This window comes from uncultured Arthrobacter sp., assembly GCF_964021775.1.
Lineage (GTDB): Bacteria > Actinomycetota > Actinomycetes > Actinomycetales > Micrococcaceae > Arthrobacter.
In genome coordinates, this window is the sequence record NZ_CAXHZI010000020.1 from 1 (window position 1) to 56577 (window position 56577).

A 56577-nucleotide genomic window follows, 5' to 3' on the forward strand; every position below is an offset into this window, starting at 1 on the left:
GGTCGCTATCTTTCCGCTTCAGCGGCGGCGACTCGAACTACTTTACACACGAACCCGACCCGGGACAAATCGACCCCCGCGGGTGCCTCCGGGCGTCGTAACCCCGGAAATCCGGGCCAAAACGGGCCGCCGCGCGCGGAGGGCCCGGTCCGGCGTCGAAAGTTGCCGGTGTGTGCTCCGTCACCGCGGCAAACATCTGGAGCCGGCACCCGCAGGTGGCGGCCGGCGCGGACCGGTGGCGGACGCTCCGTTGGGTCACGGCTCGTACGTCGCGGCGGAACGGCAGACGCGGGCCGGCGGACCCGGCCACGCGCCTGTCCGCCTGCCTGCCGGCCTGCCTGCCGCGCGCATGTTTGCCTCAGGCTCACGGGCCCTTCGGAGCCGCCGGGATCTTTGCCGGCCCCTCCGGCGAAGGTGAAAGCAGGCCGATGAGTCCGTCGATTTCCCAGGCGGCCACGGCGGGGTGGCGGAAGTGCTGGTGGGGTTCGATGGCGTAGCGCGTCCGCCGCCCGTCCCGTCTCCGGTGCAGGTAGCCGGCGTCTTCAAGGTCCTTGAGGATCTGCAGGGTCGAGCGTGTGGTGATGCCAACCCTGGCGGCGATGTCGGCGACGCGGGCTTCCGGGTCCGCCGCCACGGCCAGCAGGACGTGTCCGTGGTTCGTGAGGAAGGTCCAGGCCGGGCGCGCGGGGCTGGGCTGCGGCGGGGGCAGCGGGGGTTGTGTGCCGTCGTTCACCTGCGCTCACTCTCTGCGGGCGCCTGCGGTTCGACGTCGGACTCCCCTGCCCCGGACGCCCCTGCCCCGGACCGCCCTGCGCCGGGCGACCCGGCGTTGCGCGGGTCGCCGTCACGGGCCCCGCCGTCGGACACCCCGCCGTCGGACACCCCGGCGCCGGGCTCCCCCGTATCACGGCCACGCGTCGTCGTCGCCGTGGCGCCCGAACGGCCCCGCCGCCACAGTGGCTCCAGCTCCGCCATTTCCGTGGCCGTAGCGGATCCGAACGGGGCGTGCGCCGGGCCGGCGGGCGCCTTGCGCTGCTGGCCGCGGGTGGCCCAAAGACTCGCACCGATGGACACACCGAGGATCGTCGCAATGACGCCCAAGGACAACGGGGTAGGGATGTAGTAGATGTCGATCTTGAGCAGCATCTTGATGCCGACCCAGACCAGCACGAGCGCCAGCCCGATCTTGAGGTAGATGAACCGGTGGATCAGGTCTGCGAGCAGGAAGTACATGGCGCGGAGGCCGAGGATCGCAAAGGCGTTGGCAGTGAAGACCAGGAAGACCTCGTCGGTGACGGCGAAGATCGCGGGGATCGAATCGACGGCGAAGATGATGTCCGTGACCTCGACCAGGGCCAGCACGGCCAGCAACGGGGTAGCCAGCAGCAGGCCGTTCTTGCGGACCAGGAATTTCTGCCCGTGGAACTTGTCGGTCATGGGCACGTACCGGCGGAAGAGCTTCAGCGCCCGGGATTTCTCCGGTTCGGGGTGGTCGTTGCGCTGGCGGATCATCCGGTAACCGGTGAAGAGCAGGAACGCCGCGAAGAGGTAGAGCACCCACCCGGCGCTGGCGATGATGGCGGAGCCCGCGGCGATGAAGACGCCGCGGAAGACCAGGGCGCCCAGGACGCCGAGGAACAGCACCCGGTGCTGATACTCGCGCGGTACCGCGAAATAGGTGAAGATGATCGCCCAGATGAAGACGTTGTCTACGGCCAAGGATTTTTCGATCAGGTAGCCGGCGAAGTACTGCTGGCCGAACTCGGCGCCGTACAGCTGCCACACCAGCACCCCGAAGCCGGCGCCGAACGCGACCCAGACGACGGACCAAAGAGCCGCTTCACGGACGCCGATCACATGCGCTTTGCGGTGGGCGAACAGGTCCACCGCCAGCATCAGGACAATTACGCCAAGGACGGCCAACCAGGCCCAAAAAGGAACATTCATCGAGGAGCACCCGCTTCCAGTCAGTGAACACCAACTGGAGGTCTCTCCCGGCCCCAAGGGCCTGCCCGCCGGGCCGCTCAGGGGCGGCCGTACTGACGACGGAACATTTGGGGGATACTCCCCTCCACTCAATAAGTGAAGCACACTTCACCTATGCGGACAATGGCCGCCAATTGGCCCGGACCACTCACCGCCGGCCCCGCCCGGGCCGCCGCCCAACGGGGCCCCGCACCGCCCCTCGAGCTAACGGTCCCCCAGCGGCGCCTGGACCTGGAGCAGGAACTTCAGGCCGCCGTCGGACAGTTCCTGGTCCAAGAGCCGGAAGCGCTGTCCGGGAAGCGTGAGCTGGAGGCAGCCCAGGGACTGGCGCACCGTACGGTCGATGTCCCGTACCCACGCCGTCGGGATCGCGTCACCGGAGCGGGTGACGAACCCTGTGGCCTCCAGCGCGCTGATGATGACCTCGTCGCGGAGGAGGTAGGAGGGCTCGAACTCCTGGACGCGCCAGTGCGCCGCCAGCCGGCTCACGAGTTTGACGGCGTCGTGCTGCGGGGCGCCGAGGGTCTGCACCAGGTAGTCCCACAGCTCCCAGAGGAGCATGTGGCCTTCCGTGCGGACCACCCCGTTGCTACGATTGCTACGGAGGCTGGCATGACAACAATTCCGCACCGGGAACTCCGCAACCAGAGCAGCAAGATTCTGGAACGCGTGAAAAACGGCGAAACCATTGAGGTGACGAACAACGGGGAAGTCGCCGCGGTGCTCGTACCGCCGTCCGCATCCCCCTTCGAGCGGCTGCTGTTGGCAGGACAGATCCGGCGTGCGTCCGCCGGCGCCGTTGACTTTCGCGCCCTGCCGCGGGTCAGCTCCGCGATTCGCACTAAAGAGATCCTGTCCGACGTTCGCGGGGACCGTTGATTGTCTACGTGGACACGTCGGCGGCCCTCAAACTGGTCGCTGAGGAGATGGAATCTCCGGCCGTCGCGGAGTACCTCTCGGCCGCCTCGGCCCGGGGCGACACACTTGCCGCCTCCATGCTGCTGTACACGGAGCTTCACTGCGCTGCGCACCGGCGGGGGCTTCCCGGCGAGGTGGTCAATTCCGTGCTGAACGGGATCAATCTGGTGGACGTGGCGCGCGCGGACCTGATGTACGCGGCCGCGCTGCCCGGCCGGCTGCGCAGCGCCGACGCCATTCACTTGGCAGCGGCGATCCGGCTCCAGGCCGGCGCCCTGATTGCCTACGACGCCGAACTGCTGGCCGCTGCTGTGGACGCGGGGCTCAGTGTCCTTTCGCCGGGAGCCCGGGGCTGAACCCGGAACACGCCAACGGCAAATCGCAGGTCGCTCCGTCGGAGGTTTGTGGTCGATCCTGGACCAGTTGCGCGCCGTCCACCCCCACGTTCTCAGTGTGCCGATGGACGAGGCCACCCTGCTGGCGCACCGCGGAGCGTGGGGCTCGGAAACGGTCCCGGCCCGGGCGGCTTTGACCCGGCTCACCCCGGAGGAGTTACGGGTTTATGCCGCGCTGGTCGGCGGGGAATTCGGTCCGGGGGTCCGCTTGGAGCAGGAGCTCATCGACTGGGACTGGGCGCGGGAGCGGCTCCTGCCCCCGGGCTCTACGCGCGGCGCAACACGGGACCGGGAACCGGCTAAGCGGCCGCACCGGCCGCGCCTCCTCGTTGCATCCACGCCCCCGACCTGACTAGGGTAATTACTAAGCATGCTTAGCGTGTTGTGGGATCCACCCGCCGCCTGTGCCCCGGCCAAGAAAGGCCTGGCGGAACGCACCTAACCGGAGGAGAACTATGACTGACCAGTACACGTTCAGGAACCCCGTTACGGCCTACGAGCAGATCGAGCCGCCCGAGCAGAGCCAGCCGGAACCCGGCCTGGACGCCAAGCTGACGCCCAAGGCGGACCTGGGCGAGGACAGCTACCGCGGCACCGGCCGGCTGGAGGGCCGCAAGGCACTCGTCACCGGCGCAGACTCCGGCATCGGCGCCGCGACGGCGATCGCTTTCGCCCGCGAGGGCGCCGACGTCGTGCTGTCTTACCTGCCGGAGGAGGAAGAGGACGCCAGCCGGATCGCCGAGCTGATCGAGAAGGCCGGCCGCAAGGCGGTCAAGGTCCCGGGCGACCTGAAGGACTCCTCGGTGTGCCGCGACCTGGTGGAGACCGCCGTGCGGGACCTCGGCGGCCTGGACATCCTGGTCAACAACGCCGGCAAGCAGGTGGCGCAGAAGGAACTCGGCGACATCACCGACGTCGAGTTCGACCACACCTACAAAACCAACGTCTACGCCATGTTCTGGCTCACCAAGGAAGCCCTGCCGCACCTGCCGGCCGGCTCCAGCATCATCAACACCACCTCCATCCAGGCGTACAGCCCTTCGGAAACCCTGGTGGACTACGCCTCCACCAAGGCTGCGATCAACAACTTCACCAAGGGCCTGGCCCAGCAGCTGGCGCCGAAGGGCATCCGGGTCAATGCGGTGGCGCCCGGTCCCATCTGGACCCCGCTGCAGGCCAGTGGCGGCCAGCCCACCGAGGACCTGCCGGAGTTCGGCAAGGAAACCCCGCTGGGCCGCGCCGGCCAGCCGGCCGAACTGGCCCCGGCCTACGTGTTCCTCGCCTCGGCCGAGTCCAGCTACGTGATCGGCGAGACGCTCAACGTCAACGGCGGCATGCCGACGCCGTAAGCACCTCGTCCACCACAGCCAGTGGGCCGCTCCCGGACTTTCCGGGAGGGGCCCACTGGCGTTTTGGGCGCTATCCCCAGCGGATGGAGCCCGACGGCGGAGCTACCGCCGGTCGGCCCCGCCGGTCTAGCCCCGTCCCCCGCCGGCCCCCGCCGGGCTACCGCCGCTACCCGCTACCGCTGCGGCTGCAGGGCCTTGCTCCACAACACAACGCCGTTGGCGTTGCGCAGGCTGACCGTGAAGACGTCGTCGGCGTCCAGGTCCACGTGGCCGAAGTACTGGCTCTCGCCGCTGCGCGGGGATTCGTTGGCGTAGGCGCCGGCCTTGAAGAACTTCACCTCCGGGCCGAACGTTCCGTCCAGGGCGTTGGGCCCGAAGCTGCCGGCGTTGATGGGCCCGGCGACGAACTCCCAGAACGGGTCGAAGTCGGTGAAAGCCGCGCGCTCGGGCGAGTAGTGGTGCGCGGCGCAGTAGTGCACGTCGGCCGTCAGCCAGACCACGTTCTTAACCCGGTTGCGCTTGAACGCGGAGAGCACCCCGGCGAGCTCGAGTTCCTTGCCCAAGGGGGCGCCGGCGTCGCGGTTGGAGATCGATTCCTGGTTGACCGGGCCGTCCGGCACCACCAGCCCCAGGGGGAGGTCGTTGGCGATGACCTTCCAGGTGGCCTTGGACTTGCTGACCTCGCGGATCAGCCAATCGGCCTGCTCCTGGCCGAGGAGGTGCGTCAGCTGCGCTTCCTTGCCGGGCGTGTTGGCGTCCTTGTAGGTGCGCATGTCCAGGCAGAAGATGTCCAGCTGCGGGCCGCGGCTGATCTTGCGGTAGATCCGGGCGGCCTCGAAGCCGGTGCCGCCGGCGCTGACGCCCGAGATGGGCTGGTACTCCTGCCAGGCCTGCCGGCCGCGGGCGGCGAGCACGTCCACGCGGCGTTCGGTGTAGCGGCTGTCGGTGAGGATCTGGCCCGGGTACCAGTTGTTGTGCGTCTCGTGGTCGTCCCACTGCGCGATCACGGGGACTTCGGCGTAGAGGGCGCGGATGTTCTTGTCCATCATGTTGTAGCGGTGCCGGCCGCGGTACTCGTTGAGCGTCTCCGCCACCTTGGACACCTCCTCGGTGACGAGGTTGCGCCAGATCTGGCCGTCCGGCTCGGTCACCTGCGCGCTGATGGGCCCGTCTGCGTAGATCGTGTCGCCGGAGTGGATGAAGAAGTCCGGCGAAGTGGCGTGCATGGCCGCGTAGCCGCGCATCCCGCCGATCTCCTCGTTGATGCCCCAGCCCTGGCCGGCCGTGTCGCCGCTCCAGACGAAGCTCTGGCCCCGGGCGGCGCGGCCGCTGCGCAGCAGCCCGGTCTCCGGCGCGGTGCTGAACGAGCCCTGCGCGGTCTCGCCGGCGTTGCCGTCAGCGTCCTCGAAGTGCAGGCTCACCGCGAAGCGGGTCCCGGCGGGCAGGTGTTCGGCGTTGATCCGGGCGGTGAAGTCGGTCGCCTCGGACGCGGCGCTCCCGCGCAGCTCCCGCCGGAAGGCGCGGCCGCCGCGGAGCGGGGACCCGTCGTCGTCGACGGCCAGCAGGTTCGCCACCAGCCGGCCCGGGCCCGACGCGCGGGACCACAGCACGCCGGAGCCGGTGGTGACATCGCCGGTGGCGATGCCGGAGGGCAGGGTCAGGCGGTTGCGGACCAGCGCGACGCCGGCGGGCCGGGCGGCGCTGGCCGCTCCGGCCGTTGCGGGGACGACGACGGCGGCGCCGGCAGCGGCCAGGGCACCTTTGAGGACATTGCGGCGGGTGAAATCAGTCATGGTGCCATCCTTGACCGCCCGCGTAAACCGTCGGTGGCGGGGGCGTGAACAGCACCGGGCCAGCGGGTGCCCCTACCGCCAGTGGGCTAGCGGAACCAGAGCGCGGGCGGGAATGCCCGGTTCGCCGACGCGTAGGGTTCGCTGGGCAGGTTGCCGGCTTGCCACGGCTCGTCGGACCGGACCTCCGGGGTGTGGCCGTGGCCGTCCCGCAGGATCGCGACGAACGTGCCGGGGATCGCGACCAGTGCGGAACCGGCGAGCAGGACTGCAAGTACTTCCATGGTGATGCACCTCGGTGGTGGGTGGTGAGTGATGACTTCAGTGTCGTCAGGGACCGTGTGAGCAGGCGTGTGAGGGCGTCCCGGCGGTAAAATTCGGTATGGCCGACACCTGGATTCGGCTCCTCGGCCCGCCCCGGATCGAACCTCCTGACACAGCACCCCCGGAGCCAGCACCCACGGACACCAAGCCCGCGGACGCGGCTCCCCCGCAGCCCCGCGGCCGCAAGGCCTGGGCGGTGCTGGCCTACCTCGCGCTGAACCCGGCCGGCGCCGGCCGCGCCCGGACCGCAGCCCTGCTCTTTCCCGACGCCGCCGACCCCTTGGGCGCGCTGCGCTGGAACCTCTCCGAGTTGCGCCGGGTGCTCGGCGGGGCGGCAATCGCGGGCGATCCCCTGCGGCTGGACCTTCGGCCGGGCTGGCGCTGCGACGTGCTGGAGCTTGGCTCAGCCGCGGCCCGGGACGTGGACCCGTGCCGGTTCGAGGGCCAGCTGCTGGAGGGCCTGAACTTTGCCGACAGCCCGGTGTTTGAGTCCTGGCTCGCGGACCAGCGGTACCGGCTGGAGAACGCGGTGCAGTCGCTGCTCTACGACGCCGCGCTGGCCTCGCTGGCGGCCGGCGCCCCGAAGGACGCGGCCGGACTCGCGTCCCGGGCGCTGCAGCGGGATCCGTTCAATGCCGACTGCACCGCGGTGCTGGTCAAGGCCATGGTGGCGCTCGGTGAACAGCGCCGCGCCCGCGAGCAGGTCACCAAGTTCGGGGAGCTGTACCGCGCCGAGCTGGGATTGCCGCTGCCCGAGGAGGTCCGTCGGGCGCTCTCGGAACCGGGGACCGCCGCGGATTCCGGCACCCCGGCGAACGCTGCCACGGTGCGGTCCTACCTGGACGCCGGTGCCGCTTCACTTTCTGCCGGCGCGGTGGACCGAGGGCTCGCGCAGCTGCGCCTCGCCGTCGAGCTCGCCCAGCGGGCCGGTGAACGGCATCTGCTGGCCGAGTCGCTGGTGACGCTGGCGGGCGCGGTGATCCACCAGGCGGGCGGCCGCGGCGCCGAGGTCGCGGACTTCCTGCACCGCGCACTGACCGCGGAAGCGCCCGACGGCGGCTCCCGCACCGCCGCTGCCGCCTACCGTGAGCTGGGCTACCTGGCTGTGCAGCGCGGCGTCCCGGACCGGGCCGCCGGTTGGCTCGAGCGGGCGATGCGGGCGGCGAAGGGGTTCCTGGACGAGCAGTCGAGGATCCTGGCGATCCAGGGAATGCTCGGCTCGGACACCGCCCGGTATGCAGATGCGGTGGCCGCGCTGAGCGAGTCGGTGCGGCTGGCTACGAAGGCGGGGAACCGGCGGCAGCAGGCGTTCGGCGAGGCGCTGCTGGGCCGCGTGCATCTGATCCGCGGTGAACTGGACCTGGCCGGAGCGTGTTTGGACCGCGCCTTGGCTGGGGTGGCTGCGGAACATTGGACGGCGTTTGAACCGTTCGTGGCGGGGCTGCGCGGCGAGACGTATTTGGCCGCAGGAAAACTTGAGGAGGCGGCGGCGCTGATCGACCGGTCCTGGGTGATGGCGGAGCTGGCCGGCGATCACTGCTATATGGCCCTCGCCGCAGGGGCGGAGGCACGGCTGTTCCTGGCGCACGGCGACCTTGCCGCCGCCGAGCACTGGGTGGGCTGACTATGACAGGTTTGGATGGCCCCGGTAGGACGGTTATTTCTGGCCCCACTTCGTGACTCGCCGGGCAACTTGTGACGGTTATATGTGGCCCCGCCTTCAACGTTGGATTCATCACTGGATGGATGCGGCGGAGGGCTGGTCTGGATGGAGTCGAGAGTGGAGTTGTTCGCGCTGATTCGAAGGGATGCCCGGGTCGAGGGCCTCTCTGTCCGCGCACTGGCGGCCAAACACAACGTCCACCGGAGGACGGTGCGGCAAGCTCTGGAATCAGCCACCCCTCCGCCACGCAAACCAAGACAAGGCGTGGCGTGGCGCTTGGAGCCGTTCAAGGCGGCGATCGATGCGATGCTGACAGAGGATACGACGGCGCCGCGGAAGCAGCGCCATACCGCCCGCAGGATCATGGCACGGCTCATCGAGGAGCACGGCGCCGAGGAACTGTCGTACTCCACGGTGCGTGATTACGTGCGTGTCCGCCGGGCCCAGATCGACGTGGAGGCCGGCCGCCGGGTGGAGGTGTTCGTCCCGCAGGAACACGCCCCGGGTGCGGAGGCCGAGGTAGATTTCGGCGAAGTCTGGATCGTACTGAACGGCGTGAAAACCAAGTGCCACATGTTCATCCTCCGGCTCTCCCACTCGGGCAAGGCCGTCCACCGGATCTATCCCACGCAGGCGCAGGAAGCTTTCCTGGAGGGACACATCGAAGCCTTCCAGGTCCTGGGCGGTGTCCCGACCAAGCACATCAGGTATGACAACCTCACCAGCGCGGTCACCGCGGTGGTCTTCGGGCAAGGACGGCAGCGGCAGGAGAACGACCGATGGGTGCTCTTCCGCTCCCACTACGGCTTCGACCCCTTCTACTGCCAGCCCGGTCTCGACGGAGCGCACGAAAAAGGCGGAGTTGAAGGAGAGGTCGGCTGGTTCCGCCGCAACAGATTATCGCCGATGCCCGTCACTGAATCCCTGGACGAGCTCAACGACCGGATCCGGATCTGGGAAGCACAAGACGATGCCCGGCGGATCAACGACAGGATACGCACGATCGGCCAGGACTTCGCCGCCGAACAGCCGCTCCTGGCGCCGTTGCCGGGAGAGGCCTTCGATCCGGGGCTGGTGCTGAACCCCAGGGTGGACAGGTCCTCGATGATCACGGTGCGGATGGTGAAGTATTCCGTCCCGGCCCGGTTCATCGGCCGGAAAGTCCGGGTCTCCTTGCGGGCGTCCGAGGTCGTGGTGTTCGACGGCCGCGCCGCTGTCGCCAGACATCAACGGATCGTTGCCAAGCACGGGCAGTCAGTCCAGCTGGACCACTACCTCGAGGTCCTCAAGACCAAACCAGGTGCCCTGCCCGGGTCCTCCGCCCTGGCCCGGGCGCGGGAGTCCGGGGCGTTCAACAGCGCCCACGAGGCATTCTGGGCCGCCTCCCGGCGCGTCAACGGCGACGCGGACGGGACCCGTGAACTCATCGACGTCCTGCTGCTTCACCGCTCCATGGACGCCGGTGACGTCACTGCAGGCATCGTCTCGGCCTTGGGCGTGGGCGCTGTCAGTGCCGACGTCGTCGCGGTCGAAGCCCGCAGACACGCCTCAACCATCCCCGCGGGTGGGGCCGGGCCGGACCGTCATCCCGGTGCTCACGACGAAGTGAGTGTGCAACGGGTTGTCAGTCTTACCCAGCGCCGGCTCATGGATCCGGGGGCCGTCATTGCGGGACTCCCGCCGGACACCCGTCCCCTTCCATCCGTCAGCGGTTACGACGAGTTGCTGGTCAAACGCACGCAACCCGCCCAAACACCCGCGTCGAAGGAGAACATCTCATGAGTCCTGCAGCACCTTCTACGACCATCACTCCGACCCTGCGCCGGCGGCGCGGCCTGACCGAACAGGCCGCGGTCGCAGCCGTGGACCAGGCCTGCCGACGGCTTCGCCTGCCCACGATCCGGGCCGTGCTCGACGAAGCCCTCACCGTAGCCGGGAAGGAGCAACTCTCCTATCAGGGCTTTCTGGCCGAATTGCTGCTGGCCGAGTGTGATGACCGGGACCGGCGCTCCTCGATCCGCCGCGTGAAAGCCGCGAACTTTCCCCGGGACAAGTGGCTCGGGGATTTCGATTTTGATGCGAACCCCAACATCAACCCCGCCACCATCCACACCCTGGCCGCCGGGGACTGGATCCGCAAAGGATCACCGTTATGCCTCATCGGCGATTCCGGGACCGGGAAATCCCACCTGCTTATCGGGCTCGGCACCGCCGCGGCGGAGAAGGGCTACCGGGTGAAATACACCTTGGCCACCAGACTCGTGAACGAACTCGTCGAAGCCGCCGATGAGAAAGTCCTCGCCAAGACCATCGCCCGCTACGGCCGCGTGGACCTGCTGTGTATCGATGAACTTGGCTATATGGAACTGGACCGCCGCGGCGCCGAACTCCTCTTCCAGGTCCTCACCGAGAGGGAGGAGAAGAACTCCATCGCCATCGCCTCCAACGAATCGTTCTCTGGCTGGACGAAAACCTTCACCGACCCCAGGCTGTGCGCCGCAATCGTGGACCGGCTCACCTTCAACGGCACCATCATCGAAACCGGCACCGACTCCTACCGCCTCGCCCACGGCCTCACCCGGGCAACCCCTGGACAGTCGCAGTCGTGATCAGACTTGGCGCGGCTGGCCGGCCCACGCGTCCGCCGCGTCCGCCGATCATAGATGTTCCTTGAATCTCTCCCAAGCCGATTGACGAGTGATGTCCAGGGCCGCCCCTATTTGGGCCCAGGCGATTTTTCGTTCGCGGGCGACGCGGACCCAGACGCGAAGCTGCTCTTCGACTTTGAGGCTTACCCGGGAAATTTCGGGAAGGTGCTGCAGGATCTCCGTGTCGGACATTTGATCCCAGATGGGCCCCACCGACTTGGGCAGCTCCCCGGTGCTTGTGTCGTGCAGGATCTTCGCTGCGGCCGCCACACACACTTCGCATATGGAGACTCCCGGCCCGGCCACTAGGCGCTCGTCCGCAGACGTCAGCCCACAAAAGGCACAAAAATCGCGAGGATCGTTATTTTCGGGCATCGACACGTTCTCCAAATAAGCGGGCTCTTGTCACGAATGTCAGGCTCTACCTGACTATTGTCAGGTATGACCTTACGACTCGTGGCTCTCATCAAGAATACGGGCATCCGAAGAAGCGGCGGGGCAGGGCGCGGCCGACCCACCGGATCGGTGATGCCCGCGGCTTTCCGAAAGCTGTTCACGGCGAGCATTGGGGACGGAATCGGCGACGACGTGCTCCGGTCGATGTTGCCGGTTATCGCCGTGGCTGTTCTCGGCGCCGGGGCGTTCCAGACCAGTGTCCTGAACGCGCTGGGCATGGCGGCATTCTTGCTGCTCGGAGTGCCGGCCGGTGTTCTAGTGGACAGGTGGTCGAAGAAATCCACGTTAGTTCTGGCCAACACTGTCCGTGCCGCCGCGGTTGTCTCGGTGCCGATCGCGTATTTCCTTGGAACGCTCAGCATCTGGCACCTCTTCGCCGTCGCTGCCCTCGTCAGCGCAGCCGACGTCGTCTTCACGACGGCGCAGTCCGCCATGATGCCGACGCTGCTGAAGGGGAACGAACTGGGTGATGGTTACGCAAAAGTGCAGTCCGTGCAGAGCGGCTTGGCCATAGCCACGCCAGGGATTGTGGGCTTGATCGTCAAAGTAGTGTCCGCTCCTGCCATGCTTTTCGTTGCCGGCGCAGCCTACTTGTTCTCAGCGGTCATGACCGGCAGACTCCCACAAGATCCGCCCTCCCGAGCAGAAACCCCGGACAAGTTCTGGACCGAAGCACGCGATGGCCTCGGCTACACATTGAGCCATCCCTTGGTTCGTTCCTTGATGGTCTCCGTTGCGCTGGTCAATGCCGCAAGTATGTTCGGCGCCGCTGCCAAAGTCATTTTCGCCCTGCAAATCCTGAACATCCCCATGGATCAATTCGTATTCCTGGGCGCACTGTCAGCAGCAGGGGGTCTGGTCGCTTCCATGACGGCCACCCGCATCACACGACGTCTCGGCCTCGGCAGAACCAAGATCGCCGCGAGCCTGGCCAGCGCCGGATTCGTCATCCTGCTCCCGGTGGCGCCTTTCCTGGGGCTGGCCCCGGTGGTGTGGATTGGCGTCTCGGGATTTGGCTGGTCCTTCTTCGTCATCCTGTCCGGACTGGCGGGGGCTGGCATCATTCCCCGGCTCGTTCCGCACCACCTGATGGGACGAGTCATGTCCACCTACCGGCTCTTCACCCTGGGGGTCATGCCTGTGGCCAGTATCGGCGGGGGCGTCCTGGCACTGACAACAGGCGTCATTCCCGTGCTTTGGATATGGGCGCTTATTGCCGCCGCATCCGCCATCCCCATTTTGGTCTCGCCGATCCGATCATGGACGAACTTCCCGGAGGAACTCGACGTCCACGCACCAGTCCACCCGGAAACGGTAGAGCCCGTTGCGGCGCCGTAGTCCCGCAGCCCCGGCCCTAGTTACAGAAGGGCACCCACCGTCACTTTGACTCGGTCCGACGCTCACTAACATCGCCGGGTGGGGCCAGTTTCAACTGCCCTTCCGGGGCCAAAAATACTTGACACAATCAGTGGGCCGGGGCCTGGCGCCGAAACCGTGGTACCTCTGGTACTCGGCCCGGCTGCTGGACGTCGCGGCGGAGGTGGCGCTGGCCGCCGGGTCCCCGCGTGCGTCCGAGTTCGCGGACCGGCTGGGCGCGCTGGCCGGCCGGGCCGGGATGCGCGAGTTCGCGGTGCGGGCCCAGTCGCACCGGGCGGCACTGGGGGACGCGGACGCGGCGGAGTCCGCGCAGTGGCTGGCGAAGGAGATCGACAACCCGGTACTGGCCGGCTGGGTGGCGCGGCGTCAGGCCGGGTGAGGCGCCCGGCGTCGGGCGGCGCCGTCGTGCGGGCACATCCGGGTAAACAAAAGCAGGGCCCGTCCGAAGACGGGCCCTGCTAGAAACCTAACGGTTCCGGGTATCTAAGGAAATTAGATAGCCTGGATGTTGGTGGCCTGAGGACCCTTGGGGCCCTGCTCGGTTTCGAAGGAGACCTTCTGGTTCTCTTCGAGGGAGCGGAAGCCGGAGGAGTTGATCGCGGAGTAGTGCGCGAAAACGTCCTGCGAGGAGTCATCGGGGGAAATGAAGCCGAAGCCCTTTTCAGCGTTAAACCATTTGACGGTACCAGTAGCCATTATTTTTGTCCTTCGTGAAGGTGGAGGAACTGTCCCGACTTTCGGGTCCTCCTGTTTGGGGTGCTCAAAACCGCTGCTTCAGAAGAACACGGACTTTCGACCGTGCGTACTGCCTGAACTACGAACTGCATAAACACAACAACAGGATCTACTCTACAGGACGGATGGGCGGTGGATTACCACTCTTCATAATTGGCGTCCTTTGGGGCCCCTCCGCTCGCTGACTTACGAGACGGTTTGCCGCGCCCGGTCGAGGTCCGCGGACGACGACGTCGTCCCCGCCGCGGGCGCTGCGCCCGGTTCCGCCGGGGACTCCGCGCGGGCGCGGCGGCGGGCGAACCGCTTCTCCACGGCCCTTCCTGCGGCGACGGAGAGCCGCTGGGCGGGCTGTTCCACGAAGCGGTAGAACAGCTCGGCGGCGCCGAACGAGGCAGCCGCGGAGACGGCGAGCGCCAGCGGAAGCGAGACGGACCGCAGCAGCGTGACTCCGGCCAGGATGATCGGCAGGTGCACCAGGTAGAGGCTGAAGGAAATCCGGCCTAGCCACTGCGCCGTGCGGGTGTCGCCGAGCTTCTTCGCCGGGCTGCACAGCAGGAACACCAGGACCAGCAGCGTCGCGCCGACAGTCACCAGCGCCTCAACACCCTCTACCGGCTTGTCCCGGCTGATCCATTCCGCGTTGGCCAGCAGCAGGCCGGCAGCGGTCAGCGGGAGCCAGACCAGCCGCGGCCAGGACCGGGTCAGCTCACGGATACGATCACGCTCGGCGCCGACGATCGCGCCGATGGCAAAGATCGGCAGATAGATCAGCCAGTCAATGTGCTGCACGGCGCCCACCGCGGCCAGCGCCACGACGATGCCGAGCTTCAGGTGCCAGAAGCGCCGCCAGCGCAGGGCAACGAAGACGTACACCGGCAGCAGCAGGGAGAACAGGACTTCCCACCTAAGCGTCCACAGCGGGGTGTTGACCGTGCTCGCGCCCAGAAGGAGCAGGCTGTCCTTGGCCACCCGCGCCAGGCTCGGGTCCACCACGTACATGTCCGCCCACGAGCTCTGCAGCGGCGACACCGTCCGGGGAACCATCACAATCAAGGCGACCGCCACGGCCAGCGCCGCCCAGGCTGGCAGGTAGAGGCGCAGCAGCCGCTTGGCGTAGTACGTGGCCCAGCGGGTGGCCGCCCCCGCCCGGGTGAACGGCAGGATCAGGACAAAGCCGGAGAGGACAAAAAAGACGTGGACCGCGGGGGTTCCGTTCCAGAGCAGATGCAGTGGGGAAAACACCGCCCACATCTCGCCCGTGTTCAGTGGCGCGGAGCGGTCGTCGAAGACCACGTCCCCGATTCCGGGGACCACGGAGAGCAGATGGCAGGCGACCACTACCAAGGCGGCGATCCCGCGGAGGCCGTCCAATTGTGTGACTCGTGTTTGACCAGACTGATTCGCCATCAGCCCCATGTTACCAGTTCGTTACATTCGGGCGGCGGCTGGGCGGCGGCTGGACGGCGGGGAGCGTGCCTGCGCTTCCCGACCAGAAACTGCCGTGTAAGGGCCAGGTGCCGGGGGTAGCCTACAGAGACAACCAGCGACATCCGAGATGAAATGGACGGTCACCCATGCACGCCGTGCTCGAATACTCCTACGCGGACGACTACCTTCAAAGCCGGGAGAAATACCGCCCGGATCATCTCAAGGCGGCGTGGGAAGCCGTGGAACGGGGCGACCTTTGGCTCGGCGGAGCCGTGGGCGAAGGGCCCTTCACCGGTTTGCTGGTCTTCACCGGCGAGAACGCCCTCGAGGCGGCCAGAGCTTTCGCCGCCGTCGATCCCTATGTCACCGGCGGCGTCGTAACGTCGTGGACGGCCCGCCCCTGGACAACGGTGGTGGGACACGAGGCGAGCACGCCCGTCCGCCCGTAGCTCGGCGGCACCGGCTTCCCGCCGTCGTCCGTTCCGACCGCGCGGGAACGGCAGCCGCATCCGCATGCGTCTCTTCCGGGGCGGACGCAGGACCGAGGGCGGGCGGCCGACGGCGGTTACTCGTCTAGGAGCGCACGTCCTCTTTTGCGTCTACGGACTCGGCGATCCGCTTGATCGCGGCGAGGGTTTTGGGGATGCCGTCCAGGGCCTGCTGGGTCCGATCGGTGATTTGGGCGGCCGCCCCATCCCCGAATTTCTCGCCGAACATGGCTATCCCCTCGGGCAGGAATTCCCACGATTCGCTCAGGACGGTTCCGGAGTCGGTCGGGGTGATGGTGAAGCCCCACCGGACGAACTTGCCGCCCACCACCCAGGCGAATTCGCGACCGCGCTCGGCAGCCACCACCTGCGACCGGGTCTCCCACGTCCGCTGTGGGAGCTCGTTACGGCCGGTGAACCAGGCACCGACGCGGCCGGCGCTGTCCTGGTCGTCCCACCAGCATGACGTACACACCGGGCTCCACTCGCCCGTGCGGGTGATGTCCGAGACTAGGTCGTAGAGCGTCTCGGCTGATGCGTTGACCGTGACCGATTCCTGATACTGGCGGATGCTGCTCTGAGTCATGGAGTCCATCCTGACAGACGCTTCCCTCTTCCGGGCGTCGGACGGTTCCTGAGCGTCCCCACGGCGGCCTGTACCGCGCCGGCCGGCGGGCATATTCTGCAGGAACGTCAGTTCGTGGCCCGCAGCGTCCCGGAGGTACCGATGGAAATGCCCAAAGCGTCGGACGCCGACAAGGAGCACTTCCGCTCGGTGATTCCGGACCACCCCGGGGTGGTCATCAAGCCGATGTTCGGAAACCTCGGGGCGTTCGTGAACGGCAACATGTTTGCTGGACTGTTCGGCCCCACCATCGGCGTGAAGCTCTCCGCGGCGGACAAGGAAACGCTCGAAAGTACCGAGCGGACCGTACCATTCGGTCCGGCCGAACGCCCCATGGGCGGCTACACCGGCTTGCCGGAGATCTGGAACGGCGAGGGCGACGGCGATGCGGCGCGCGCCAAGGCCTGGGTGGAAAAGGCTTACGAGCATGTGGCCGCACTGCCGCCGAAAGAACCCAAGGCGCGCGGCAAGAAGGGCTGAGGCCGCCGCCGGGCTTCAACACCGCGGGCTTCAGTGCCGCGGCACCCAGCCGGGCCGGACAAAAATATGCGCAGAGCAATCCACAGCCCAGCGCCCTCCGAATTGCTGGCATAAGCACCGGACCGGCCGCACCATCGGCCGTTCCATCATTTGAAGCCCGCACCCAAGGAGCCCAGCATGACAACCACGACCCGCACCCGAACCGCAGCCCGCACCCCCGTCCAGAAGGCCAGCCTCGCCGTCGGCGCCGTCTTCCTGCTGGTCGGCATCCTGGGCTTCGTCCCGGGAATCACCACCAACTACGAGTCACTGCAGTTCGCCGGCCACCACTCCGAGGCAATGCTGCTGGGCCTCTTCCAGGTCTCGGTCCTTCACAACATCGTCCACCTGCTCTTCGGCGCCGCCGGCCTGTTGCTGGCCCGCACCGCCACCGGCGCCCGCTCCTTCCTGCTTTACGGCGGCGTCATCTACCTGGTCCTGTTCGTATACGGCCTGGTGGTCCCCGAAGATTCAGCCGGCGACTTCGTGCCGCTGAACAGCCTGGACAACATCCTGCACCTGGTGCTCGGTGCCGGCATGATCGCACTGGCAATGATCCTCACCAAGGGCCGCGCCAAGGTACGCGCCTAAGCCAAAGCCCGCACGGAGAACCGCACCTCCCAACAACCGCGCCCACCGAAACCCGGTGGGCGCGGTTGTTTTCCGTTGGCAGGTGCCTGGCCAGCTGCCCCCATGCCGGCAGGTCTTGTCACGCAGTTAACTGCCCATTCATATCGCCCACGCACGCTGTCAATCCGCTGTGAATAGCGTGGCGGGCATGGACAACATTTCGCGCAGATCCGTTCTTTCCGCCGGCCTCGGGGCCGGACTGGTCGCCGCCTGGCCCGGTGCCGCCGTCGCCGTCTCCACCGCGGACGACGCCGGCCTCCGCACCGATCCGTTCCAGCTCGGCATCGCCTCCGGCGAGCCGTGGCCGGACGGCTTCGTGATCTGGACCCGGCTCGCGGTGGACCCGGTGGCCGGGGACGGCCTGGGCGGGATGCCGTCCCGCAATGTCGCAGTGGCGTGGGAAGTGGCCGAGGACGCGGGCATGCGCACGGTGGTGGCCCGCGGCGTCGAGCAGGCCCGGATCGAGACGGCGCACTCGGTGCACGTGGAGCTGCGGGGCCTGCGGCCGGGACGCGAATACTTCTACCGGTTCCGCACCGGCCGGCACCTGAGCGCGGTGGGCCGGACGCTGACCAGCCCGGCGCTGCACGAGACGCCGGCTGCGCTGGCCGTGGCGTTCGCCAGCTGCGCGCAGTACGAGCACGGCTACTTCACCGCCTACGCCCGGCTGGCCCAGGACCACCCGGACCTGGTGCTGCACCTGGGCGACTACCTCTACGAGTACAAGAAGGACAGCTACGTGATCGGCGGCGGCAACCCGCGCGACCACGAGGGTCCGGAGACCGTCAACCTGGCCGGCTACCGGCAGCGGCACGCGCAGTACAAGGCCGACGCCGACCTGCAGGCCGCGCACGCGGTGGCGCCGTGGCTGGTGGTGTGGGACGACCACGAGGTGGACAACAACTGGGCGGACGATGTCCCGGAGAACCGGGATGCCGGGCAGCTGAACGACACCACCGAGCATTTCCGGCAACGCCGCGCCGCCGCGTTCCAGGCGTACTACGAGAACATGCCGCTGCGGCGCTCGTCCGTGCCGGCAGGCGCCGACATGAAGATCTACCGTAAGCTGCAGTGGGGCCAGCTGGCCAACTTCCACATGATGGATACCCGGCAGTACCGGGACGACCAGCTCGCCGGGGACGGCTGGAAGAAGAACGTCACCGAGCGCCTCGCCGAGGACCGCACCATCACCGGCGCGGAGCAGGAGAAATGGCTGCTGGACGGCTTCCGGAACTCCACGCAGCGCTGGGACATCCTGGGCCAGCAGGTGTTCTTCGCCGAGCGGGACCGGAACCAGGCCCCGGAGATCGACGACGTCTCCATGGACGGCTGGGACGGCTACGCCGCGTCGCGCCGCCGCATCACGCAGGGCTGGGTGGACGCGAACGTGCGCAACGCCGTCGTCCTCACCGGCGACGTGCACCGCAACTGGGCCAACGACGTCAAGGTCGACTACAAGGACCCGGCCTCCCCCGTGGTCGGCTCGGAACTGGTGTGCACCTCCATCACCTCCACCGGCAACGGCACCGGCTCCGGCTCCACCACGGACGCCACGATGGCCTGGAACCCGCACCTGAAGTTCTACAACGACAACCGCGGCTACGTAAACACCCGCATCACCAAGGACGCTATGACCGCGGACTTCCGGACGCTGGACTACGTCACGTCGCCGGGGGCTCCGGTGAGCACGAAGGCTTCCTTTGAGATTCGGGACGGGGTACCGGGGTTGGTGGCAAGGTAGGGCCTACTTCGTCTTCCGGTGTTGAGGCTCTAGGTACCGAGCGGGTCGAAACCGTCGAAACCCCTTGGCCGAGTCCGCTCGGCCGGGGTTTTGCGCGGCCCCAAGAGGTGACCCTGCGGACAGGACCGCCGGGGTCTCAAAACCCGAGCCGACTTCGTCCCGATGGTCCTGTTTCGTCGTGGCTATCGATCGATACGATGAGTCATGACTAGCCAGGACCCCTTGGAATTCCTCCGTCGGACAAATCAGCGCCGTACGGAACAGCAGCTCGAGCTCGCCGCAGATGTGTTGGATACGTTTAAAGCAATGCATGAGGCTGAACAGGTGCTGTACCAAGCCCGAAGACGCTATATCGAGTCCTTCAAAAGGGCCACCGGTGCGCAATGGAAGACCCAGGAACTTCGGGACGCAGGATTTCCGTCGCCGAAGGTCTCTGTCCTCAAGAGAAGAATGGATCTTCGGGGCCTCATGGCACCCCCAGCCGATGCCAACACTCAAGGCTGAAAGACGGGCCCGCCGGGAAAGCGACCCAGTTACCCCGCGGTTCCCCCTCAAACACCAGCGGGCCCAGGGTCGCGCGTGCTTGAGGGCCAACAGCCGGTCGCGACGTCGTGCCGGCAACACGCCCGTTCGGAAAGGGATAAAACCAGCCCATGATTTGCAACACTGAACGCAAACACTATCCCTTTAGAAGGAGCCTCTTTGGAAGCCGCAGCAGTAACGACGTGGATGTTTGTCGAGGAATGCCCGATTCCGAATGACGTCATGGAGTTGCTGGTCCCGGGCGAGGAGCCCGTTGCCGCTTACCGGACCTTCCGGGACAGCGCGATCTTCACGACCAAGCGGATGATCGTCCGCGATGCCCAGGGCATCACGGGCAAGAAGGTAGAGGTCTACTCACTGCCCTACTCGGCCATCAACATGTGGTCGTCCGAGAACGCGGGACGCTTTGATCTGGATGCTGAACTGGAGCTGTGGACCCGGGCCGGGCACATCAAGATCAAGGTGGGCAAGAAGGCGGACATCCGGCGCCTCGACATGTTGATCGCGCATTCGGTGCTTGGCTCGTAGCACTAATCAGCGGGAAGGCGGTCCAGGCATGCGGGCCGGGCGAGAACAGCTGTGGCTCGGGACTGCCGACGGCTCCCCTCTCAGCTCCCGCCGCTACGGATGCACCAGAACCTTCACGGCCGTGTCCTTGTGGTTGATGAGGGTAACGAAGCCCTGCTCCACAAGATCATCGAGCGCGATCCTGCCGGTGATGAACGGCTTGAGGTCCACCTTGCCCTCCTGCACCATCTTGATGACGGCGGGATGGTCCCGGACGTAGGCGATGGTGCCGCGCAGGTCGATCTCCTTGAGCACCAGCTTCTGCATGTCCACGGTGGCGGGCGCGCCCCAGATGGACACGTTGACCACCACTCCCCCGGGCCGGACGGCGTCGAGCATGGTGTCCAGCACCGCGTTCACGCCGGCGCACTCGAAGGCGACGTCGGCGCCGGTACCGCCGGTGAGTTCCAGCACCCGGGCCGGGACGTTCTCCTGGCTGGGGTCCAGCACATGGTCCGCCACCCCGCTGGAGACGGCCTTTTCCTTCCGCGCCTGGGTCAGTTCGCTGATGATCGTCGTCACGCCCATGCCCTTAAGGACGGCCGCCGTCAGCAGCCCGATGGGGCCCGACCCGCCCACCAGGGCCACGTCGCCGGCCTTGGCGCCGCTGCGCGCCACCGCGTGGTGGGCCACGGAGAGCGGCTCGATCAGGGCCGCCTCATCCAGCGGGATGTCGCCGATCGGGTGCACCCACCGCTGGTCCACCACGATCTTTTCGCTCAGCCCGCCACCGCCGCCGGAAAGCCCGATGAAACCCATCTGCCGGCACAAGTGGTAGCTGCCCGCCTGGCACATGTCGCAGGTGCCGTCCACGAAATACGGTTCCACGACGACGTTGTCCCCCACCGCGAGCCCCTCCACCCCGTCGCCGACCTCGGACACGGTCCCGGAGAACTCGTGCCCCAGGGTCACCGGTGATTCCTCGTGGGAGAGCGGGTGCGGATGCCCCGGCGCGGGGCAGAAGATGGGGCCTTCCAGGTATTCATGCAGGTCCGTCCCGCAGATGCCGCACCACGCGACGTCGATCTTCACCGCGCCGGCCCGGAGCTCCGGCTCGGGGACGTCCTCGATCCGGATGTCCTTGCGGCCATGGAAACGTGCTGCCTTCATGATGGTCCTTCCAATCGATGTATGCGACGGTCTCTCAACGCTCGGGGCTTGCGCGGTGCCCGGGCACCCTGCTGATCCTCCCATCGCCGCAACGGGTTCGTTAGGGACTACCGACCCTGAACGAGGAGGGCTTCGGAGCGCTTCTGCTGCAGCCCGGCCAATTTGTCTGCCGCGAGCGGTACGATCTGTTGCATTGGCCGCACAGCAGCACGGCCGGAACTCATTTGGGGGAATGAACCGATGGTGGAACTCAAGCGCATTTACTGGAGCCGGCAGGCTCTGCGTCTCGCTTACTCGGCTGTGATCGTGTGGTTAGCCGTCTCTGTAGTTCTAACGTTCATGCCAAAGGGGAAAGGTGCCGCAGGCAACAGCGTCTCAACCGTCAGCGGCGTCCTTCGCAGCTTTGTCGACAGCGTTCTGGCTGCGGTTACCCTCCCGGGGATATTCCTCGTTGTTCTGTTCATTGTTGCGGCGGTCGTCCACGCCCGCGATGTCCGACGCCGGGACCCGGTCCGGCGTTTCAGCCGCCAGCAGCGCCGGGAGGGAATGGCGCGGGCCGGCGGCCTGTGCGAGATGGAGGCTGGATTCGGGCGTCGGTGCTCGCGAGCCGCCGAGCACGGCGACCACTTCTTCCCGTGGTCCAAGGGCGGATCCACCAGCCTGGAGAACTTCGTAGCGGCCTGTGCCAAATGCAATCGCGCGAAGGGCGCCAGGATTCCCTCGCCCGGTCAGCAAGTAAGGATAGAACGACGACGGCGGGAGTACGTTACGCCGTCCGATTGCGTCAACGTCGGCGCACGTCAGCCGCTGTCTTGAGCGCCGCCGATGGAGAAGGGAGCGGTTCCCTGAGCTCCGGCAGCGCAGCAGAGGAGCCTCTGGGTTTTGTTGTCCTCAAGGCCGGCTCGGACGGGGCCCACTTTGGACTCGGACCCTGCACCCAGGAATCAGCGATTGAGACATCTCCCAGCGGCCATGGAAGGCGAGTACTATCCGTCAAAGACGAGGGTACGCGGTCACTCGCGCATCTATTCCCCGACGTCGCCCAGGAGTGGGATCAAACAAGGAATCCGTTCCCTCCCTCTCACGTTCGGCCGGGTAGCAACCGTAAAATATGGTGGCTCTGCGAAAATGGCCACTCTTGGCTAACCACGCCCTGGGTACGGACAAGGGGACATGGCTGCGCCGCCTGTAAGGGCATGATTGCGACCCAAACCGACAATTTGGCATCGGATCGGCCGGACCTACTCCCCAGCTGGCACTTCGTGCGCAACCAGTCCGAGCTGGGTTTAGCACCCACAGGTATTACGTCACAGTCCAACAAGGTTGTCTGGTGGATCTGCCCAGAGGACCACCGGCACGACTACACCGCAACTCCTGCCTCCCGTTTCCGCGGCACCGGATGCCCATATTGCGCCGGGAAGCGGGTCAATGAGTCCAACAGCATCGCAGGAACAAGACCGGTTCTAGCTGCAGAGTGGGATCCGGCAAACACCAAGCGTCCCGATCAGGTCTCGGTGGGCAGCGACTTCAGGGCCGCCTGGATATGCCGAAAAGATGACTCACATAGGTGGATGGCCGCCGTAAGCTCCAGACCTGCCAACGGTGCCGGATGTCCGTTCTGCAGTGGGAGGCGACCCACGGAAGCCACCCGTCTAGAAGTAAGCCTGCCCGCGCTTGCCATGCAATGGCACCCAACCAAGAATGGAGCGCTGACGCCTGCGGATGTAACCGCTGGAAGCAATAGGCGCGTTTGGTGGCGATGCCCTCAAAACGCTGGCCACGTCTGGGAAACCACTGTCCGTGCACGCGCCCTCGATCACGATGGCTGCAAATGGTGTGCTCCGATCATCCGATCCAGAGTCGATATTGCCTTAGCATGCGAGTTCGCAGCGGTGTTCCCTCAGGACGTTGATCCAAAGAGGCAAGAGCGCCTGGATCTTGGCCATAGCAGGCCACACAGCGTCGACGTCCTGATCAAGTGCTTGCGGATCGCAATCGAGTTTGATGGCTCTTACTCACATAGGGGCAAAGCCCACGAAGCGCGCGACTCCGTGAAAACAAGATTGCTTCGTGAGGCTGGGTACCGAGTCGTTCGAATCCGGGAGGAGCCATTGCCACTGCTCGATCCTGAATGCGACATCTCGGTCGAACAAACCCGCGCTCCGGATGCGAAAGCCATGACAAACACAGTTTTGCGCCATTTAGTGAGTCTTGGTTGGGTGGCTCCGGAAGTTGTGTCACCTTACCTTGAGTCACCTTACGCGTGGGCCGACGAAGTGGCTGCACAAATCTACGAGTCGCTTCCCGAGTCCGAACGCTTCGTCCCCTTGAGTGCCAAAGCTGCACGAAAGCGACGGCAGTCGGAGTTGGCTGCCCGCGACAGACTCTTCTAGAAGGCGCTCGCGCTGACGGCGGTCCACCGACGTTTCGTTTCCGGCAGCTACTAGGGGCGTTTTTCCATGCTTCCCGAGAGAACATGCCGCTGCGGCGCTCGTCGGTGCCGGCGGGTGCCGACATGAAGATCTACCGGAAGCTGCAGTGGGGTCAGCTGGCCAACTTCCACATGATGGATACCCGGCAGTACCGGTACGACCAGCGGCCGTGAGCACGAAGGCGTCGTTTTGAGATCCGGGACGGGTGCCGGGGCTGGTGGCGCGGGGGTAGGGCCAGGGCGCCACCGACGACGGCGCCCGCAGCACCGGGCGCCGCCGACCTTACAAGTAGTCTCCGGCCCGTTCGCGGGCGATTTCCAGCAGTGTGGAATGGAACGCGACCTCTGCCGGGGCGTAAACCTTGTCCTGGCGTTGGGCCAGCAGCACCCGCCGCAGGGGCGCGGCGGAGCCGAGGCTGATGACGCGGACGTCCGGGTGTTGCAGCGCTACGGCGGTCTTCGGCACCATGGCCACGCCCATTCCGACGCTCACCATCGCCTGCGCCTCCTGGTAGTCGTTGGCCAGGAAGCCGATGGTCGGTTCGAACCCGGCTTCGTGGGCGGAGCGCTGCAGCACTTCGACGACGGGGTGCGCCTCGGCCCGCACGATCCAGGATTCCTTGCGGAGCTCTTCCATCCGGATCTCGTCGCGGTCGGCCAGCGGATGGCTGCGGGACACCAGCAGGACGGTGCTTTCCTGGAAAACCTCCGTGATCCGGATGGAATCGTCGTGAAAGCGGTTCCAGGGGTAGTCCCAGAGCAGGCACAGCCCTGTCACTCCGGACTGAAGGTCGCTCACCAAGTCATCGAAGCGCGCACTGCGTACGGACAGGCCAATGGCCGGATACCGCTTCTTGAAGGCCCGGATGACAACCGGCAGGAACGAGCCGGCGAGCGTCGGAAAGGTGCCGACCGTCAGGGAGCCGCGTTTGAGGCCGGCGATCTGGTCCAGGTCGGACTGGGCGGCGCGCATCTGCCCGATGACCTTGCGCGCGTGCCCGGCCAGCACCTGGCCCGCCTCGGTGGGCACCACTCCGCGGGAGCGGCGGTTCAGCAGCGGCTGCCCCACCTCCTGCTCAAGTTTCCGCAGCTGCTGCGAGACGGCGGACGGCGTGTACATCATCAGCTCGGCCGCGGCGGTGATGGATCCTTGCTCCACCACCTCAACCAGCAAGGCAAGGCGCCGGATGTCGAACAATTCCCGGTCAGGATCGTTAAGCAACGCTTTGCCCTTCTGTTGAATCCGTTAATTCTATACATCCACCGCCCAGTTCGCGGGTAAACGCCAGCGATTTCCAACGGCGGCGCCGCCTGAGGCGGGCACCTACGGACCGCTGCGATAGTGAATTAAGCATCACTACACTCCCTTGCAGATATCCAACCTTGTCTTCATTTGTGATCTGGATCAATCTCGAATCAAGCCCTTGAACACCATTGAGGCAGATCGAAGCAGAACCGAAGCAAGGAACAGACCATGAAGATCGAAGCGGAGTGGATGCGCGGAGGCACCAGCAAATGCTGGGTCTTCGAAACCGGCCAGCTGGATGAAACCGGGACCAGCCCGGACGTCCTGCTGCCCCGGCTGTTCGGCAGCCCCGACCACCGGCAGATCGACGGAGTGGGCGGCGCCACCTCCACCACCAGCAAGGCGATGATCCTGCACCGCCCGGCCGACGCTGGCGTCGACGTCGAATTCACCTTCGCCCAGGTTGGCATCGAAGAGGCCGCCGTGGACTGGGGCAGCAACTGCGGCAACTGCTCGGCAGTCGTTGGCCTCTACGCCATCGAAAAGGGCTGGGTGGTCCCCACCGGCGACGTCACCCGGATCGTCACCCGGAACACCAACACCGGCCAGGTCATCATCCAGAGGGTGTCGACGCCGGCCGGAGCCCTGCCGATCGTCCCGCAGGCCGAAATGCCCGGCGTTCCGTTCCCCGGCTACCGGGTGGGGCTCGGCTTCCTGGACCCGGCCGGCAAGACCACCGGCCGGCTGCTTCCCACCGGATCGGCGACCGATACCATCGTCGCCGGAGGAACCCGCTGGACTGTCTCCATGGTCGACGCCGGAGCGCCGGTCGTCATGCTGCGCGCCGAGGACCTGGGCCTGGACCCGGAGCGCTACGGCAGCTGGCCCGCCGGGCTGGAACTGCAGCTGGACACCCTGGAACACATCCGGCGCCAGGCAGCCGTGCGGATGGGTCTCGCGTCGGCTCCCGACGACGCCGCCCGCGCCGTCCCCAAGGTCGCCGTCGTGGGGGCCCCTGCCCCGTCCGACGCCGACAGCGACGTCGCCGTCGTCATGCTTTCGATGGGCAAGCCGCACCCGGCCCTGGCCATCACCGGAAGCATCGCCCTGACCCTGGCGGCCCGCACCCCCGGCACGCTGCTGGCCGACATCACCGGCGGCACCGTCCGCCCCACCCTGCGGCTGCGCACCCCGGCCGGGGTGATCGAAACCTGGAGCGAGGAACGGGACGGGCAACTGCTCGTCGGCGTCGACCGCACCGCCCGCACCATCGCCACCACCACCATCCACCTTCCCGAGGCCCTCGGCACCGCCGTCGGCGCCTCCCTTGCCAGCGCTACTCGATGAGGAGAAAGCATCATGACTAACATCGCAGAAGAGACTGCAGAAAAAACCGCTCAACAGGCCGCTGTACAGACCGCCCCCAGCGACACCCGCGTCGAGCCCTCCCGGCGTCCCGACCGCCGCCGCCGTATCCTGCTGGTGACGGTAGCCGCGATCGCTGTCCTGGGTCTGCTGGCCCTCCTGTTCGGAGGTGTCCTCTTCAACCCCGCGGCCGCCTCTGAATCGGAGCCGACCATGACCGCCACCCAGATCATCCCGCTCGTCATCCTCGTGGCGATGTTCGTCGTCGCCACGAAATGGCCGCTGAATATCGGCGTCATGGGGCTGGTGGCGTCCTTCGGCGTCGGCTACTTCATGCTCGGCATGAGCGACAAGGAAATCCTGGAGGAGTTCCCGGCCAGCATCGTCCTGACGATCATCGGCGTGACCTACTTCTTCAGCATGGCCCAGCGGAACGGGTCGATCGACATCATCGTCCAGACCTGCGTGCGGCTGGTCCGGGGCAAGACCATGCTGCTGCCCTGGGTTTTCTTCCTCCTGGCCGCGGCGCTGACCGCGCTGGGCACCTTCTCCCCCGCCGCCGTGGCGCTGCTGGCGCCGGCGGCCCTGGGCCTGGCGTACGAGTCGCGCATCCACCCGGTGCTGATGGGCGCCTTCGTGATAAACGGCGCCCACGCCGGCGGCTTCTCCCCGCTCTCCGTCGCTGGCGTGCTGGTGCACGACATCGCACTGAAGAACGGCTTCCCCATCTCGCAGGGCGGACTCTTCACGGCCAGCTTCGCGCTGAACTTCATCCTCTCCGCGCTGACCATCGTGCTGTTCGGCCTGCTGGGCAAGCTGCGTGACAAGCACGCCAACGAGTACGCCGGCCTGGAGACGCCCCGCACCGGACGCCCCGGCGGCCAGCAGATCTTCACCCTGGTTCTGATCGCGGCGATCCTGGTGGGCACGCTGGGCTTCCACCTGCCGATCGGCTTCGTGGCCCTCTCCGCCGGCCTGCTGCTGGCGTTCGTCAACATCAAGGAACACAAGACCTTCATCGGCGGCGTCTCCTGGTCCACCGTGCTGCTGGTGGCCGGCATGATCACCTACGTCTCGCTGCTGCAGCACGTGGGCGTCATCGACACGCTCGCCGAGATGGCCCTGGCCCTGGGGGCGCCGCTGCTGATCGCCCTGGTGCTCTGCTACGTCATCGGCGTCGGATCCGCGTTCGCGTCATCGACGGCGCTGCTCACCGCGTTCATCCCGATGGCCGGTCCGCTGCTGGCCACCAGCTCACTGAGCGCCTCCGGCACCGTCGCGGCCCTCGCGATCGCGGCCACCGTCGTGGACGTCTCCCCCTTCTCCACCGACGGCGCCCTGGTGGTGGCCAACGCCCGGGACAACGACCGCCAGCGCGTCTACCGCCAGCTCATGATGTACGCAGGCGGCGTGGTCCTGGTGGCTCCCGCCCTGGCCTGGGCGCTGCTGGTGCCGACGGGGGTTATGTAGGGGCGGGCCCCGGGGCCGCAGCACGCAGGCACTTCAGACTGCCGGACCCACGTCCGGCACGCGCACGGAACAACCTGCACTCCGCCGCAACAGGAAACCCGGCAGACGGCGCAGGGACCCCGGACGCACCAAAGGCAGGGCGGCTTTTACAGCCGCCGTGCCTTTGGCTTGGCACGAAGTGTTGATCCTCCACCCTGAGGCCTAGTAACGCTATGGATTGCGCCGACGCGGCCGAGTTCTTCTGCATCTCACCGGCGAGTATCACGGGGATGCTCTCTGGGACCACGGACGAAGGTGAACTAGTAGAGGCCCTCATACGTCGCCACGCCATGTAGCGGTCGGCACCCTCGCATCGCGGCAATCTCTTTTTTGTGTGACGATCCCTCACCGGACGTGGGGGGCTGATGGCCAGGCATCGGTTAAGCCGACATCAAGCCAACTGGAACTTCCGCTACTCCATCTAGCTTCTTGCCTATCTTGCAATCCTTGGCGACAGGACAGAGGCTACTTGTATGGAAGGATCCCGAGTATTCAACGCTGACCAAATAGCGACTGAGCTAGAAGAGGCAAGGGCCGCAGCTAAAGTGATGGTCCGGGGTGCTCTGGGCGTTCTCGGTGATGACAGGGGATTCACTATGAATCACCTCCCTTTTCTTGCTTTCGTCGAACGGGCTCAGGCTTTTCATCAAGGGGTAGTAGCCATGGTCGAATCCGGGAACCCACTGGCGGCTGCGACTCTTCTGCGATCCTTTGCCGAGAATCTCGCTGTCGTCTTCTACCTAGAAAAACACCCCCACGAGTTCGAGAAACTTCACCCAGGTGCAGAGCAGGGACTTCCCATGGGGAAGGTTGTAGCTGCGGCGCAGAAGCGACTCCCGGGTTTCAAACAGCTTTACGACCATCTGAGTTCGATGGCACACCCGTCTGGTGCTGGAGCGTTTCAAACGTTCCAGGTTGAAGATGACGGGGCGTTTAGGTGGCAATCCAATCCCACGTTTCGCTCGGTTGATGACGCGCAGCAATTCCTAAAATGGTTAGGGGAGATACGCGAACTGAGCACTAACGTCATCCGAGAGACCGCCTCGGCATTCCGTACGGCCGCGGAGAACGAAACCTAGGCCAGGTAGTGCTCACCGGTCGCCCCACAGCTTCATCGACGCACAATGTGGTACGCACCCGGCACCACCGCGGCGTCACCGACCACCCAGGCTTGTACACTGTCGGGTTACCGTGGCGGACGGGGCACGACTCGTCGATCGTGGCGGGCGTGGGCCGCGATGCCGAATACATAGCCAAACGCATCGCCGGGAACACCGCCGTCCGGTGAGGGCGAGGCGCGAGGGGGGTGACTACCCCGTGCGAGGCCCGTGGAAGTCCACTGCTGCGGCGAGGCCGGCCGAGTTGAAACATTCCCTGGTCCATGCCTGATCCGCGGGTGTCGCGAGTGGCTCGGCAACAAGCTCCGGCGGCCGGTTAAACACGGGATTCCCCTCCTCCAAGAGGTCCGCGGTGCCGCTGCCGGCGAGGAGCCGAAGAGGGCAGGCTGGTCGAGGAAGGGAAGCTTCCCGCCGTCGCAATCGGTCAGCACGCCCCAGCGTTAGATGAACAGCGAAAACTCCTCCTGACGTTCCCCGTGGTCCACCATGAGCGGGCAGGCTTCGCTATCGAGCTGGATTCGCAGGTAGTTGGGCTCCGTTTCGTCGAGGGCCATCAGTTGGACATCGTCCAGCCACGAAAGCCAGACCGCTGTGCACTCTCCCAGCAGCGGATACGGGGCAGCGGCGATGTACCCGGCCTTGCTCACGTGGGCGGAGTGGCCAACGGCCATGTCGTGGAGCTGGCCCGGACCAGCGGCAGGACCGCGCTGACAGGCGGGTGGTAGTTGGCGAATTTCCGCCGCATCACGTCGGCGCTTGAATTCGAGCCGATGGAGACCACCAGGGAACGGGCTTCCCGCGGTGCCGCGCCGGCACGAGCGAGAGCCTCATCCAGTCCGGCTGAAAGTTCAAAGGGCCGGAATTAATTGCCGTCCATTACACCCGAGGCCACGGGCGGATCCCACGGATACAGCAACGGATCGAGATGGCCGGCGCCTGCCCCGCTCAGCCCCATGGAGTCAGCCGGGTGAAGCCGTCGGCATCTTGCTGGAGACCGATCAAGGTGGCCCACTTTCATGCTCGGGGACTTCCAGTGTCCCGCATTTCTGAATCGGCAAGGACGGTTCGAACAGGCTGCCGGCCGCTTCGAATTCAACTTCCGGCCATGTGCCGGCCCTTCATTGAAACGAGATCAATGTCAGGCGTGCCGATCCGACCTCTGAAATGGCTATAGCGCGTAAGTAGCGCTTCTGTAAAAGGACTACTTAGGGAAGCAACAATCTCAACATTCGCGAGCGTGGCGCGGGGCACGGCTAGCACTTGCTCTAGGTCCACGATCAAGTCTGGGATCTCCCGGAATGCGGGAAAAACGCCATACCTAGGACGTCCGCCCCGTAGCGTTGGCTCAATCTTTTGCCAATGCTTTTCATTCTGGCTTGATTTCCACTGTTCGAATGGACCCCACTTATCCAAAAACATCGCATGCGCAAGAAGTACGTATTCCACCTTGTTTTGCGCAAAATCGCAGGATGGTGTTAGCACTACCCACCATTCCATGGGAGACTGCTCGCAAGCGGTCACTACTGGCTCGGCGGCTCCGTCGGATGGTCTCGCGGGCTGCTTAATTAGGGCGCCCGGAACAAGTTCGTTATTGACCGGCGGATACACGTAATACATGGCAGCATTTGGGGAAAAGACCTCAGCATCCGCCTCCAGCTGGGGCTCCGGGAGGTTTTGAGCTTCGAGGTTTTCTCTGACTTCCGAGAGCATATTCTCCTGCAGCGAACGCGTCACCCTAGCAACCAGAAGCTGTGCGACTTGGTCAGGGCTACCGTCAGAGTAGTCATGCCACGATGGCGCTACTGTGTCCCACAGATAGCTGCGAATCACGGAATCGACATGCTTGTTAATCGTCTTGACCGTAGTCGAGACCCCACTCTTTAATGCGGCGCTTACGGCTTCAGGGAGCTGAACCAGGTCAACTTTGGATATGACGGAGATGAGAGGTCTAGCTTCGTACTGTCGAGCCTTTTGTGGCAGAGCGGTGAAAAATATGACTGGCAGGAACTTGGCAGCTCTGACCAGTTCGAAGATGTCGGTTCCTCTATTGTCGTCAGGCTTACTCGCCCCTTGAGCTTCTTCTCTTACATCCAAAATTGCTAAGTCGTAGTCACCCAGCCTCAACTCTTCCTCCGCACGATCAAAGCTATCGCAGCGCGTGATCGACAGGTTAAACGACTGCTCCTCCACCAAGGTGTCGATAATTTCACGTTCGATTTCCAACAACATCACCGGGTTGTCGTCAACTATCAATATTTTGTAGTTAGGGGAATCCATCAGACCCTCTTTCTTAGTTTTGCTCTAAAGGATGCCCCGGGCAAGGGGCCTCGATCGATCAGCTCCAAGCTGCCTTCATAATTAGAAACCGCGCTGCCTACTATCCCGAGGCCAAGGCCAACACCATTTTGTTTCTCGGAAAAATAGGGATCAAAAATTAAGTCAGCAATTTCCGGTCGAACACCAGGCCCGCTATCGCTCACCGTGATGATGGCGCTACCGTCCGCGTCTCGCCTTACTTCGACACTCACCTCTTTATTCTCGGCAGCGGGCAGGGTACTTGTCCAATAAATGGCATTGGCAGTAAGATTCATGACTATCTGCTGTATATCGGATTCATCCATTGTTACGGCGAAGTCTTCGCCCGTTACTCTTAATGCAATTCCCGCATTATTTGCATCGTGGGTTGAAAGCTCAACTGCGCGCTCTACCATGCCAAGCAGGGAGACCTCAGGTGGACGCCCTCGACGACGACCGCCAAATGGTTCGATGGAGCTAAACAGCGATTTCAATAACTCTATCTGATAATGCGATTTTTCGAATCCCGAAACAGCAACTTGAATTTTCTGCTCACCGCTCAAGGTCGTCTTTTGCAGGTCCCGTAACGCAAAACGAGATATGTTCGCTAAATGCGATATAGCCGTGCGGCCGTCATGGACGACTCGGTCAATAAGCATACCCATATTTGCGAGACGCGAATACCTCGCTATTACTTGTTCAAGCTCTTCAACCCCCTCTTTCAGGTCCGCTTCCTTAGCCTCAAGCGCACTTATCAGCAGACGGTCCTCCGGATGGCGCTCGTTGACAGCATCTCTCACGGACTTTAGGTTGAACTTTGAAAAGAAGCCTTCAGGCTGGGAACGTTTTTGTTCCGGTCTGCGCGATCTGTATCGGCGAATCTCAATCTGTTCCAAGGCAGAAGTGACAAGCATCTGGAGATCTTCAAAGGCTGGCCCATCAATCAGCCCCTCTCGATTCGACTGATCCCTCAGATCGTCATTCTCATCGCTGGAAATAAATATGTGGCCCAAGACTTGGTTGTTTGAAAGGCGCATGGTCGGATTCTGGACTCTTCGTGCGTCCATACTCAGCCAGTCATCTCCACGCTCACCGTAGGGCAGAACACGGAATCCGTCTCGATAGATACTGATGCCTGAAGCATTAGTTAGAATCTGGCGAACCGACCTTAATGAAGCCTCGGGCAGCAAGTTCCTTAGTGCATCCGTGTCTCTGTCCCAGACGCGGATGTCCAAGTCCAAGGGCCCGCACTGCGGACTACCACCCTCCCGGTTCCGGAAGGAGACTGAGATTTCTTGATCGTCGCCGTCGTGGCACGAATAAACGAAATTGGCCCGCCCAAGGCGGTCGATCGTGCCTACTAGGCGATAGTGGGACTTGCCAAGCTCGGGTGGACTGCTGACCACCCCGGACAGGTCTTCGAACTCCGAGGGTAATTGCAAAATTATTGTGAGTTCGGGGTCAACTCGCCCGATGGGTACGTCGGGCGGCACGAGCCTGGACAAGGCCATACGGAGATCCACCAGGTCTTTCCGGCTCCAGTCAGAGGTCAGATTGCCGATTCGAATATGGGTTCCGTGGCCGGATGCCCAAGTCCTAAGACCTGCGGCAGCGAATGTGCGGTCTGCAGCACCATCAGCGGCAAATGTCTTGGCATCGCGGGCGTACCACTGGATGTCTACTTCATCCAAGTACCTATCCTCGGGCTCGAAGTCCGTCCAATCAACGATCACACTTATCTCGTCTGCCTCGGCTTGTCGCGTGGTAAGACTCATAGTTTCCCCCAGTCGCGAGGCTGCCAGCCGGCCGATGCCCTTCTCACCAAGAACGCGGCGGTTCTTGAGCGTGGTTCGAGTCGTTTTTTTTCGGTGTGGGGTCGCGATCTCGAACCACGTTCCTGTAACTGTCGGGGAGTCCATACCATGGCCGTCGTCCCAAACATCTATGCCCCCACCACCAGCAACTAGAGGATCGGTGAAGATAATGACGACAGTTGAAGCGTCGGCATCGTACGAGTTCTTGACCAATTCGATCAGTGCGACCTTCTCGCTACTGATGAGGTCTCGACCGAGGGTGTGCAAGAGACGGGCGCGGGGTCGCATCGGCTGAAAATTTCGGTCGCTGTTGGGCATGTAGAGCACTCTATACAGCGCCGCAGGCAAATCCAGCTAGGCACCCGCCCATGTTTGCTGCGGTCTCATTCGTGACGACATCAGGCCGGCAGAATCCGCCCGCGCGCCATACTTGCCGTTGGGCCGTCTGGCCGGTGATGACGGCGTAGCGCACGACGCGCGACCGGCTCGGGACCTGGGGATCCCTCAGCTGGCACAGCGCCCCAGAAGGCTTCCGTTGCTGCACTTTCCCTCCGCCAATTCGGCCGCCCACCGGCCCTCTCCCCGCGATGTTGCCCGGCTGGAGGAACTGCTGGATGACAACGTGTGGGCGTTCAGCAACTGCCGGGTGGACGCACCCGGCAGGCCAGTCGCCGAAGTCGACTGGTTCTTCTATAACGTCCGGCACGGCACCCTCATGGTCAGCGAGTGGAAGGGCTTCCCCCAACGTGTCGCGCTCTGCATGAAACACTCGAAGATCGGTCCGCGGCGTTAGCGGTCCAGAAAGGCCGCCAGCTCATGCCAGTAATCGACAGGCAGCCTCTCGACCCCATTCACCCCCTTGGGCGGCCTCATAGTGGGGCTGGCTGAGGAAGTTGACGGCAGGACAAACACGAGGCTTTCGCCCGCTGCCGAATCCTGCGGGCCGAAGTAGACATCGCCCTGATGCCCGATGAATGGACCGAAGGATGCTTCCACACCGAGCTTCCCGGTGAAAGCTACGACTCTGGGCCGCAGGGGTTTGAGGCAGTCAATCAGGCCTTGACAATCAAAGCCGCTACTTTGCTCCTCGCTTCCATCCATGCCGGCATAGGTCTTGCTGAGGTCGGTCAGACCGATCCCAAAGACAGGCAGTAGGTGGTCGTCGGTCGGCTTCAGCAGATTTGGGGTGAACCCGGTCTCACGCAGCCAGCGGTAGAACCGGTTGCCACCGTTGCTGTAGTAGTGCCCGGCTTCGGCGCTCCCCTTCCCGGCGGATGTGCCAACAAAGACGACGTCAAGATCAGGGCGCATGATGTCCGGAAGCTTCTCCCCTCCACACTGCCTCCTTCAGGATGCACCTTCTGCCTCGCGAGCAAGCAGGCACGTGCTGGACGCGCTAACATATGTCCCTGCCTCCCACCGCCTCCGCATATAGGACGGGGCTGCAGCCGTAATTGGCAGCTTCAGTCAGCCAGTGAGACCGAGCCCAACCCAGACGGCTCTTGCACCGCAAACGTCATCAGAGGTTAAAGCGAAAACCTAAATTTCACCACGTTCCGTAGCCAAAAAAACGTCGAGGGCGGGTGGAGATCTCTGCCGATTTCAGGTTCCTCTACCAACTGCGCCCGTCTGTGGGCAGGCCATCTTCGACCTCAGGCTGAATGTCCTTCTCGGCAAACTTCGCCATATCGGCGTAGAACCGTCTCTCGATGGATCCAGCCGCAAACTCCGTTGCGAGTGCGCGTGATCTGTCTCGCTGTTCGATCGTCTCCTGGAACGGCTCACCGGGGGTACCCGTCCGGCCACCGGAAATCGTGGCGGACCACAGGGCTTCCATCATCTGGTGGCGTACACCGTGGCTCAGCTTGTCGGCTACGTGCAGCGCATCGCACACGAAAACGGGTTGATCCCAAATGAAGGTCCGGGAAGCCTCGTGGAGGACAGCTGCTACTGCTCGTACCGAGCTCTCCGTGCCGCCGGCGAGAGCCTACCGAAGGATGAGCGAACTGGACATAAGCGGATCGGTTCGAACTCGGGGCAGCGCGTCGAAAAAGGTGTCTCGAAAGGCTTAAGGCTACGCTGTGCATCATGGGGATTTGGCAAGATGAGATAGATGAAGATCAAGTAAGAAGGATCTTCGCAGACAACGGCGTTCGTTCAATCCAAATTAAGTATCTTTCAAGGAACCACAACTCCAAGAACCAGATATACATGGGTGGCGACCTTTCGGAGGTCGCCACTCTTCCTATGGGTGACGTTCATTTCAATAGCGGGACATCTCAAAAGAAGTTTGCTGGCGGAAAACTGATTTACCACGCACCCGTCCCGTGGTCTTGGGTGTCCCCGTCAGGCCTGAGCCCTGCACCTCGCGCTCAGTTGATCGTGTACCCACAGTACAAAGAAGTACGGCTATCCGGCATCATCCAAGGTTCCCCCGACGCTCCCAGCTTCTTCATGAGTATCGACAAGCGAGGGTATGAGGAGGGCCGGGTTCTTATCTTCGGCACAAACGATGCCAAAGACACTGCATTTGGGATGATGCTGTCACGGTTCTCCCCTGCTGCGAAGGCTCTGGATCGCTACCGTGGCAAGCTTGGCGAAATAGTCACGATTCCCATCAACAAGGATGCTCCAACCGACTCCCGCGCGAGTCTCATACGCGAACTGGCTCGGATCCATCACACGGGCTGGATGGATGCCTGCGAACTTCCCGCCACTAGGATCATGAGACCCTGCCGGGGAAACCGTTGTGGCGGGCACACGTTAGAGGCGCATCTAGGAATTACTTTGAATGGTGCCCCAGCACCCGATTTCGGAGAGTGGGAAGTCAAGAACCACGGCGTGGGCAGCTTTGACCGCCCTGGCACAGGGCGGATTACCCTTTTCACCCCCGAGCCGGACCTTGGAGACTACGCCGCCAATGGCACAGATTGGTTTGTCCGGCAATATGGAGTCCCGACGGAAGACGAAAAACGCTACAACTTCACAGGAACGCACCGGGTCACTGGGACCCCGCTCGAAAAGACTGGCTTGGAACTGAAGCTTGCGGGTTATGACCCCGACACCAAATCCATAACAGACGACGGGTATGTCGGGCTGCTGAACAGTTCCGACCAACTGGTTAGTGGCTGGTCTTTCTCAAAATTGCTGAACCACTGGCAAACAAAGCACGCGTTTGCTGCCTACGTTCCCTCCAAGAGCCAAAAAGGAACTCCCTACCAGTACTCTTACGGTCACCGTGTCCACCTTGCGGAGGGAACACGCTTTGGGCTGTTCTTGGAAGCTATGGCCGGCGGTGCAATTGTCTACGATCCAGGCATCAAGTCGGAGCTTCAGCCGAACGGTCGATGGAAGCCGAAAGCCAGAAGCCAGTTTCGCATAGCCACTCCATCACTAGCGCAGCTCTATGACAAATTTGCAGAAGTGAACGTACTGGAAGCCTAGGTGGGAAGCCAAACAAGAAGTGGCGGACGAACCATCGGTCCGTCCGCCCCTTCTTGGCCTAAGCAGTCTTGACGACCGCCACTTCCTTTTCTTTGATCTTGGCTACATGCGGAGCCATTATCCGAGCCACTTCGTTCATCACGGGCATGACAACACTGTTGCCGAACTGCTTGTAGGCCTGCGTGTCGCTGACGGGGATTTTGTAGTCATCGCTGAAACCCATGAGACGCGCGCACTCTCTGGGAGTGAGCCGCCGCGGGCGCATGCCCTCCTGAGATACAAGGATCTCTGAGCCATCCTTGTAGTAGCGGGCAGACAGCGTTCGCGTGGTTCCGTCCGCGTGGGCAAGCCCAAAGCCAAAACCGTTTCCGGCAGCCTTATGCTTCTCGGCATAGCCCTGCAAATAAGCCCACAGTTTCGGCGTCAGAGTGTACTTAGCAAGTACCTCGCCATTTTCGTGGTCGAAGAAACGATCACCATCCCATTCGAGGAATGGCTCCGTCCCATCCGTCTTATGGAGGATCGACCCCAGCTTGGGGCCGTGCATCGGAAGCTCCAAGTCGTCCCAGCTAAAATCGGTGGGTTCACGGAAACCTACAATGATGATGCGCTCGCGGTGCTGTGGCGTGAAGTGCTTGCCGTTGATGATCCTGTAGTGGACCTCGTAGCCTAGCTCTTCTTCAAGAGTTGCCATAATTACGGCAAAGGTCTTGCCCTTGTCGTGGGACTTCAGATTTTTAACGTTCTCCAGCATGAACGCTGCGGGACGCTTCTCATTGATGATGCGGGCGACGTCAAAAAACAGGGTGCCCTGAGTGGCGTCTTCAAAACCATGAGCGCGCCCTAGCGCGTTCTTCTTGCTGACGCCAGCAATGGAGAAGGGCTGGCAAGGAAACCCTCCCAAGAGGACGTCGTGGTCGGGAACCTCCGTAGCGGGGTGAACCTGAATATCGCCTACAAAGTGGTGGTCAGGATCCTGCTCGTCGGGGAAGTTAGCCAGGTAAGTCTTCTTCGCCCAGTCGTTCCACTCACTGGTGAAAACACACCGTCCGCCGTGCGTCTCGAAGCCCTGCCGTATGCCGCCGATGCCGGCGAACAGGTCGATGAACGTAAAGTCGTGGGCACCGTTTTGGGCCGGCATCCCCAGCAGTTCCCTTAGAGCGGGAGCCAACATGGTGGGGCAGGGAGTCTCTCCGCTTTCCCACCTTGCAACGGTGCGCTGTGTGACGTTGAGTTGTTCCGCAAGTTGACGCTGTGTGTACCTTGCCCGCGCTGAAGTCAGCAGGTCCTTCGAGTTTTCCATTGGGTCCTATCTGGGTCATTTACCCGACATTCTGTCCTACATTCAGCCTCGCTGCTAATTGCCACGCCGAAGGAATGATGTGTCGTCCGACTCAGGCTTACACCGGGGTAAGACAACCACAGGCAGAACCGTTCTACGACCCGTAGAGAGCCTAGAACGGGGCCAATAACAAGGAGCCCATCGGGGCTCTTTAGGGCCGCCTCCGAGGCCTCGTAGACCTTCAGTGCTACCTTCGCCCCCGGCCAGCGCCGTAGATGCTCCTCAATGGGTACATCCAACGCGTCACGCACCTTCTGTATCTCTTCGACGGTGAGGGGGCCCCGGGGCGCCACCAACGTTCTTGAGCACAATCCGTACCGTGTCAGGATTGAAGACCTTGGTAGACGTCGCACCGTGGGGCAAGAGCACAACATTACACATCAATCGGACAAAGTCTCGACGGTCGTCGATGTCCTTGTCCAGCCACGCTTGGCCCTCTGGCGACTCCATATTCACCGAGGGCATGATCGCTGGCACGGGCGGGCGGGAGGCCCTAATAGCAGCATCGGCTATCTTGGCCTCTGCATCCGCGATCTTCACCTTGATCCGAGAAGTGATGAGCCCTAGCGGGTTCCCGGTTATTACCCCTCAGCAGCATGCATAGTGAGGTCGTACAGACGCTGACGCAGGGCCTTTACCTTTAGTTCGAGGGCATCCGTCTCTTCCGATTCCGCTGGGTCGCGAAGGCATTGAGCCGGACTGGGAGCTTGGCTGCTGGCTATGGAAAGAGACGCCCGACGAAGGCTATGGCAAGTTCCACGCTGGCGGTCTGTGGCTAGCACATCGCTTCTCTTACGTCTGGTTCCTGGGAGGGCACGAGCGAAAGAAGACCTTAGACCACCTCTGCAACAGACCTCTCTGCACCCGGCCGGATCGTATGCAGCCAATCTCGTCATCAGAATATTGCCCTCAACGATCGTTCGTTCCGAGCCTGAACCGTGGCAAGATGACACCCATTATGGACAGGCGGTTGCGGCGCGCTCCTGACGCGGAATGGGTATTGATGTACCGGCTCGGGTTGAGCCGGAAACGCATCGCTGAGCTGGTGCGAGCCGAACCGGCCACCGTCGGATACCACCTAGTCATCGCTCGCCGCCAAGACCCGGGGCTCGAGGCGGCACACCTGGCCGCTGCCGGCACCAAATCCAGACTCTCCCCAGAGGATCTTGCCCGTATGGAGCAGGTCATAAGGTGGGTTACCGATGAAGGCCGGTTCCCTCGGGACCGCTCAGACAATGAGGCAGAACGGTCGATGGCCAGGTGGCTCACTGGCCGCCGGCGCGAAGCAACTGAAGGCGCTTTGCTCCCGGCTTACCGGGATGGCCTTGCTCATGTCCCCGGATGGGACGGCGATCCACGGGCTGCAGCGGACGAGGCAAGATGGCATGACCGGCGCGCCCAGCTAGTGGCCTTCCGAGCCGAGGGCAACGACTGGCCCCGCCATCACCATTACGCCTCCGACCGGGAACACACTCTCGGCGTGTGGATCCACGCCCAGCGGCAAAAGCACCGCCGGGGCGAGCTCGACCCCGCGATGATCAAGCTTTTGAACGACACTGTCCCCGGTTGGCAGACCGGAAGGACCCGGGGCCGCCCATCGCGGCAATAGACGCAGTTCCGCGCCGTGCCAACACACTCATCCGTGAGTGTGACGCCAGCCACTAGAATCGTTGAGGTCCGGCCTCATTTCCAGCTCGCCCCCGGACAGCTCGGCAAAACAAGAAGGGCGCGCCCGGCCAAAGCCGGACGCGCCCTCCGAGTGCGCCGAACCCGCGAGCCGGTCGGCATCCCTTGCTCTAGTCGATCAGCGCCGGCTCCTTGGCGCGCTCCGTGGACTCTTCAACGGGCGCAACCTTCCGGTTCCGCTGGTTCAGCCAGCAACCCACCGCCAGCAGCGCGACGAGCGTGAACGTGCTCAGGAGCTGGGGGCGGGAGTCCTCGCCGATGAAGCCCACCGTGAAGATCGCCGCGAGGATCACCAGGCCGAACACCGTGAGCGCCGGGAAGCCGGGCATCCGCAGGGGAAGCTCGGTGCCCGCCCGGTCGGCGCGGAGGCGCAGGGCGAGCTGGGCCAGGAGGGCGGAGGTCCACACCAGCAGGCAGGTCGAGCCCACGATGTTGAGCAGGACGGGCAGGACCATCTCCGGGAAGGCCAGCTCCAGTACCACGGTGACGATGCCGAAGGCGACGCTGGCCAGGACGGCAACCACCGGGACCCGGGCCTTGGACACCGAGGCGAGCAGGCGCGGGGCTTCGCCGCGCTCGGCGAGGGAGTACGCCATCCGGGACGCGCCGTAGAGGTTGGCGTTCAGTGCCGAGAGCAGCGCCGCGACGGCCACCAGGGTGATCGCGGTGGCAGCACCGGGCATGCCGGCGGCGTCCAACACCGCGGCGAACGGGCTCTTCAGCCCGTCCGATCCCACCGGGACCACGGCCGCGATAATGAAGATGGCGCCGATGTAGAAGACCAGGATGCGCCACAGCACGGTCCGGACAGCCTTCTTCACGCTGCGGGCAGGCTCGGCCGTCTCGGCGGCAGCCACGGACACAATCTCGGTGCCGCCGAAGGCAAAGGCCACCACGAACAGCGCCGTCGCGATCCCGGCGAAGCCGCTGGGCGCGAAGCCCTCCCCCATGAAGTTGGACAGGCCCGGCGACTGCACGCCCGGCAGCCAGCCGAAGAGCAACGCGAAGCCCACCAGCAGGAACCCGACGATCGCCGCCACCTTCAGCAGGGCGAACCAGAACTCGAACTCACCGAAGTTCTTCACGCTGGTCAGGTTCACGGCCGTGAGCACCACGATGAAGACGAAGGCCATCAGCCACACCGGCAGGGCCGGGAAGATGGTGGCCAGCAGGCCGGCCGCACCGAGCGCCTCGGCCGCGATGACCACCACCAGCTGGATCCACCACAGCCAGCCGACGGTGGCACCGGCCACCGGCCCGTAGGCCTTGGCGGTGTAGACGGAGAAGGCACCGCTGTCCGGGTTGGCGGCGGCCATCTCGCCGAGCGCCCACATCACCAGGATGATCAGGGTGCCGGCGACGAGGTAGGAGATCAGCACCGCGGGGCCGGCGGCCTGGATGCCGGCGCCGGAGCCGATGAACAGGCCCGCGCCGATCGCGCTGCCCAGGCCCATCATGGTCAGCTGCCGGGGTTTTAGGGCCGCGCCGAGCGCGCGGGCAGACATCTTTGTCTGTTGTTCCATGGGGATTCCTCTGGTTGTAGGCGGAACGGAGTTAAGGGTTGGGGTAAGTCGGTTGTCAGCCGGCGTGGGCTGCCAGGAGCCGGAGCACGCGGGCGTTGGCGGCGGGGTCGGCCACGGTGATGCGAACGCCGTCGCCCTGGTACCCGCGGACCAGGATGTCGGCGCGGTCGAACGCGTCCACCAGCGTCTCCCGGCGGGTGTCATCGGCACGGATCCACAGGAAGTTGCCCTGGCTGGGCTGCAGTTTCCAGCCCTGCGCCTCCAGCTCCGCAGCCATCCGTGTCCGCTCCTGCTTGACCGCGGCAACCCGGGATTCCATCTCGTCCCCGGCATCCAGGGACGCGATGGCCGCCTTCTGGGCCAGCGCGCTCACCGAAAAGGGCAGGGCGGTGCGGCGCAGTCCCTCGGCGATGGCCGGTGCCGCCACGGCGTAGCCCACGCGCAGGCCGGCGAGCCCGTAGGCCTTCGAGAAGGTGCGCAGGATGCAGACGTTCGGGTACCGGCGGTAGAGCGCCAGGGAATCGGGGCCGCTGCCCGCGTCGGCGTACTCCACGTACGCCTCGTCGACCACCACGAGGATGTCCGACCGCACGGACTGCAGGAAAGCCTCGATGCGCTCGTGGCTGATCGGCACGCCCGTGGGGTTGTTGGGGGTGCAGAGCAGGATCACCTTGGTACGGCCGGTGACGGCTGCTGCCATGGCCTCGAGGTCGTGGCCCTCGGCGTCGTCCAGCGGGATGCGGACCGGCCGGGCGCCGGCCAGCTCCACCAGGATGGGGTACGCCTCGAAGGAGCGCCACGCGAAGATCACTTCATCGCCGGCGTCGCACAGTCCGGTGATGATCTGTTGGAGGACCCCCACACTGCCGGGTCCCACCGCGACCTCCGCGGCGGTGACGCCCAGGTGCCGTGCGAGCCGTTCGCGGAGTTCGACGGCGGCGCTGTCCGGGTAGCGGTTCATGGTGCCGGCCGCTTCGGTCACGGCAGCGGCGGCCGCGGGCAGCGGCTCGTAGTGGCTTTCGTTGCTGGCCAGGGCGGCGGTGTCCAGGCCGGCACCCTTCCGTCCCGGGACGTAGGCCGGCAGTCCGGCCACAGCGCCGCGAAGGGCGGGAAACGCTGCGTCCGGTGCGGTGAGGAGTTGTTCAGAGGTCATGAGGTCCGATGATGATTGTGACCCGCCACACAATGCAAGATACCCTCATCCCATTGGGACTTCTGCTCAACTTCTACAGTCTGCGGTGAAAATATGACCACACCGAACCCTCGTGCCCTGGATTCCCTCGACGGCAGGATCATCCTGGCCATGGACAAGGATCCCGAAGCCAGCGCCTTGGCCCTCTCGCGGACCCTCGGCGTCGCGCGGAACACTGTCCATGCCCGGCTGGCTCGGCTCGAGCGCAGCGGCGCCCTCCGGTCCTTCAGCCGCAGGCTGGACCCCGCCGCGCTGGGTTATGAGCTCATGGCCTTCCTGTCTTTGTCCATCAGTCAGACCCGGACCGGGGCGGTGGAAGACGGGCTCGCCGCGATCCCGGAGGTCATTGAGGTGCACGCCACCACCGGGGATGCGGACCTCATGGCCAAGGTGGTGGCCCGCGGCACGGCCGACCTCTACCGCATCACCAACCAGATCCTGGAAATCGACGGCATCCAGCGGACCAGCACCGCCATTTCCGTGCTGGAACTCATGCCCCCGCGCTACGACGGCCTCCTGGCCCGGCTCTCGGAGCAGGAATCCCGCCCCGCCGACTAAGGCGCAATCACACCCGCACCACAGGTGAGCAGATTTTCACTTGGAACGGCTCATTACTGCCAAAAGTCCCAGCCAAAAGCAGCGCTCTTGCCCATTCGTGACCCAGCCCACACACTTCCTGCATGACTTATCTCACCGTCTCGGGCCGCGTGGCACAGGTTCTCAGCAGCTATCTCACCGACCTGTTTGGTGTCATGGGCAACGGAAACGTCTACTTCCTGGATGCCGCTGAGCAGCTTGGCCTCCGCTTCTCCGCCGTCCGCCATGAGGGCGCCGCCATTGCCGCAGCCGACGCGTACTACCGGACGTCGGGACGTCTCGCGGCGGGCACCACCACCTACGGCCCCGGCTACACCAACGCGCTCACCGCGCTGGCCGAAGCGGTCCAGGCGCAAATCCCCGTTGTGCTGGTCACCGGGGACGCACCGAGCACCGGCGCCCGCCCCCAGGACGTGGACCAGGCAGCAATCGCCGCGGGCCTCGGCGCGGCCACCTTCACCGTCACCCGGGACGCCGCGGGATCGATCACGCAGCAGGCGGTGGAGTACGCACTCACCAAGCGCACCGCCGTCGTGATTGCCATCCCCTGCGACCTCGCGGCACTCGAGGCGGCGGATGAAGAGCTCCCGGCGCGGTTGGCACCGGCCGTGCGCGACGACGTCGACGGCGGCGGCCACAGGGACCTTGCGCAGGTGGCCCGCCTGCTCGCCGGGGCCCAGCGGCCGCTGATCCTCGCCGGCCGCGGCGCCCATCTCGCCGGCGCCGGACCGGAGCTCCGGGAACTCGCCGACCGCCTCGGCGCACTGACCGCCGGAACCGCGCTGGCTCTCAACCTCCTCGAGGGCGACGGCTACCTCGGCGTCGCGGGCGGCTTCGGCACTGACACCGCGGCCGGGCTCATGGGCGAGGCCGACGTCGTCCTCGTCGCCGGGGCGAGTCTGAGCCCCTTCACCATGCGGTTCGGGCACCTGCTCGGCCCCGACAGCACGGTCATCCAGATCGACGCCGCCCTGCAGCCGACGCACCCCCGGGTGGACACGTTCGTCAGCGCGGACGTGAAGTCTGCAGCGGCAGGCCTCAGGACGCTGCTGGATGCCCCGGACTCGCCGGCCGCCGGCCCCGCAGGAGCCTGGCGCGCGGAGGCCCGCAAACGCCTGGCCGAGGGACCGGCCCACCACCCGGGCTCAACGGAGACGCCCGACGGCCGGCTGGACCCGCGCGCCCTCGCCAAGGCCTTGGACGCGGTGCTGCCGGAGCGCCGCACGGTGGTCCAGGACGGGGGGCACTTTGTCGGCTGGGCGCCCATGTACTGGCGCATCCCGAGGCCGCAGGATCTGGTCATGGTCGGAACCGCTTACCAGACCATTGGACTGGGCCTTGCCAGCGCCGTCGGGGCAGCCCGCGCGGTGGAGGAGGGCCGCACCCTGGTGCTGGCCTCCGGCGACGGCGGTTTCCTGATGGGCCTGTCCGACCTCGAATCGCTGATCGGCGCGGCCAGCAGCGCCGTCGTCGTGATCTACAACGACGCCGCCTACGGAGCCGAAATCCACCAGTACGGGTCCCAGGGCCTGACCGAAAAGCCCATGCTGATCCCCGAGGTGGACTTCAGCGGCGTCGCCCAGGCGCTCGGTGCCGAATCGGCGATCATCCGCTCGCTGGAAGACCTTTCCGCGCTCACGGACTGGATCGACGCCGGCGCCAGGGGAACCTTTGTGGCGGACTGCCGGATCACCGCCAGCGTCCGCGCCCCGTGGCTGAGCGAGTGGATGGCGGCCTCGCAGGCCGCGAAAAAGGCGCCGGTGGCCGGCTGACGGAATTCACAGGTCCGCGGGCTACCCTGATCCCCATGAAGGCAGCCCGGGACGCACGCTCCGCCGCCGTGGTGATCAACGCTGGATCACGCCGCGGGGCGGCGTCCGGGCAGGCCGTGGACGCGATGCGCGCGGCAGGCGTGTCCGTTACCGCCGTGCACCGTGTGCGGTCCGGGGCGGACCTGGCCGCGACGCTTGACCGGGTGCTTGCGGACGGGCATGACCTGGTTGTAGTCGGTGGCGGCGACGGGACCGTCTCCTACGCCGCCGGCCGGGTGGCCGGTACCAACGTGGTGCTCGGCGTCCTCCCACTGGGCACCGCCAACGACTTCGCCCGCACGCTGGAGATACCAAACAACCTCGCCGAGGCTTGCGCCACCGTCGCCGACGGCAAGGTGGTGGACATCGACCTCGGCCGGGCCAACGGTGAGCCGTTCCTCAACGTCGCCTCCGTAGGCCTCTCGGTGGCGGTGACCGAGGCGCTCAGCCCCCGCTTGAAGCGGCACCTCGGGCCACTGGCCTACAGCATCGCCACCCTGCGCGCTTATACCCGGCACAAGCCGTTCCGGGCCCGCCTCGAGTTCCCGGAGGGGGACCACCAGCCGCTGGAGCTCGGGGATCTGCTGCAGGTGGCGGTGGGCAACGGCCGGCACTACGGCGGCGGCAACACGGTCTCCCCCACCGCAGGGATCGATGACCACCTCCTTGATATCTACGCCATCCTGGCAGGGCCTCTGCGGGAGCACGTGAGCATCGCCCGGCTGCTCAAGGACGGCAGTTTCATCAAGCACGACCGGGTCTACCACCTGACCACCCGGCACGTGCGGGTGATCACCGAGCCGCCGCTACCGGTGAACCTCGACGGCGAGATTGCCACCGCCACTCCCACCGATTTCACGGTCCAGCGCAACGCCGTCCACGTGGTGGTGCCCAAGAGCAGCACGAGCGCCGTATTCGACGGGCCGGACGCCACACCCCCTCCTGAGGGCGTTGTTTCCTAAACGGTCACGCCTTAGCCGCCTCTCCCCTTAATGTTGGTGCAGCCAACGAAACCGTTTACGTAAACCGTTTCCGCTAGGCTTCCGTAGTCCGTTTACGCAGCACCCGCAGGCACACTCAGGGAGGAGAAACAGTGGTCACCATCCGCGATGTCGCCAAGTACGCCGACGTCTCCCCCGCCGCTCTCCCTGCTGCGGAGGAAACCGCTCTCACGCCGGACGTGCGGTGGTGGGAATCGGCGGTCATCTATCAGGTGTACCCGCGGTCCTTCGCCGACAGCGACGGCGACGGCGTGGGCGACCTCGCCGGGCTCGCCGCACGGCTGCCGTACATCGCCTCCCTGGGCGTGGACGGAGTCTGGATGACCCCGTTCCAGCCCTCCCCGCAGGTGGACCAGGGCTACGACGTGTCCGACTACTGCGGCGTGGACCCGCTGTTCGGGACTCTTGCGGAGTTCGAGTCTTTGTTGGAGCAGGCGCACTCATTGGGGCTGCGGATCCTGCTCGACGTCGTCCCCAACCACTGCTCCTCCGAGCACCCGCTGTTCCAGGCGGCGTTGGCGGCCGGGCCGGGCTCGCCGGAGCGGGAGATGTTCCACTTCGTTCAGGGTCCCGGGGGTGACGTGCCGCCGAACAACTGGCAGAGCGTCTTCGGCGGCCGCGCCTGGAGCCGGGCCAAACCCTCGTCCGGGACAGACACCGACTGGTATCTGCACCTCTTCTCCGCCGGCCAACCGGACTGGAACTGGCGCAATCCCGCCGTCGGCGACTACTTCGACGGCGTGCTGCGCTTCTGGTTCGACAAGGGCGTGGACGGGCTGCGCATCGACGTCGCCCACGCGCTGTTCAAGGCCGAGGGGCTGCCGGATTCCCCGTCCGAGGGTGGCGTGGTGGACGGGCTGCGGTCCAACCCGCAGGTCTCCGACCAGGAGGAGGTCCACGAGGTGTACCGCCGCTGGCGTGCCCTGGCCGAGCGGTACCAGCCGCACCGCCTGCTGGTGGGCGAAGTGAACCTGGAGCCGGCCCGCGCTGCCCGCTACACCAGGGCCGATGAGATGCAGCAGGCCTTCGCGTTCGCGTTCGTGAAGCTCGGCTGGGACCCGGAAGCCTGGGCCGCCGTCGGGAACGACCTCGAAGCCGCCCGCCGGGAACACGGCGCCACCCCGACGTGGGCGCTGGAGAACCACGACATCGTCCGCACCGTCACCCGGTTCGGCGGCGGCGAACTCGGTTCTCAGCGGGCGCGTGCGGCGCTGGTGGCCCTGCTGGGCCTGCCCGGTCCTGCGTACATCTACCAAGGCCAGGAGCTCGGGCTGCCCGAGGTCGATGTCCCGCTCGAGGCCCGGGTGGATCCGATGTGGGCGCGCGGCGGCGTCTGCCGCGACGGCGCCCGCGTGCCGCTGCCATGGACCGAGGATCCCGCGCTGCACCACGGCTTCACACTCGGCACCGCTGAAGGACCACCCTCCGAGCCCTGGTTGCCGCAGCCCGCCGGGTGGGGCGCCCACGGCGTCGATCTCCAAGAGCAGGACCCAGCGTCAGCGCTGAACCTCACCAAAGCTGCGCTGGCGCTGCGCCGGAAGCTCTGGCGGGACGGAGTCTTCACCGCGAACGACGGCGGCACCTGGCGTGTCGTGCCCGGGAACCTGCTGATCTGCGAGCGCAACGACCGCTTCCTGGTCGCCGTCGCCATGGGCGCCGAGCCCGTGCGGCTCCCGGACGGGACGGTGCTGCTCAGCGCCGAACCGCTGGAGCAGGACGGCTGGCTGCAGCCGAACAACGCCGCGTGGGTGCTGCGGGGCTGACGCGAGCGTGGCAAGGTGGTGCCACTGCCCGCCGCACAGGCGCCTACTATTTCCGTGAAGTCGAGCAGCGCGGCTCCTTGCCGGCCACAGTCGCCTACGCCCAGGAACTGGCATCCCAGGCCCAACGCAGCGACAACCCTGAACTCCGGTTCGCCGGACGGATGCTCCACGCCGCGCTGGATGGACTCGCCGACGTTCTTCGCGGCAAGTTCGGCCATTCAGGAACCACTTCGTCTGACGTGTTCGACAGCTACGAGCTGCACCACCGACACCTGCGGGGCAGGAAACCCGACAGTAATTAGCGTGTGGGTAGCCGCTGCTGCCAACGCCGCTGTTCTGGACGCGCTCGTTGCCCCGTCCAGGGTCGACGTCAGGCTCGGAACCGGTTCCCGCCTTGAAGGCGCGGTCCGGTTCCCTCCGGCTCCGTTGCCCGCGGTAGCGATGTTATGAGTCGTTGATCGTTGTCAGACTCCTACTATGAGCGCTGGGCGATGTTGAGGATGTTGCCCTCGCTGTCCAGGAACCACGCGCCCTTCCCCCAGGACGCCGTGGCAACCCCGTTCTCCGTCTTCAGACCGGGAAAGTCGTACTCTTCAAAGACGACGCCGCGGCCCCGCAGTTCCTCCATCTCGCGTTCCAGGTTGTCCGTTTCCCAGCCCAACTGGGTGTTCTTGGCCGTCCCCGCATTGTCCGTTTGGTAAACGAGGAAGCGGGTTCCCTGGCCGCAGCTGTACATCACGCTGCCCTCCTCCATGGATTCGGAGGGTTCGATGCCCAGCTTGTCCCGGTAGAACTCCTTCGCCCTATTGATGTCCTTCGCGGGGAGGACAGCCATGATGTTTGAATCCTTGAACATGATGATTCCCTTCAGTGCGTCGATGACCGCAGTGATGGCGTTGCTCCCCCCGGTTTCGGTCCCCGGAATCATGGTCCGGAGCCGTGACCGCCCCTCGCGCCTAGCCGGGGCAGCCACCTGGGACTCTCCGATGCCGCGCTACACCATCGCCGGCGAGAGGGGTCCCCGAAGCTTATGTGGCCATTATGGACCGATCCGGTCCCGCAGAAAATGGGTTGTCGGTATCCCCAAAGCGTTCGAGGACGGCCGGCTGCAACCACGGAACCCCGCCTGGGTGCTGCGCAGCTGACGCAGCCGTGGCAGAGTGCTGGCATGGCAGCTTTCACCCAGTCCGATGACCTCCAGGGCGCACACTTCACCGACGTGAACCTGCGGGGCGCCCGGTTCGTCCGGTCCGACCTCTCCGGCGCGGTGATGCGCGCGGTCGACGCGGCCGGGGCGGACATCGATGCCCCGTGGCTGCTCGAAGCCGGGAACACCCTGCGCATCAACGGCGTCGACGTCGTCCCCTACATCGAGGCGGAACTCAACCGCCGCTTCCCCGGCCGCGCCGAACGACACGCCGGCGACCCGGAGGGGCTACGTACCGCCTGGGCCGTGCTGGAACGGACCTGGCAGGCGACGCTCAAGCGGGTAGCGGCGATGCCGCCCGGCACGGTCGATATTTCGGTGGACGGCGAGTGGACCTTCGCCCAGACGCTGCGCCACCTGGTCATGGCCACGGACACGTGGCTGGGCCGGGGAATCCTCGAACTGGAACAGCCGTACCATCCCATCGGCCAACCCAACGCCGAGTACGAGACCGACGGATACGATCTGGCCGTCTTCTCGAACGTCGCACCGTCCTATGCCCAGGTGCTTGAGGTCCGCGCCCAGAGGGCAGCCATGGTGCGGGACTACCTCGCCACCGTCACCGAGGCGGACCTGTCCGCGGCCCGCCGGAATCCGTGGGCCCCCGACCAACCGGTGACCGTCCGCTCCTGCCTGCACACCATCCTCAACGAGGAATGGGAGCACCACCGCTACGCCGTCCGGGACCTCGACGCGATCGACGCGGGCTAACTGCTGCGGCCGGCGGGAGGGAAGGGGGTGCAAGAGGCTGTCCACGTCAGGAACGTGACAGCCTATTGTGTTCACGATGGCGGCGCGTGCCGTCGTCGTTCGGAAGCGCTCACCCCAGGTTCCCCTCGCTGGCAGCCCGAAACGGCCGCCGCGCCTACCTCTCCGAGCCGAAGCTTCGCGACAAGATATGTACATGGACGACTACGCTGTTAGCGCCGAAGTTGCTGCCGCCATTCTAGGTATGAGCGCCAAAACCCTTAGGCAGAGGCTTCGTGACGAGCGTCCTGCTGGGGCGCGACAATTCCCTCCGCAAAGGGGAGGCAACTGGTTCCTCCAGCAAAGCTACGTCGAGCAGCTGGCCCAAAACCGCGGCCGCATCCTGACCCCAAAAACGGAATCACCTGCGCGGCGCCCTTCGCCTGTAGCCCCGGAGAAGGCTGTTCCTCGGAGTCGGCAGGCTCCGTCGCCGACCCATCTCCCCCATCGCGTCTGGTCGGAATGGATCCCCTTTCAGGACGCATTGGCAGTAGCACCGCGCTTCCCTGGTGTCTATGTGTGCAGGCTCGCAAGAGAGCCTGAGCGTGGCCCCGTCTACATCGGCATGGCCGGCGAACGGAAGGGCAACGGCCTCCGCGGTCGTCTGGCCATATACGCAAGCGGCAAGGGAGCCGCATCTGGGCTTGGCGAGCACGCTTTCGACCGCGCTTTGGAGGATCCGAAGTGGCTCCAAGCTCGACTCGATGAGGCGCTTAGCGGCACCGCCATGCGCGCGACCAAGGCGGCGCGCTCAGCACTTGATAACGCTGGCCTCGAAGTCCGGTGGAAAACTGTCGAGACTCGAGTGGAGGCCTTGGAACTCGAGATGGAGCTCATACGTGAGTACCGGTCCGGACTTTGGAACCGCTGAACGACGTCTCTTAGGCCTCGGACTTGAACCTGCGCCATGCCGTCCGTGACCTGAATGCGATCTCGGCCGACTAACGGCTGGGCCGGCGGGCAGAAAAGCGTGAAAAGGGCTGTCCACCCCAGGAACGTGGGCAGCCCATGGTGTTCACGACGGCGGCTCCCGCCGCCGTCGTACGGAAGCGCTCAGCCAACGGCCACCGCGCCGATTTGCTGCATCAGCGCCAGGTTGTCCGTGGTGCCCCAATGCTCGGCCACCTTGCCGTCCTCAACCCGGATGATGTCCGTGCAGTCGAACTCGACGCTCTTGCCCGTGGCCGGGATGCCGGCCATCTCGCCGCGGTGGGTCCCGGTCAGGATCACGTGGCATGCTTCCATGTTGCCGGCGGTCATTGAGGGCTCAATCGCTTTGACCTTGATGTCCGGGAAGGCCGACCGCATGGTGTTCACGAAGAATTTCACGCCGTCCTTGCCGGACGGCTGCCCGGGAAGGCCTTCCTCGTGATCGACATAACTGTCGGTCGCCAGCTCATCAATGAGGGCAAGATTTCCGCTCTCCACGACGTCCCTGTAAAACCGCTCTATCAGTCCAATATCCTCCGACATTTCCTGCTCCTTGAAGGCGAGAGACCGAATTGGCTCCCCCAGGCATGTGGCCCGGCGTGGCCCGCCAACCCCGCCGCATCCGGGGTTCAGTTCCGGAAGCGGCCGGGCGCGCGGCACCGGGACAACCTGTGCCTAAGTAGTGGAGAAGGGGCGAATCGCCTCGTTAAGGCTGAAGCTAAACCCGGGCTTCTCGGGTGTCAAGATGCCGCCGGTTGAGGCCGCGGGTAATGTCACACCGGCCCCCTAGTCTGCCGTTAGAAGCTTGCAACGTCCGGCAGGGGATGACATGGCTGACCTGATAAACGACGACGGCGTCGCGGACTACCTGCGCCGGCTGAGCCGCTACGGCCTGCTCACCGCCGAGCAGGAAGTGGACCTCGCGCGGGAGATCGAAGCTGGCCTTTTCGCGGAACAGCTCCTGGCGGCCGGAACAAATCGGACCGGTCAAGACGAGGAAGAGCTTAGGACGATTGTCCTGCTGGGCAGGCGTGCTTTCGACGCGCTGTTCCATGCCAACCTCCGCCTCGTGGTGTCGATCGCCAAGCACTACACCCGCCGCGGCCTCGACTTCGAGGACTTGATCCAGGAGGGAAACCTGGGACTGCACAAGGCCGTCCGCACCTTCGACTTCACCTTGGGTTTCCGGTTCTCCACCCACGCCACCTGGAGCATCCGGGCCGCCATCACCCGGGCGCTGGCGTGCGAGGCAAGGCTCATCCGGTTGCCGATTAACGTCGTGGAGCAGTTGCAGAAAGTGCGGTCGGCACAACGGTCGGCCGCCATGACGGGCGCGGCTTGCCGCACCGAAGATCTCGGCCGACTGACCGGCAACGCGATCGGCAAGATTGAATGCCTGCTGGCCGTGGATCAGCCCGTCGAGTCGTTGGACACCGAGGTCTCCGACGGCCGGGGCGGAACCGAAGTCCTGGCCGAACAGTTGCTGGACTCCTCGGAGCCCGATGCGGCCGAGCCGCTCTTCCATCAACAAATGAAGGCGCGAGTGCAGGCCGCACTCGGCACACTCGAGCCACGGGAGGCCCGGGTCATTGCGCTGCGCTTCGGCCTGACAGGCGGCGGAGGCCAACGCCTGGACGCGGTCGCGAAAGCCTGCGGCCTGACCCGCGAACGCACCCGCCAAATCGAGGTCGAAGCGATGGCGAAGCTCAGGGACCCAATCCGGTCCGACCTCCTGCGGGACTATCACGGTGTTGGCTAGGGCCTTCGATCGCTTCCGCCAGCGCCTGCGGGGTGCCAGAGTTGAATGATGAATGAGGAAGCCAGTCATGAGGAAACCGGCAAAAGTGAAGCCGGCAATGCGCAGCCCGGCGGGTTGGTCCTGAACCTGGAGTGCACGCTCGACGTCAGCCCGGAAGTGGTCTTCAGGATGCTGACCGACCCGGCCGAACTGGTGACCTGGTGGGGTCCGCACGGCTTCACCATCCCGGCGGCGGACCTGAACCTGACCGTCGGCGGTCGGTACCGGTTCCGGATGACGCCACCGGACGGCGAACCGTTCCACCTCTCGGGCGAGTTCCTGGAAATCGACCCGCCGTGGCGGCTGGTTTACACCTTCCGGTGGGAGGAACCGGCACCGGATGACAGGGAAACCGTCGCCGACCTCTCGCTCCTGAGTGCCGGCGACGGCACGCGTCTGATGCTCTCGCAAGGACCGTTTCTGACGGAGGAACGGCTGGCCCTGCACCGCAACGGATGGACCGAGTCCTTCGAGAAATTGCAGGCTGTCCTGGCCAGCCGCAGCTGAGGCGCCTGCGGCCCGCGGAACAGGGTCCAGACCAGCTCAAGGCACAATGGAAGCATGCCCCTGACAACTTTTGCGCTCATCCGCCACGGCCAGACCGACTGGAACGCGCAGCGCCGCCTGCAGGGATCCACCGACATTCCACTGAACGACGTCGGCCGCAGCCAGGCGCGGGAGGCTGCCGCCGCCCTGTCCGGCGACGAGTGGGACGCGATCGTCTCCTCGCCGCTGAGCCGGGCTGCTGAGACCGCCGACCTGATCGCCGCCGGGCTGGGGCTCAGCGTGGCCCGGCACGTTCCGGAGCTCACCGAGCGCTCCTTCGGCCCGGCCGAGGGCCTGCAGGACGGTCCGGAACTGGATGCCCTGCGCATCCCCGGCGGTTTCCGCGGCGCCGAAAGCGAGGACCATGCCGCGGACCGCGGGCTGGGCGCGCTGGAGGCGCTGGCGGCGGAGTTCCGCGGCGGCCGCGTCCTGGTGGTGGCACACGGTTCGCTGCTCCGGGTGAGCCTCAGCCGCATCGCCGGCCGACCGCTGCAGCGGGTCGACAACGCCGCGCTCAACCTGGCCCACCACCACGCCGTCGACGGCTGGCGGCTGGAATACTTCAACGGCGAGCGCCTCATCGCCGACGCCCTCGCCTGACCTCCCCCGCCGTGCGCCTGCCGGCTGACCGCCGACGCCATCACCCGACCGCTCCCCGCCACGCAAATTGGCCCCCGTAACCTCCCCGCACGCCGCAACATCCCCGACGCATAACTGGTCCTATGAGTCAGCCAAAAACCAGCCATGTAACCGGCACGTTAAACCCGGTTTCGGCTCCGTAAAAGACTCCTAACCCCCGCAAATTCAAGGGTTTTCGCCCCTTCCCGGCCTCTAGCTTTGTCATTGGTTCGACCAATGAACCAATCAGCCAAGAGCCCCCAGGAGCATCCCTTGAACGTTTCCACCGCAGAAAAGCCGGCCACCGCCGGCGCCGTGCCGCCGCCCGGCACCGAGAGCGCCGCGAGCCCCGCAACCGCCCCGGCGACGAACGCCGCCCCGGCAACCCGCCGTCGTTTCCTCCCGGTCAGCGGCAAGCGCCCCGGACCCGTCGCCGTCACCCTGCTGTTCTCCCTCGGCTGGGTCTTCATGTACGCGGACCGCAACATCCTCTCCCCCGTCATGAGCGTCATCCAGGAGCAGTGGGGCCTGAACAAGGGCCAGCTCGGGCTGATGTCCACGGTCTTCTTCATCACCTACGCCCTGATGCAGATCCCCACCGGCTACCTCGCGGACCGAATCGGCCGGGTCAAGGTGGTGGTGGCCGGCTACGTGGTCTTCGGCATCGGCACCATCCTCAGCGGCTTCGCCCCCGGCTTCATGGTCTTCCTGCTGATGCGCGCCTTCACCGGCATCGGCGAGGGCACCTTCTACAGCCCGGTCTACGGCATCTCCTCCAGCTACATCTCCGACAAATGGCGCGGCGTCTCGGCGGCCCTGATCAACAGCGGCATGGCCGTCGGAATCTCGCTGGGCTTCATCGGCTCCGGCTACTTCACCTTCACCCTGGGCCTGCCGTGGCACGCCTCCTTCCTCATCTTCGGCGCCGCCACCCTGGTGGTCGCCTTCCTGATCAACTACTACCTCGCCCCGATCGACGCTGAACACAAGGCCCAGGCAGCAGCGGCCGCGGTCACCCGCGCCGAAACCGACGCCCCCGCGGCCAAGGCCGACAACAGGGCCCTCTTCACCCGCAACCACATCCTCACCTACGTGCTGATCTTTTGCTCCCTCTACGGCTTCTTCTCGATGCTGACCTGGCTGCCCACGTACCTGCAGCAGGTCCGAGGCGTCGCCCCGTCCCAGACCGGCATCATCGCCTCCCTGGTCCCGTGGGCCTCCATCCCCGGCGCCATCCTGCTGAGCATGTGGGCCCGCAGGCTCAAGAACACCCGCCCGCTGATCGTCGCGCTCGCCGTCGTGGGCGGCCTGTGCCAGATCCTCGTGCCGCTGACCGGCGACTACTCCCTGATGATCGCTGGCCTGGTGGTGTACGGCCTGGTCGGCAAGCTGGCCCTGGACCCAATCCTGATCGCCTTCCTGGCCGAGAACACCCCGCGCTCCATGTACTCCGCGGCGTACGGCTACTTCAACTTCGCCGGCATGCTCTCCTCGATCTTCGCCCCGTACATCACCGGCGCCCTCGCCGACGCCACCGGAGCCCTGGAAGCCGGCTTCTACCTCTCCGCGGTGCTGCTCCTGATCGGCGCGGTCGCGTTCTGCTTCACCCAGCCCGCCAGCGTCCCGGCCGAACCCGCCGCCGCGTCCGCTGAGCCCGCGCTCCAGCCCGCCAACTAACACCAACGAAAGGCCTTTGCCGTGGACCAGCGCACCGACCCCCGTCCCACCCTTCGACGGGCCGCCTCGATGAGCGCGGAAGTTGCCGCCTACCTCGAACGCGAGATCGCCTCCCGCGGCCTCAAGCCCGGGGACCAACTCCCGCCCGAGCGCGAACTGGCCGCGCAGCTGTCCGTCTCGCGGGCCACCGTGCGCACCGCACTCCAGGACCTGGAGTCCAAGCACCTGGTGGAACGCACCCGCGGCCGGGGCACCACCGTGGCGCAACCCCCGGCGCCGGTGAGCGAGCTGTATGCCCGCCTCGCCGGCGTTGGGCAGGCCCAGCAGGACGTGGCGGAACTGCGCGGCTCGCTCGAACCCCTGGTGGCCGAACTCGCGGCGGTGCGATCCAGCGCCGCGGACCTCATCCAGCTCCAGGACATCCTGGCCGCCTCCAGCGAACACCTCCCACCCGAGGAGGCGCTGCGCCTGGACATCCAGTTCCACACCCTGCTGGCCCAGGCCGGCCGCAACCAGCTGATGGCCAGCGTCCTGACCCTCATGAGCTCCTGGACCTCCGAGGTCCGCCTGCGCTCCCACTCCACCCAGGAGGGACGCCGCTGCTCGATCGAGGGCCACCGGCTCATCCTCGACGCCGTCCTAGCCCGGGACGCCACCGGCGCCGGCATCGCCATGCGCGACCACCTCGCCGACGTCGCCGCGCTGATCCGCGGCCACCAGCACTGACACCCACTACCCACCGGAGACCACCCGTGACCACCTCACTTTTCCAGCCCGCCCCGGCAACCCGCACCGCCTCCACCGGCAGCGCCAGCAGCGCCAGCACCGCCGGCATCCTGCAGTCCTGGGACGGCATCCCGGACGGCACCACCTACCTGCCCTCCACCAAGGAGAACGTCCTCTGGGGCGCGCTCCCCTGCGCCGGCGACCGGCCCGTCCTCAGTGTCGACCCCGGCACCGACGTCACCATCGACACCCTCAGCCACGAAGGGATCCTCGAAGACCAGGGCCGCGACCCGCTCGCCTTCTTCGGCTTCCACGGCGTCCGCGAGCACCAGGTCCTCGAGGACGCCATCGATCTCGCCGCCTCGGACGTCCAGCGCCTCCCCGCGGGCCTTGGCCCGCACGTGGTCACCGGGCCGATCGCCGTCAAAGGCGCCCGCCCCGGCGACCTGCTGAAAATCACCGTGCTGGAAACCACCCCGCGGGTGCCCTATGGCGTGATCTCCAGCCGGCACGGCCGCGGCGCGCTCAACGGCGAATTCCCGCTCGGCGCCGGCAGCTACAGCGCCTTCGCCACCGTCCGGGACACCGAGGACGGCACGCCGTCAGGCTGGCTGCCGCTGCGGCCCGGCGCGGAACCGACCGTACACTTCCCGCTCAAACCGTTCCTGGGCATCATGGGCGTCGCTGTGGACGGCGGGCAGCGGCCGCACTCCGTCCCGCCCGGCGCCCACGGCGGCAACATCGACATCAACCTGCTCACCGCCGGCAGTTCCCTCTACCTGCCGGTCCAGGTTCCCGACGCCCTGGCCAACGTGGGCGATCCCCACTTCGCCCAGGGCGACGGCGAGGTCTCGCTGACCGCCATGGAGGCCTCGCTCCGGGTCAGGCTCCGGTTCGAC

The 56577-nt window shown here is 65.4% G+C and carries 55 protein-coding genes and 2 pseudogenes (1 of these 57 only partly in view); 36 read left to right on the forward strand and 21 right to left on the reverse strand.

All coding sequences use genetic code 11. The annotated features are described in order from the left end of the window. Positions 1-364: 364 nt before the first annotated feature. From ABIN76_RS14195 to ABIN76_RS14205, 3 genes are all read right to left on the reverse strand, one after another. Positions 365-733: a helix-turn-helix domain-containing protein gene (locus ABIN76_RS14195; protein ID WP_346960328.1), complete on the reverse strand. Its 369-nt coding sequence runs from the start codon at positions 731-733 to the stop codon at positions 365-367. Further along, on the reverse strand, positions 730-1947 hold the full coding sequence (locus tag ABIN76_RS14200) for a TerC/Alx family metal homeostasis membrane protein (protein ID WP_346960329.1): 1218 nt from the start codon (positions 1945-1947) through the stop codon (positions 730-732). Before ABIN76_RS14200 ends, ABIN76_RS14195 begins: the two co-directional genes overlap by 4 nt. A gap of 243 nt (positions 1948-2190) precedes the next feature. After that, positions 2191-2547, reverse strand: coding sequence for a hypothetical protein (locus ABIN76_RS14205; RefSeq protein WP_346960330.1), 357 nt, complete (start codon positions 2545-2547; stop codon positions 2191-2193). A 51-nt stretch (positions 2548-2598) separates the two neighbouring features. Between ABIN76_RS14205 and ABIN76_RS14210 the strand changes: the two genes are divergently transcribed. The 4 genes from ABIN76_RS14210 (at position 2599) to ABIN76_RS14225 (ending at position 4648) form a co-directional block, all read left to right on the forward strand. After that, positions 2599-2865 (forward strand): type II toxin-antitoxin system prevent-host-death family antitoxin, encoded by a 267-nt coding sequence (locus ABIN76_RS14210; protein ID WP_346960331.1) that lies wholly within the window; start codon positions 2599-2601, stop codon positions 2863-2865. Positions 2866-2873: 8 nt separating this feature from the next. Beyond that, positions 2874-3260: a type II toxin-antitoxin system VapC family toxin gene (locus tag ABIN76_RS14215; RefSeq protein WP_346960332.1), complete on the forward strand. Its 387-nt coding sequence runs from the start codon at positions 2874-2876 to the stop codon at positions 3258-3260. Positions 3261-3306: 46 nt separating this feature from the next. Next, entirely contained in the window at positions 3307-3651 is a 345-nt protein-coding gene (locus ABIN76_RS14220) for a Wadjet anti-phage system protein JetD domain-containing protein (protein WP_346960333.1), read from the forward strand. A gap of 103 nt (positions 3652-3754) precedes the next feature. Beyond that, positions 3755-4648 carry an SDR family oxidoreductase gene (locus ABIN76_RS14225; protein ID WP_346960334.1) on the forward strand — a complete coding sequence of 298 codons (894 nt, stop codon included), beginning with the start codon at positions 3755-3757 and terminating at the stop codon, positions 4646-4648. 173 nt (positions 4649-4821) lie between these two features. Here the strand turns inward: ABIN76_RS14225 and ABIN76_RS14230 are convergent, their stop codons facing one another. Both ABIN76_RS14230 and ABIN76_RS14235 read right to left on the reverse strand, forming a co-directional pair. Further along, entirely contained in the window at positions 4822-6441 is a 1620-nt protein-coding gene (locus ABIN76_RS14230; protein ID WP_346960335.1) for an alkaline phosphatase D family protein, read from the reverse strand. 86 nt (positions 6442-6527) lie between these two features. Then, positions 6528-6722 carry a hypothetical protein gene (locus ABIN76_RS14235; RefSeq protein WP_346960336.1) on the reverse strand — a complete coding sequence of 65 codons (195 nt, stop codon included), beginning with the start codon at positions 6720-6722 and terminating at the stop codon, positions 6528-6530. Positions 6723-6820: 98 nt separating this feature from the next. Here ABIN76_RS14235 and ABIN76_RS14240 point away from each other — a divergent pair, with 98 nt between their 5' ends. The 3 genes from ABIN76_RS14240 (at position 6821) to istB (ending at position 11034) form a co-directional block, all read left to right on the forward strand. Continuing rightward, on the forward strand, positions 6821-8386 hold the full coding sequence (locus ABIN76_RS14240) for a BTAD domain-containing putative transcriptional regulator (protein WP_346960337.1): 1566 nt from the start codon (positions 6821-6823) through the stop codon (positions 8384-8386). A gap of 144 nt (positions 8387-8530) precedes the next feature. Next, positions 8531-10207 carry an IS21 family transposase gene (istA, locus tag ABIN76_RS14245; protein WP_346960338.1) on the forward strand — a complete coding sequence of 559 codons (1677 nt, stop codon included), beginning with the start codon at positions 8531-8533 and terminating at the stop codon, positions 10205-10207. Next, positions 10204-11034: an IS21-like element helper ATPase IstB gene (istB, locus tag ABIN76_RS14250; protein ID WP_346960339.1), complete on the forward strand. Its 831-nt coding sequence runs from the start codon at positions 10204-10206 to the stop codon at positions 11032-11034. Before istA ends, istB begins: the two co-directional genes overlap by 4 nt. Before the next feature lie 48 nt (positions 11035-11082). On the opposite strand, the gene ABIN76_RS14255 is transcribed toward istB, so the two are convergent. Then, positions 11083-11448 (reverse strand): ClpX C4-type zinc finger protein, encoded by a 366-nt coding sequence (locus ABIN76_RS14255; protein ID WP_346960340.1) that lies wholly within the window; start codon positions 11446-11448, stop codon positions 11083-11085. Positions 11449-11514: 66 nt separating this feature from the next. Between ABIN76_RS14255 and ABIN76_RS14260 the strand changes: the two genes are divergently transcribed. Next, complete coding sequence (locus ABIN76_RS14260) at positions 11515-12867, forward strand: MFS transporter (RefSeq protein ID WP_346960341.1); 1353 nt, start codon at positions 11515-11517, stop codon at positions 12865-12867. A 118-nt stretch (positions 12868-12985) separates the two neighbouring features. Next, positions 12986-13285, forward strand: a complete 300-nt coding sequence (locus ABIN76_RS14265) for a hypothetical protein (RefSeq protein ID WP_346960342.1) — start codon at positions 12986-12988, stop codon at positions 13283-13285. A gap of 113 nt (positions 13286-13398) precedes the next feature. On the opposite strand, the gene ABIN76_RS14270 is transcribed toward ABIN76_RS14265, so the two are convergent. Together ABIN76_RS14270 and ABIN76_RS14275 are read right to left on the reverse strand one after the other, a co-directional pair. After that, positions 13399-13602: a cold-shock protein gene (locus ABIN76_RS14270; protein WP_011690916.1), complete on the reverse strand. Its 204-nt coding sequence runs from the start codon at positions 13600-13602 to the stop codon at positions 13399-13401. Between the two features lie 225 nt (positions 13603-13827). Next, positions 13828-15012, reverse strand: a complete 1185-nt coding sequence (locus ABIN76_RS14275; protein WP_346960343.1) for an acyltransferase — start codon at positions 15010-15012, stop codon at positions 13828-13830. A gap of 203 nt (positions 15013-15215) precedes the next feature. Here ABIN76_RS14275 and ABIN76_RS14280 point away from each other — a divergent pair, with 203 nt between their 5' ends. Beyond that, a complete protein-coding gene (locus ABIN76_RS14280) occupies positions 15216-15518 on the forward strand; it encodes a YciI-like protein (RefSeq protein WP_346960344.1) in 303 nt (100 codons plus the stop codon). A 124-nt stretch (positions 15519-15642) separates the two neighbouring features. Here the strand turns inward: ABIN76_RS14280 and ABIN76_RS14285 are convergent, their stop codons facing one another. Continuing rightward, positions 15643-16143, reverse strand: a complete 501-nt coding sequence (locus ABIN76_RS14285; protein WP_346960345.1) for an SRPBCC family protein — start codon at positions 16141-16143, stop codon at positions 15643-15645. Positions 16144-16284: 141 nt separating this feature from the next. Here ABIN76_RS14285 and ABIN76_RS14290 point away from each other — a divergent pair, with 141 nt between their 5' ends. The 5 genes from ABIN76_RS14290 (at position 16285) to ABIN76_RS14310 (ending at position 20143) form a co-directional block, all read left to right on the forward strand. Beyond that, entirely contained in the window at positions 16285-16662 is a 378-nt protein-coding gene (locus ABIN76_RS14290) for a TfoX/Sxy family protein (protein WP_346960389.1), read from the forward strand. 177 nt (positions 16663-16839) lie between these two features. Continuing rightward, the gene (locus tag ABIN76_RS14295; protein ID WP_346960346.1) at positions 16840-17292 is read left to right on the forward strand and encodes a DUF4383 domain-containing protein; all 453 of its coding nucleotides are present in this window, start codon (positions 16840-16842) and stop codon (positions 17290-17292) included. A 187-nt stretch (positions 17293-17479) separates the two neighbouring features. Further along, positions 17480-19072: an alkaline phosphatase D family protein gene (locus ABIN76_RS14300; RefSeq protein WP_346960347.1), complete on the forward strand. Its 1593-nt coding sequence runs from the start codon at positions 17480-17482 to the stop codon at positions 19070-19072. 204 nt (positions 19073-19276) lie between these two features. Further along, the gene (locus ABIN76_RS14305) at positions 19277-19576 is read left to right on the forward strand and encodes a hypothetical protein (RefSeq protein WP_346960348.1); all 300 of its coding nucleotides are present in this window, start codon (positions 19277-19279) and stop codon (positions 19574-19576) included. Between the two features lie 198 nt (positions 19577-19774). Then, positions 19775-20143 carry a PH domain-containing protein gene (locus ABIN76_RS14310; protein WP_346960349.1) on the forward strand — a complete coding sequence of 123 codons (369 nt, stop codon included), beginning with the start codon at positions 19775-19777 and terminating at the stop codon, positions 20141-20143. A 93-nt stretch (positions 20144-20236) separates the two neighbouring features. Here ABIN76_RS14310 and ABIN76_RS14315 read toward each other — a convergent pair whose 3' ends face one another. Further along, positions 20237-21292, reverse strand: coding sequence for a 2,3-butanediol dehydrogenase (locus ABIN76_RS14315; RefSeq protein WP_346960350.1), 1056 nt, complete (start codon positions 21290-21292; stop codon positions 20237-20239). A 375-nt stretch (positions 21293-21667) separates the two neighbouring features. After that, positions 21668-21919 carry a hypothetical protein gene (locus tag ABIN76_RS14320; RefSeq protein ID WP_346960394.1) on the reverse strand — a complete coding sequence of 84 codons (252 nt, stop codon included), beginning with the start codon at positions 21917-21919 and terminating at the stop codon, positions 21668-21670. Here ABIN76_RS14320 and ABIN76_RS14325 point away from each other — a divergent pair. Beyond that, complete coding sequence (locus ABIN76_RS14325; protein WP_346960390.1) at positions 21866-22108, forward strand: HNH endonuclease signature motif containing protein; 243 nt, start codon at positions 21866-21868, stop codon at positions 22106-22108. The two genes, ABIN76_RS14320 and ABIN76_RS14325, sit on opposite strands and share 54 nt — an antisense overlap. Before the next feature lie 1654 nt (positions 22109-23762). Then, a pseudogene (locus ABIN76_RS14330) lies at positions 23763-23888 on the forward strand (alkaline phosphatase D family protein); the annotation flags it as partial. 118 nt (positions 23889-24006) lie between these two features. Here the strand turns inward: ABIN76_RS14330 and ABIN76_RS14335 are convergent. Further along, a complete protein-coding gene (locus ABIN76_RS14335; protein ID WP_346960351.1) occupies positions 24007-24945 on the reverse strand; it encodes a LysR substrate-binding domain-containing protein in 939 nt (312 codons plus the stop codon). 252 nt (positions 24946-25197) lie between these two features. On the opposite strand from ABIN76_RS14335, the gene ABIN76_RS14340 reads away from it, so the two are divergent. The 4 genes and pseudogenes from ABIN76_RS14340 to ABIN76_RS14355 all read left to right on the forward strand — a co-directional run. After that, positions 25198-26316 carry a PrpF domain-containing protein gene (locus ABIN76_RS14340; protein ID WP_346960352.1) on the forward strand — a complete coding sequence of 373 codons (1119 nt, stop codon included), beginning with the start codon at positions 25198-25200 and terminating at the stop codon, positions 26314-26316. A gap of 12 nt (positions 26317-26328) precedes the next feature. Beyond that, on the forward strand, positions 26329-27804 hold the full coding sequence (locus tag ABIN76_RS14345; protein WP_346960353.1) for an SLC13 family permease: 1476 nt from the start codon (positions 26329-26331) through the stop codon (positions 27802-27804). 512 nt (positions 27805-28316) lie between these two features. Continuing rightward, positions 28317-28922 carry a hypothetical protein gene (locus tag ABIN76_RS14350; RefSeq protein WP_346960354.1) on the forward strand — a complete coding sequence of 202 codons (606 nt, stop codon included), beginning with the start codon at positions 28317-28319 and terminating at the stop codon, positions 28920-28922. Between the two features lie 59 nt (positions 28923-28981). After that, a pseudogene (locus ABIN76_RS14355) lies at positions 28982-29131 on the forward strand (FAD-dependent oxidoreductase); the annotation flags it as partial. Between the two features lie 270 nt (positions 29132-29401). On the opposite strand, the gene ABIN76_RS14360 reads toward ABIN76_RS14355, so the two are convergent. The 3 genes from ABIN76_RS14360 to ABIN76_RS14370 form a co-directional block, all read right to left on the reverse strand. Then, positions 29402-29632 (reverse strand): hypothetical protein, encoded by a 231-nt coding sequence (locus tag ABIN76_RS14360; RefSeq protein ID WP_346960355.1) that lies wholly within the window; start codon positions 29630-29632, stop codon positions 29402-29404. A 421-nt stretch (positions 29633-30053) separates the two neighbouring features. Then, the gene (locus ABIN76_RS14365) at positions 30054-31238 is read right to left on the reverse strand and encodes a response regulator (RefSeq protein WP_346960356.1); all 1185 of its coding nucleotides are present in this window, start codon (positions 31236-31238) and stop codon (positions 30054-30056) included. Further along, the gene (locus tag ABIN76_RS14370) at positions 31238-33388 is read right to left on the reverse strand and encodes a sensor histidine kinase (protein ID WP_346960357.1); all 2151 of its coding nucleotides are present in this window, start codon (positions 33386-33388) and stop codon (positions 31238-31240) included. Before ABIN76_RS14370 ends, ABIN76_RS14365 begins: the two co-directional genes overlap by 1 nt. Before the next feature lie 217 nt (positions 33389-33605). Here ABIN76_RS14370 and ABIN76_RS14375 point away from each other — a divergent pair, with 217 nt between their 5' ends. Beyond that, complete coding sequence (locus ABIN76_RS14375) at positions 33606-33863, forward strand: hypothetical protein (protein WP_346960358.1); 258 nt, start codon at positions 33606-33608, stop codon at positions 33861-33863. On the opposite strand, the gene ABIN76_RS14380 is transcribed toward ABIN76_RS14375, so the two are convergent. After that, positions 33860-34381 (reverse strand): mismatch-specific DNA-glycosylase, encoded by a 522-nt coding sequence (locus ABIN76_RS14380; RefSeq protein WP_346960359.1) that lies wholly within the window; start codon positions 34379-34381, stop codon positions 33860-33862. The two genes, ABIN76_RS14375 and ABIN76_RS14380, sit on opposite strands and share 4 nt — an antisense overlap. A 777-nt stretch (positions 34382-35158) precedes the next feature. On the opposite strand from ABIN76_RS14380, the gene ABIN76_RS14385 reads away from it, so the two are divergent. Then, complete coding sequence (locus tag ABIN76_RS14385; RefSeq protein ID WP_346960360.1) at positions 35159-36514, forward strand: MvaI/BcnI family restriction endonuclease; 1356 nt, start codon at positions 35159-35161, stop codon at positions 36512-36514. A gap of 58 nt (positions 36515-36572) precedes the next feature. Here the strand turns inward: ABIN76_RS14385 and dcm are convergent, their stop codons facing one another. Further along, a complete protein-coding gene (gene dcm, locus ABIN76_RS14390; protein WP_346960361.1) occupies positions 36573-37817 on the reverse strand; it encodes a DNA (cytosine-5-)-methyltransferase in 1245 nt (414 codons plus the stop codon). Positions 37818-39108: 1291 nt separating this feature from the next. Here dcm and ABIN76_RS14395 point away from each other — a divergent pair. Then, positions 39109-39465 carry a helicase associated domain-containing protein gene (locus ABIN76_RS14395; RefSeq protein WP_346960391.1) on the forward strand — a complete coding sequence of 119 codons (357 nt, stop codon included), beginning with the start codon at positions 39109-39111 and terminating at the stop codon, positions 39463-39465. A gap of 187 nt (positions 39466-39652) precedes the next feature. On the opposite strand, the gene ABIN76_RS14400 is transcribed toward ABIN76_RS14395, so the two are convergent. After that, positions 39653-41065 (reverse strand): amino acid permease, encoded by a 1413-nt coding sequence (locus ABIN76_RS14400; RefSeq protein ID WP_346960362.1) that lies wholly within the window; start codon positions 41063-41065, stop codon positions 39653-39655. 55 nt (positions 41066-41120) lie between these two features. Further along, positions 41121-42218 carry a histidinol-phosphate transaminase gene (gene hisC / locus ABIN76_RS14405; RefSeq protein ID WP_346960363.1) on the reverse strand — a complete coding sequence of 366 codons (1098 nt, stop codon included), beginning with the start codon at positions 42216-42218 and terminating at the stop codon, positions 41121-41123. Positions 42219-42311: 93 nt separating this feature from the next. Here hisC and ABIN76_RS14410 point away from each other — a divergent pair, with 93 nt between their 5' ends. From ABIN76_RS14410 to ABIN76_RS14430, 5 genes are all read left to right on the forward strand, one after another. Then, the gene (locus ABIN76_RS14410) at positions 42312-42815 is read left to right on the forward strand and encodes an Lrp/AsnC family transcriptional regulator (protein ID WP_346960364.1); all 504 of its coding nucleotides are present in this window, start codon (positions 42312-42314) and stop codon (positions 42813-42815) included. 122 nt (positions 42816-42937) lie between these two features. Beyond that, positions 42938-44626, forward strand: a complete 1689-nt coding sequence (locus ABIN76_RS14415; protein ID WP_346960365.1) for a thiamine pyrophosphate-binding protein — start codon at positions 42938-42940, stop codon at positions 44624-44626. Positions 44627-44661: 35 nt separating this feature from the next. Beyond that, positions 44662-45627 (forward strand): lipid kinase, encoded by a 966-nt coding sequence (locus tag ABIN76_RS14420; protein WP_346960366.1) that lies wholly within the window; start codon positions 44662-44664, stop codon positions 45625-45627. 131 nt (positions 45628-45758) lie between these two features. Next, the gene (locus ABIN76_RS14425; protein WP_346960367.1) at positions 45759-47429 is read left to right on the forward strand and encodes an alpha-amylase family glycosyl hydrolase; all 1671 of its coding nucleotides are present in this window, start codon (positions 45759-45761) and stop codon (positions 47427-47429) included. A 77-nt stretch (positions 47430-47506) separates the two neighbouring features. After that, complete coding sequence (locus tag ABIN76_RS14430) at positions 47507-47731, forward strand: hypothetical protein (RefSeq protein WP_346960368.1); 225 nt, start codon at positions 47507-47509, stop codon at positions 47729-47731. A gap of 173 nt (positions 47732-47904) precedes the next feature. On the opposite strand, the gene ABIN76_RS14435 is transcribed toward ABIN76_RS14430, so the two are convergent. Continuing rightward, complete coding sequence (locus tag ABIN76_RS14435; protein WP_346960392.1) at positions 47905-48285, reverse strand: VOC family protein; 381 nt, start codon at positions 48283-48285, stop codon at positions 47905-47907. 312 nt (positions 48286-48597) lie between these two features. Between ABIN76_RS14435 and ABIN76_RS14440 the strand changes: the two genes are divergently transcribed. After that, positions 48598-49347 (forward strand): DinB family protein, encoded by a 750-nt coding sequence (locus ABIN76_RS14440; RefSeq protein ID WP_346960369.1) that lies wholly within the window; start codon positions 48598-48600, stop codon positions 49345-49347. Positions 49348-50436: 1089 nt separating this feature from the next. Here the strand turns inward: ABIN76_RS14440 and ABIN76_RS14445 are convergent. Next, the gene (locus ABIN76_RS14445; protein WP_346960370.1) at positions 50437-50856 is read right to left on the reverse strand and encodes an ester cyclase; all 420 of its coding nucleotides are present in this window, start codon (positions 50854-50856) and stop codon (positions 50437-50439) included. A 286-nt stretch (positions 50857-51142) separates the two neighbouring features. Between ABIN76_RS14445 and ABIN76_RS14450 the strand changes: the two genes are divergently transcribed. The 6 genes from ABIN76_RS14450 to ABIN76_RS14475 form a co-directional block, all read left to right on the forward strand. Continuing rightward, positions 51143-52072, forward strand: coding sequence for a sigma-70 family RNA polymerase sigma factor (locus ABIN76_RS14450; protein ID WP_346960371.1), 930 nt, complete (start codon positions 51143-51145; stop codon positions 52070-52072). Between the two features lie 48 nt (positions 52073-52120). Then, positions 52121-52618, forward strand: coding sequence for an SRPBCC domain-containing protein (locus ABIN76_RS14455; protein ID WP_346960372.1), 498 nt, complete (start codon positions 52121-52123; stop codon positions 52616-52618). A gap of 54 nt (positions 52619-52672) precedes the next feature. Next, positions 52673-53257, forward strand: a complete 585-nt coding sequence (locus tag ABIN76_RS14460; protein WP_346960373.1) for a histidine phosphatase family protein — start codon at positions 52673-52675, stop codon at positions 53255-53257. A 291-nt stretch (positions 53258-53548) separates the two neighbouring features. Then, on the forward strand, positions 53549-54952 hold the full coding sequence (locus ABIN76_RS14465) for an MFS transporter (RefSeq protein WP_346960374.1): 1404 nt from the start codon (positions 53549-53551) through the stop codon (positions 54950-54952). A 21-nt stretch (positions 54953-54973) separates the two neighbouring features. Continuing rightward, entirely contained in the window at positions 54974-55678 is a 705-nt protein-coding gene (locus ABIN76_RS14470) for an FCD domain-containing protein (RefSeq protein WP_346960375.1), read from the forward strand. 107 nt (positions 55679-55785) lie between these two features. Beyond that, on the forward strand, positions 55786-56577 hold the 5' portion of the coding sequence (locus tag ABIN76_RS14475; RefSeq protein ID WP_346960393.1) for an acetamidase/formamidase family protein. The gene runs 282 nt beyond the window's last position; the window shows 792 of its 1074 coding nt (coding positions 1-792); the start codon lies at positions 55786-55788; its stop codon lies off the right edge, out of view.

Coding starts and splice junctions, on each gene's coding strand:
- ABIN76_RS14340 (WP_346960352.1), top strand. CDS start 25,198: ATGAAGATCGAAGCGGAGTGGATGCGCGGAGGCACCAGCAAATGCTGG.
- ABIN76_RS14285 (WP_346960345.1), bottom strand. CDS start 16,143: ATGACTCAGAGCAGCATCCGCCAGTATCAGGAATCGGTCACGGTCAAC.
- ABIN76_RS14450 (WP_346960371.1), top strand. CDS start 51,143: ATGGCTGACCTGATAAACGACGACGGCGTCGCGGACTACCTGCGCCGG.
- ABIN76_RS14290 (WP_346960389.1), top strand. CDS start 16,285: ATGGAAATGCCCAAAGCGTCGGACGCCGACAAGGAGCACTTCCGCTCG.
- ABIN76_RS14270 (WP_011690916.1), bottom strand. CDS start 13,602: ATGGCTACTGGTACCGTCAAATGGTTTAACGCTGAAAAGGGCTTCGGC.
- ABIN76_RS14455 (WP_346960372.1), top strand. CDS start 52,121: ATGAATGAGGAAGCCAGTCATGAGGAAACCGGCAAAAGTGAAGCCGGC.
- ABIN76_RS14260 (WP_346960341.1), top strand. CDS start 11,515: ATGACCTTACGACTCGTGGCTCTCATCAAGAATACGGGCATCCGAAGA.
- ABIN76_RS14350 (WP_346960354.1), top strand. CDS start 28,317: ATGGAAGGATCCCGAGTATTCAACGCTGACCAAATAGCGACTGAGCTA.
- ABIN76_RS14400 (WP_346960362.1), bottom strand. CDS start 41,065: ATGGAACAACAGACAAAGATGTCTGCCCGCGCGCTCGGCGCGGCCCTA.
- istB (WP_346960339.1), top strand. CDS start 10,204: ATGAGTCCTGCAGCACCTTCTACGACCATCACTCCGACCCTGCGCCGG.
- ABIN76_RS14305 (WP_346960348.1), top strand. CDS start 19,277: ATGACTAGCCAGGACCCCTTGGAATTCCTCCGTCGGACAAATCAGCGC.
- ABIN76_RS14300 (WP_346960347.1), top strand. CDS start 17,480: ATGGACAACATTTCGCGCAGATCCGTTCTTTCCGCCGGCCTCGGGGCC.
- ABIN76_RS14385 (WP_346960360.1), top strand. CDS start 35,159: ATGGGGATTTGGCAAGATGAGATAGATGAAGATCAAGTAAGAAGGATC.
- ABIN76_RS14255 (WP_346960340.1), bottom strand. CDS start 11,448: ATGCCCGAAAATAACGATCCTCGCGATTTTTGTGCCTTTTGTGGGCTG.
- ABIN76_RS14200 (WP_346960329.1), bottom strand. CDS start 1,947: ATGAATGTTCCTTTTTGGGCCTGGTTGGCCGTCCTTGGCGTAATTGTC.
- ABIN76_RS14240 (WP_346960337.1), top strand. CDS start 6,821: ATGGCCGACACCTGGATTCGGCTCCTCGGCCCGCCCCGGATCGAACCT.
- ABIN76_RS14370 (WP_346960357.1), bottom strand. CDS start 33,388: ATGCCCAACAGCGACCGAAATTTTCAGCCGATGCGACCCCGCGCCCGT.
- ABIN76_RS14360 (WP_346960355.1), bottom strand. CDS start 29,632: ATGGCCGTTGGCCACTCCGCCCACGTGAGCAAGGCCGGGTACATCGCC.
- ABIN76_RS14445 (WP_346960370.1), bottom strand. CDS start 50,856: ATGTCGGAGGATATTGGACTGATAGAGCGGTTTTACAGGGACGTCGTG.
- ABIN76_RS14440 (WP_346960369.1), top strand. CDS start 48,598: ATGGCAGCTTTCACCCAGTCCGATGACCTCCAGGGCGCACACTTCACC.
- hisC (WP_346960363.1), bottom strand. CDS start 42,218: ATGACCTCTGAACAACTCCTCACCGCACCGGACGCAGCGTTTCCCGCC.
- ABIN76_RS14395 (WP_346960391.1), top strand. CDS start 39,109: ATGGCCAGGTGGCTCACTGGCCGCCGGCGCGAAGCAACTGAAGGCGCT.
- ABIN76_RS14280 (WP_346960344.1), top strand. CDS start 15,216: ATGCACGCCGTGCTCGAATACTCCTACGCGGACGACTACCTTCAAAGC.
- ABIN76_RS14315 (WP_346960350.1), bottom strand. CDS start 21,292: ATGAAGGCAGCACGTTTCCATGGCCGCAAGGACATCCGGATCGAGGAC.
- ABIN76_RS14345 (WP_346960353.1), top strand. CDS start 26,329: ATGACTAACATCGCAGAAGAGACTGCAGAAAAAACCGCTCAACAGGCC.
- dcm (WP_346960361.1), bottom strand. CDS start 37,817: ATGGAAAACTCGAAGGACCTGCTGACTTCAGCGCGGGCAAGGTACACA.
- ABIN76_RS14230 (WP_346960335.1), bottom strand. CDS start 6,441: ATGACTGATTTCACCCGCCGCAATGTCCTCAAAGGTGCCCTGGCCGCT.
- ABIN76_RS14380 (WP_346960359.1), bottom strand. CDS start 34,381: ATGCGCCCTGATCTTGACGTCGTCTTTGTTGGCACATCCGCCGGGAAG.
- istA (WP_346960338.1), top strand. CDS start 8,531: ATGGAGTCGAGAGTGGAGTTGTTCGCGCTGATTCGAAGGGATGCCCGG.
- ABIN76_RS14415 (WP_346960365.1), top strand. CDS start 42,938: ATGACTTATCTCACCGTCTCGGGCCGCGTGGCACAGGTTCTCAGCAGC.
- ABIN76_RS14460 (WP_346960373.1), top strand. CDS start 52,673: ATGCCCCTGACAACTTTTGCGCTCATCCGCCACGGCCAGACCGACTGG.
- ABIN76_RS14295 (WP_346960346.1), top strand. CDS start 16,840: ATGACAACCACGACCCGCACCCGAACCGCAGCCCGCACCCCCGTCCAG.
- ABIN76_RS14225 (WP_346960334.1), top strand. CDS start 3,755: ATGACTGACCAGTACACGTTCAGGAACCCCGTTACGGCCTACGAGCAG.
- ABIN76_RS14205 (WP_346960330.1), bottom strand. CDS start 2,547: ATGCTCCTCTGGGAGCTGTGGGACTACCTGGTGCAGACCCTCGGCGCC.
- ABIN76_RS14365 (WP_346960356.1), bottom strand. CDS start 31,238: ATGGATTCCCCTAACTACAAAATATTGATAGTTGACGACAACCCGGTG.
- ABIN76_RS14325 (WP_346960390.1), top strand. CDS start 21,866: ATGGAGGCTGGATTCGGGCGTCGGTGCTCGCGAGCCGCCGAGCACGGC.
- ABIN76_RS14210 (WP_346960331.1), top strand. CDS start 2,599: ATGACAACAATTCCGCACCGGGAACTCCGCAACCAGAGCAGCAAGATT.
- ABIN76_RS14410 (WP_346960364.1), top strand. CDS start 42,312: ATGACCACACCGAACCCTCGTGCCCTGGATTCCCTCGACGGCAGGATC.
- ABIN76_RS14235 (WP_346960336.1), bottom strand. CDS start 6,722: ATGGAAGTACTTGCAGTCCTGCTCGCCGGTTCCGCACTGGTCGCGATC.
- ABIN76_RS14435 (WP_346960392.1), bottom strand. CDS start 48,285: ATGTTCAAGGATTCAAACATCATGGCTGTCCTCCCCGCGAAGGACATC.
- ABIN76_RS14420 (WP_346960366.1), top strand. CDS start 44,662: ATGAAGGCAGCCCGGGACGCACGCTCCGCCGCCGTGGTGATCAACGCT.